The organism is Hyphomicrobium sp. GJ21, from assembly GCF_001006785.1.
In the GTDB taxonomy this organism is placed as follows: domain Bacteria; phylum Pseudomonadota; class Alphaproteobacteria; order Rhizobiales; family Hyphomicrobiaceae; genus Hyphomicrobium_B.
On record NZ_CDHO01000001.1, the window covers coordinates 505,001 to 560,752 of the forward strand.

52 protein-coding genes, 2 rRNA genes, 1 pseudogene and 1 riboswitch (2 of these 56 only partly in view) are annotated in these 55,752 nt (G+C 61.4%); of the genes and pseudogenes, 30 read left to right on the forward strand and 25 right to left on the reverse strand.

The features are described 5' to 3' along the window. The 4 genes from HYPGJ_RS02430 to HYPGJ_RS02445 all read left to right on the forward strand — a co-directional run. Positions 1-732: ribosomal RNA gene (locus HYPGJ_RS02430) — 23S ribosomal RNA — on the forward strand; it begins 2,061 nt to the left of the window's first position. A 191-nt stretch (positions 733-923) separates the two neighbouring features. Beyond that, positions 924-1,038 (forward strand): 5S ribosomal RNA (gene rrf, locus HYPGJ_RS02435). Between the two features lie 412 nt (positions 1,039-1,450). Further along, positions 1,451-1,837, forward strand: a complete 387-nt coding sequence (locus tag HYPGJ_RS02440) for a cupredoxin domain-containing protein (protein WP_046845679.1) — start codon at positions 1,451-1,453, stop codon at positions 1,835-1,837. A gap of 7 nt (positions 1,838-1,844) precedes the next feature. Continuing rightward, complete coding sequence (locus HYPGJ_RS02445) at positions 1,845-2,675, forward strand: FTR1 family protein (protein ID WP_046845680.1); 831 nt, start codon at positions 1,845-1,847, stop codon at positions 2,673-2,675. A gap of 58 nt (positions 2,676-2,733) precedes the next feature. On the opposite strand, the gene HYPGJ_RS02450 is transcribed toward HYPGJ_RS02445, so the two are convergent. Continuing rightward, positions 2,734-3,201 (reverse strand): nuclear transport factor 2 family protein, encoded by a 468-nt coding sequence (locus HYPGJ_RS02450; RefSeq protein ID WP_046845681.1) that lies wholly within the window; start codon positions 3,199-3,201, stop codon positions 2,734-2,736. A 115-nt stretch (positions 3,202-3,316) separates the two neighbouring features. On the opposite strand from HYPGJ_RS02450, the gene HYPGJ_RS02455 reads away from it, so the two are divergent. Continuing rightward, on the forward strand, positions 3,317-3,649 hold the full coding sequence (locus tag HYPGJ_RS02455; RefSeq protein ID WP_013217492.1) for a carboxymuconolactone decarboxylase family protein: 333 nt from the start codon (positions 3,317-3,319) through the stop codon (positions 3,647-3,649). Here HYPGJ_RS02455 and ubiB read toward each other — a convergent pair. From ubiB to ubiE, 3 genes are all read right to left on the reverse strand, one after another. Continuing rightward, positions 3,634-5,226, reverse strand: coding sequence for a 2-polyprenylphenol 6-hydroxylase (gene ubiB, locus HYPGJ_RS02460; RefSeq protein ID WP_046845682.1), 1,593 nt, complete (start codon positions 5,224-5,226; stop codon positions 3,634-3,636). The two genes, HYPGJ_RS02455 and ubiB, sit on opposite strands and share 16 nt — an antisense overlap. Positions 5,227-5,440: 214 nt before the next feature. Next, positions 5,441-5,734, reverse strand: coding sequence for a hypothetical protein (locus HYPGJ_RS02465; RefSeq protein ID WP_013217494.1), 294 nt, complete (start codon positions 5,732-5,734; stop codon positions 5,441-5,443). Positions 5,735-5,861: 127 nt separating this feature from the next. Beyond that, the gene (ubiE, locus tag HYPGJ_RS02470) at positions 5,862-6,644 is read right to left on the reverse strand and encodes a bifunctional demethylmenaquinone methyltransferase/2-methoxy-6-polyprenyl-1,4-benzoquinol methylase UbiE (protein WP_046845683.1); all 783 of its coding nucleotides are present in this window, start codon (positions 6,642-6,644) and stop codon (positions 5,862-5,864) included. Positions 6,645-6,731: 87 nt separating this feature from the next. Here ubiE and HYPGJ_RS18610 point away from each other — a divergent pair, with 87 nt between their 5' ends. After that, positions 6,732-7,745 carry a D-glucuronyl C5-epimerase family protein gene (locus HYPGJ_RS18610; protein WP_159108277.1) on the forward strand — a complete coding sequence of 338 codons (1,014 nt, stop codon included), beginning with the start codon at positions 6,732-6,734 and terminating at the stop codon, positions 7,743-7,745. A 91-nt stretch (positions 7,746-7,836) separates the two neighbouring features. Further along, on the forward strand, positions 7,837-8,718 hold the full coding sequence (gene mutM, locus HYPGJ_RS02485) for a bifunctional DNA-formamidopyrimidine glycosylase/DNA-(apurinic or apyrimidinic site) lyase (protein WP_046845685.1): 882 nt from the start codon (positions 7,837-7,839) through the stop codon (positions 8,716-8,718). Positions 8,719-8,722: 4 nt separating this feature from the next. On the opposite strand, the gene HYPGJ_RS02490 is transcribed toward mutM, so the two are convergent. Then, a complete protein-coding gene (locus tag HYPGJ_RS02490; protein ID WP_046845686.1) occupies positions 8,723-9,337 on the reverse strand; it encodes a hypothetical protein in 615 nt (204 codons plus the stop codon). 39 nt (positions 9,338-9,376) lie between these two features. After that, complete coding sequence (locus tag HYPGJ_RS02495; RefSeq protein ID WP_046845687.1) at positions 9,377-9,961, reverse strand: hypothetical protein; 585 nt, start codon at positions 9,959-9,961, stop codon at positions 9,377-9,379. A 302-nt stretch (positions 9,962-10,263) separates the two neighbouring features. Between HYPGJ_RS02495 and rpsT the strand changes: the two genes are divergently transcribed. The 4 genes from rpsT (at position 10,264) to dnaN (ending at position 14,698) form a co-directional block, all read left to right on the forward strand. Further along, positions 10,264-10,530: a 30S ribosomal protein S20 gene (gene rpsT, locus HYPGJ_RS02500; RefSeq protein WP_046845688.1), complete on the forward strand. Its 267-nt coding sequence runs from the start codon at positions 10,264-10,266 to the stop codon at positions 10,528-10,530. 631 nt (positions 10,531-11,161) lie between these two features. Continuing rightward, positions 11,162-11,605 (forward strand): rhodanese-like domain-containing protein, encoded by a 444-nt coding sequence (locus HYPGJ_RS02505; protein ID WP_013214048.1) that lies wholly within the window; start codon positions 11,162-11,164, stop codon positions 11,603-11,605. A 116-nt stretch (positions 11,606-11,721) separates the two neighbouring features. After that, positions 11,722-13,242, forward strand: coding sequence for a chromosomal replication initiator protein DnaA (gene dnaA, locus HYPGJ_RS02510; protein WP_046845689.1), 1,521 nt, complete (start codon positions 11,722-11,724; stop codon positions 13,240-13,242). A 337-nt stretch (positions 13,243-13,579) separates the two neighbouring features. After that, positions 13,580-14,698, forward strand: a complete 1,119-nt coding sequence (gene dnaN, locus HYPGJ_RS02515; protein WP_046845832.1) for a DNA polymerase III subunit beta — start codon at positions 13,580-13,582, stop codon at positions 14,696-14,698. 70 nt (positions 14,699-14,768) lie between these two features. Here the strand turns inward: dnaN and HYPGJ_RS19410 are convergent, their stop codons facing one another. Continuing rightward, positions 14,769-14,858 (reverse strand): hypothetical protein, encoded by a 90-nt coding sequence (locus HYPGJ_RS19410; RefSeq protein ID WP_348270889.1) that lies wholly within the window; start codon positions 14,856-14,858, stop codon positions 14,769-14,771. A gap of 71 nt (positions 14,859-14,929) precedes the next feature. Then, positions 14,930-15,130: pseudogene (locus HYPGJ_RS19415) on the reverse strand (DUF559 domain-containing protein); the annotation flags it as partial. 118 nt (positions 15,131-15,248) lie between these two features. On the opposite strand from HYPGJ_RS19415, the gene HYPGJ_RS02520 reads away from it, so the two are divergent. The 3 genes from HYPGJ_RS02520 to HYPGJ_RS02530 all read left to right on the forward strand — a co-directional run bounded on the left by HYPGJ_RS02520 (position 15,249) and on the right by HYPGJ_RS02530 (position 20,179). Then, positions 15,249-16,625, forward strand: coding sequence for a DNA replication/repair protein RecF (locus HYPGJ_RS02520; RefSeq protein ID WP_052750764.1), 1,377 nt, complete (start codon positions 15,249-15,251; stop codon positions 16,623-16,625). 146 nt (positions 16,626-16,771) lie between these two features. After that, positions 16,772-19,219 carry a DNA topoisomerase (ATP-hydrolyzing) subunit B gene (gene gyrB, locus HYPGJ_RS02525; protein ID WP_046845690.1) on the forward strand — a complete coding sequence of 816 codons (2,448 nt, stop codon included), beginning with the start codon at positions 16,772-16,774 and terminating at the stop codon, positions 19,217-19,219. Positions 19,220-19,345: 126 nt separating this feature from the next. Continuing rightward, positions 19,346-20,179: a hypothetical protein gene (locus HYPGJ_RS02530; RefSeq protein ID WP_143440473.1), complete on the forward strand. Its 834-nt coding sequence runs from the start codon at positions 19,346-19,348 to the stop codon at positions 20,177-20,179. A 47-nt stretch (positions 20,180-20,226) separates the two neighbouring features. On the opposite strand, the gene HYPGJ_RS02535 is transcribed toward HYPGJ_RS02530, so the two are convergent. Then, positions 20,227-22,017 (reverse strand): cation:proton antiporter, encoded by a 1,791-nt coding sequence (locus tag HYPGJ_RS02535; RefSeq protein WP_046845692.1) that lies wholly within the window; start codon positions 22,015-22,017, stop codon positions 20,227-20,229. Positions 22,018-22,323: 306 nt separating this feature from the next. Here HYPGJ_RS02535 and HYPGJ_RS02540 point away from each other — a divergent pair, with 306 nt between their 5' ends. Then, on the forward strand, positions 22,324-24,612 hold the full coding sequence (locus HYPGJ_RS02540; protein WP_244465982.1) for a PBP1A family penicillin-binding protein: 2,289 nt from the start codon (positions 22,324-22,326) through the stop codon (positions 24,610-24,612). A 12-nt stretch (positions 24,613-24,624) separates the two neighbouring features. On the opposite strand, the gene HYPGJ_RS02545 is transcribed toward HYPGJ_RS02540, so the two are convergent. Both HYPGJ_RS02545 and HYPGJ_RS02550 read right to left on the reverse strand, forming a co-directional pair. Beyond that, positions 24,625-25,395, reverse strand: a complete 771-nt coding sequence (locus HYPGJ_RS02545; protein ID WP_046845694.1) for a SprT family zinc-dependent metalloprotease — start codon at positions 25,393-25,395, stop codon at positions 24,625-24,627. 187 nt (positions 25,396-25,582) lie between these two features. Continuing rightward, positions 25,583-26,191 carry an SCO family protein gene (locus HYPGJ_RS02550; RefSeq protein WP_046845695.1) on the reverse strand — a complete coding sequence of 203 codons (609 nt, stop codon included), beginning with the start codon at positions 26,189-26,191 and terminating at the stop codon, positions 25,583-25,585. Between the two features lie 135 nt (positions 26,192-26,326). On the opposite strand from HYPGJ_RS02550, the gene HYPGJ_RS02555 reads away from it, so the two are divergent. After that, positions 26,327-27,730 (forward strand): ActS/PrrB/RegB family redox-sensitive histidine kinase, encoded by a 1,404-nt coding sequence (locus HYPGJ_RS02555; protein ID WP_070104052.1) that lies wholly within the window; start codon positions 26,327-26,329, stop codon positions 27,728-27,730. 141 nt (positions 27,731-27,871) lie between these two features. Continuing rightward, complete coding sequence (locus HYPGJ_RS02560) at positions 27,872-28,453, forward strand: ActR/PrrA/RegA family redox response regulator transcription factor (RefSeq protein WP_041921461.1); 582 nt, start codon at positions 27,872-27,874, stop codon at positions 28,451-28,453. Positions 28,454-28,487: 34 nt separating this feature from the next. On the opposite strand, the gene HYPGJ_RS02565 is transcribed toward HYPGJ_RS02560, so the two are convergent. Beyond that, entirely contained in the window at positions 28,488-28,994 is a 507-nt protein-coding gene (locus HYPGJ_RS02565; RefSeq protein WP_101536100.1) for an MmcB family DNA repair protein, read from the reverse strand. 101 nt (positions 28,995-29,095) lie between these two features. Between HYPGJ_RS02565 and HYPGJ_RS02570 the strand changes: the two genes are divergently transcribed. Both HYPGJ_RS02570 and HYPGJ_RS02575 read left to right on the forward strand, forming a co-directional pair. Continuing rightward, on the forward strand, positions 29,096-30,817 hold the full coding sequence (locus tag HYPGJ_RS02570; RefSeq protein WP_046845696.1) for an AAA family ATPase: 1,722 nt from the start codon (positions 29,096-29,098) through the stop codon (positions 30,815-30,817). After that, entirely contained in the window at positions 30,814-31,659 is an 846-nt protein-coding gene (locus HYPGJ_RS02575) for a hypothetical protein (RefSeq protein WP_046845697.1), read from the forward strand. Before HYPGJ_RS02570 ends, HYPGJ_RS02575 begins: the two co-directional genes overlap by 4 nt. Before the next feature lie 4 nt (positions 31,660-31,663). Here HYPGJ_RS02575 and ppk2 read toward each other — a convergent pair whose 3' ends face one another. Both ppk2 and HYPGJ_RS02585 read right to left on the reverse strand, forming a co-directional pair. Next, the gene (ppk2, locus tag HYPGJ_RS02580; RefSeq protein WP_083983998.1) at positions 31,664-32,632 is read right to left on the reverse strand and encodes a polyphosphate kinase 2; all 969 of its coding nucleotides are present in this window, start codon (positions 32,630-32,632) and stop codon (positions 31,664-31,666) included. Between the two features lie 185 nt (positions 32,633-32,817). After that, entirely contained in the window at positions 32,818-33,372 is a 555-nt protein-coding gene (locus tag HYPGJ_RS02585; protein ID WP_046845698.1) for a GcrA family cell cycle regulator, read from the reverse strand. A gap of 660 nt (positions 33,373-34,032) precedes the next feature. Here HYPGJ_RS02585 and HYPGJ_RS02590 point away from each other — a divergent pair. Genes HYPGJ_RS02590 through HYPGJ_RS02600 form a run of 3 tightly spaced genes read left to right on the forward strand, consistent with a single transcriptional unit; the run spans position 34,033 to position 37,115 of the window. Then, positions 34,033-35,205 carry an aspartate aminotransferase family protein gene (locus tag HYPGJ_RS02590; protein WP_046845699.1) on the forward strand — a complete coding sequence of 391 codons (1,173 nt, stop codon included), beginning with the start codon at positions 34,033-34,035 and terminating at the stop codon, positions 35,203-35,205. After that, positions 35,205-36,161 carry an ornithine carbamoyltransferase gene (gene argF / locus HYPGJ_RS02595; protein ID WP_083983999.1) on the forward strand — a complete coding sequence of 319 codons (957 nt, stop codon included), beginning with the start codon at positions 35,205-35,207 and terminating at the stop codon, positions 36,159-36,161. Before HYPGJ_RS02590 ends, argF begins: the two co-directional genes overlap by 1 nt. Before the next feature lie 18 nt (positions 36,162-36,179). After that, positions 36,180-37,115, forward strand: coding sequence for an Hsp33 family molecular chaperone HslO (locus HYPGJ_RS02600; protein WP_046845700.1), 936 nt, complete (start codon positions 36,180-36,182; stop codon positions 37,113-37,115). A 6-nt stretch (positions 37,116-37,121) separates the two neighbouring features. On the opposite strand, the gene HYPGJ_RS02605 is transcribed toward HYPGJ_RS02600, so the two are convergent. From HYPGJ_RS02605 to metZ, 4 genes are all read right to left on the reverse strand, one after another. After that, positions 37,122-37,682 (reverse strand): histidine kinase, encoded by a 561-nt coding sequence (locus tag HYPGJ_RS02605; protein WP_046845701.1) that lies wholly within the window; start codon positions 37,680-37,682, stop codon positions 37,122-37,124. 193 nt (positions 37,683-37,875) lie between these two features. Beyond that, the gene (gene argE / locus HYPGJ_RS02610) at positions 37,876-39,042 is read right to left on the reverse strand and encodes an acetylornithine deacetylase (protein WP_046845702.1); all 1,167 of its coding nucleotides are present in this window, start codon (positions 39,040-39,042) and stop codon (positions 37,876-37,878) included. Positions 39,043-39,056: 14 nt separating this feature from the next. After that, positions 39,057-39,512 (reverse strand): Co2+/Mg2+ efflux protein ApaG, encoded by a 456-nt coding sequence (gene apaG, locus HYPGJ_RS02615; protein ID WP_200185650.1) that lies wholly within the window; start codon positions 39,510-39,512, stop codon positions 39,057-39,059. 9 nt (positions 39,513-39,521) lie between these two features. After that, positions 39,522-40,730, reverse strand: a complete 1,209-nt coding sequence (gene metZ / locus HYPGJ_RS02620; RefSeq protein ID WP_046845703.1) for an O-succinylhomoserine sulfhydrylase — start codon at positions 40,728-40,730, stop codon at positions 39,522-39,524. Between the two features lie 72 nt (positions 40,731-40,802). Next, positions 40,803-40,881, reverse strand: a riboswitch (SAM riboswitch). Positions 40,882-40,982: 101 nt separating this feature from the next. Between metZ and HYPGJ_RS02625 the strand changes: the two genes are divergently transcribed. Then, positions 40,983-42,107: a 2'-deoxycytidine 5'-triphosphate deaminase gene (locus HYPGJ_RS02625; RefSeq protein ID WP_046845704.1), complete on the forward strand. Its 1,125-nt coding sequence runs from the start codon at positions 40,983-40,985 to the stop codon at positions 42,105-42,107. A gap of 165 nt (positions 42,108-42,272) precedes the next feature. Here HYPGJ_RS02625 and HYPGJ_RS02630 read toward each other — a convergent pair whose 3' ends face one another. Both HYPGJ_RS02630 and HYPGJ_RS19285 read right to left on the reverse strand, forming a co-directional pair. Next, positions 42,273-42,626 carry a DUF1428 family protein gene (locus HYPGJ_RS02630; RefSeq protein ID WP_046845705.1) on the reverse strand — a complete coding sequence of 118 codons (354 nt, stop codon included), beginning with the start codon at positions 42,624-42,626 and terminating at the stop codon, positions 42,273-42,275. Between the two features lie 119 nt (positions 42,627-42,745). Further along, the gene (locus tag HYPGJ_RS19285; protein ID WP_200185652.1) at positions 42,746-43,024 is read right to left on the reverse strand and encodes a hypothetical protein; all 279 of its coding nucleotides are present in this window, start codon (positions 43,022-43,024) and stop codon (positions 42,746-42,748) included. Between the two features lie 268 nt (positions 43,025-43,292). On the opposite strand from HYPGJ_RS19285, the gene HYPGJ_RS02640 reads away from it, so the two are divergent. Continuing rightward, positions 43,293-43,616 (forward strand): HU family DNA-binding protein, encoded by a 324-nt coding sequence (locus HYPGJ_RS02640; RefSeq protein WP_046845706.1) that lies wholly within the window; start codon positions 43,293-43,295, stop codon positions 43,614-43,616. A 129-nt stretch (positions 43,617-43,745) separates the two neighbouring features. On the opposite strand, the gene dapE is transcribed toward HYPGJ_RS02640, so the two are convergent. From dapE to dapD, 3 genes are read right to left on the reverse strand one after another with little or no spacing between them, the layout of a single operon-like run. Then, positions 43,746-44,918 carry a succinyl-diaminopimelate desuccinylase gene (gene dapE, locus HYPGJ_RS02645; RefSeq protein ID WP_046845707.1) on the reverse strand — a complete coding sequence of 391 codons (1,173 nt, stop codon included), beginning with the start codon at positions 44,916-44,918 and terminating at the stop codon, positions 43,746-43,748. Then, entirely contained in the window at positions 44,915-45,670 is a 756-nt protein-coding gene (locus tag HYPGJ_RS02650; RefSeq protein WP_052750767.1) for a hypothetical protein, read from the reverse strand. Before HYPGJ_RS02650 ends, dapE begins: the two co-directional genes overlap by 4 nt. Before the next feature lie 2 nt (positions 45,671-45,672). Continuing rightward, positions 45,673-46,527, reverse strand: coding sequence for a 2,3,4,5-tetrahydropyridine-2,6-dicarboxylate N-succinyltransferase (gene dapD / locus HYPGJ_RS02655; protein ID WP_046845708.1), 855 nt, complete (start codon positions 46,525-46,527; stop codon positions 45,673-45,675). A 267-nt stretch (positions 46,528-46,794) separates the two neighbouring features. Here dapD and HYPGJ_RS02660 point away from each other — a divergent pair, with 267 nt between their 5' ends. Next, complete coding sequence (locus HYPGJ_RS02660; protein WP_013214079.1) at positions 46,795-47,049, forward strand: hypothetical protein; 255 nt, start codon at positions 46,795-46,797, stop codon at positions 47,047-47,049. Between the two features lie 117 nt (positions 47,050-47,166). Here HYPGJ_RS02660 and HYPGJ_RS02665 read toward each other — a convergent pair whose 3' ends face one another. Further along, the gene (locus tag HYPGJ_RS02665; RefSeq protein WP_046845709.1) at positions 47,167-47,814 is read right to left on the reverse strand and encodes a TlpA family protein disulfide reductase; all 648 of its coding nucleotides are present in this window, start codon (positions 47,812-47,814) and stop codon (positions 47,167-47,169) included. Positions 47,815-47,851: 37 nt separating this feature from the next. On the opposite strand from HYPGJ_RS02665, the gene argH reads away from it, so the two are divergent. From argH to HYPGJ_RS02690, 5 genes are all read left to right on the forward strand, one after another. Beyond that, a complete protein-coding gene (gene argH / locus HYPGJ_RS02670) occupies positions 47,852-49,261 on the forward strand; it encodes an argininosuccinate lyase (protein ID WP_083984000.1) in 1,410 nt (469 codons plus the stop codon). Positions 49,262-49,318: 57 nt separating this feature from the next. Beyond that, complete coding sequence (locus tag HYPGJ_RS02675; RefSeq protein WP_013214082.1) at positions 49,319-49,540, forward strand: lipoprotein; 222 nt, start codon at positions 49,319-49,321, stop codon at positions 49,538-49,540. 136 nt (positions 49,541-49,676) lie between these two features. Further along, positions 49,677-50,948, forward strand: coding sequence for a diaminopimelate decarboxylase (gene lysA, locus HYPGJ_RS02680; protein WP_046845710.1), 1,272 nt, complete (start codon positions 49,677-49,679; stop codon positions 50,946-50,948). A gap of 228 nt (positions 50,949-51,176) precedes the next feature. Continuing rightward, complete coding sequence (locus HYPGJ_RS02685) at positions 51,177-53,867, forward strand: TIGR02302 family protein (protein WP_046845711.1); 2,691 nt, start codon at positions 51,177-51,179, stop codon at positions 53,865-53,867. Between the two features lie 198 nt (positions 53,868-54,065). Next, positions 54,066-55,022 (forward strand): LysR substrate-binding domain-containing protein, encoded by a 957-nt coding sequence (locus HYPGJ_RS02690; protein WP_046845712.1) that lies wholly within the window; start codon positions 54,066-54,068, stop codon positions 55,020-55,022. Positions 55,023-55,039: 17 nt separating this feature from the next. Here HYPGJ_RS02690 and HYPGJ_RS02695 read toward each other — a convergent pair whose 3' ends face one another. Continuing rightward, positions 55,040-55,752 carry the 3' portion of a hypothetical protein gene (locus HYPGJ_RS02695; RefSeq protein ID WP_046845713.1) on the reverse strand. It continues 232 nt past the right edge of the window, so only the last 713 of its 945 coding nucleotides appear in the window; its start codon lies beyond the right edge, outside the window; it ends in the stop codon at positions 55,040-55,042.

Below are 55,752 nucleotides of genomic sequence, written 5' to 3' on the forward strand. Positions count from 1 at the left end.
GAGCCGAAATGTGAAATACCACCCTAGTGATTATGGTTGTCTAACCGCGGTCCGTTATCCGGATCCGGGACAGCGCATGGTGGGCAGTTTGACTGGGGCGGTCGCCTCCTAAATTGTAACGGAGGCGTGCGAAGGTGGGCTCAGGTTGGTCGGAAATCAACCGTCGAGTGCAATGGCATAAGCCCGCCTGACTGCGAGACTGACAAGTCGAGCAGAGTCGAAAGACGGCCATAGTGATCCGGTGGTTCTTTGTGAGAGGGCCATCGCTCAACGGATAAAAGGTACGCCGGGGATAACAGGCTGATGACGCCCAAGAGTCCATATCGACGGCGTCGTTTGGCACCTCGATGTCGGCTCATCACATCCTGGGGCTGGAGCAGGTCCCAAGGGTATGGCTGTTCGCCATTTAAAGTGGTACGTGAGCTGGGTTCAGAACGTCGCGAGACAGTTCGGTCCCTATCTGCCGTAGGTGTAGGAGAATTGAGAGGATCTGTCCTTAGTACGAGAGGACCGGGATGGACGCACCTCTGGTGGACCTGTTGTCGTGCCAACGGCACAGCAGGGTAGCTATGTGCGGACGGGATAACCGCTGAAGGCATCTAAGCGGGAAACCCACCTCAAAACGAGTTCTCCCTCGAGAGTCGTGGAAGACCACCACGTTGATAGGCCGGGTGTGGAAGCGCTGCAAGGCGTGTAGCTTACCGGTACTAATAACTCGATTGGCTTGATTGCTCTCATTTAGCAATGCTCATCGTTATCGCTCACGGAGCTGTTCCGCGCATCTGCGCGGACACCTTCGCTAGGGCGGCGCTCAGCGCCGGCGGCCCTTGGCCGCTCGAGCTTCGGCTCGAAGTGGCGACGAGCACGATGAGCGTAGGAATTAGAAAGAACAGACTACAGAAGTCATATGACGTCTCCGCTGACCTGGTGATTATGGCGGGGTGGCTGCACCCGATCCCATTCCGAACTCGGCCGTGAAACGCCCCTGCGCCGATGGTACTTCGTCTTAAGACGCGGGAGAGTAGGTCGTTGCCAGGTCTGCCGAGACGTCATGTGAATTTGTGCTTTCGGCTCCGTTCTGCGGAGCCAACTGGAAAGCGCAGTAGAAAGAAGTCAATCAGTGCACCCTCTATCGATCGAATTCAAACGCGCCGCTGTGCCTTGTGCCAGCGGCGCGTTTTTGTTTTCAGAGTCCATTCTTGATCGATTGCGCGTTGGCGCACGCATCTCGTTGGCGCTGCCGTTCGCTCGAACGACTTGGCCGTCGTCGGTGCGCTCGGCGATGTAAGCGCGCTCTGCTATATACTTGGAACGTTTCCAATAACTTGAACTGCGACACGAGCGGTGAAAGCCGTGTGCTGGGTATTGTTCTTGACGGATTTTGTCGCCATAACGTCCGATAGAAAAACCTGATCTCGGGACCTTGAATCCTGACCTATTGGGAGTCGGCATGTCATTTCGCTCGCTCGGGCGTTCGTTCGCTAATCCTCTTTCCGCTTTTGCTCTTCTGTGCGCCAGCATTCTTGCTGCGTCGGCACTTCAACTTGTCGCTTTCTCTGCGCATGCTGCGGAAGAGCTCGAGATTGAAATCAAGATCAAGGATCACAAGTTCGATCCGGCAGCCATCAAGCTGCAAGCGGGTCAGCGTGCGAAGCTCATCGTCAAAAATCTCGATCCGACTCCGGAAGAGTTCGAGAGCAACGATATCGGCTTTGAAAAAATCATCGCTGGAAACAGCGAAGCGACGTTCCGTGTCAAACCTCTCGAACCAGGCACTTACATTTTCTTCGGGGAGTTTCACATGGATACCGCGCTCGGCCATATCCTTGTGGAATGAGGCCTAAATGCTCGCAGCTCTCGTCATCATTTTCCGTGAGGTTCTCGAAGCCGGTCTCATCATCGGCGTTGTGCTTGCGGCGTCGCGCGGTGTGCCCGGACGCAACAGCGCGGTCACGCTTGGAATTCTTGCTGGCATCGTCGGTTCGGCGATCGTCGCACTTTTTGCGACGCGAATTACCGACGCGTTCGACGGGCGCGGACAAGAACTTTTCGTCGCCGGAATTTTGCTTTTCGCGGTCGTGATGCTTGCGTGGCACGTGGTCTGGATGGCGGAGCATGCGCGCGAAATGACGCGTGAGTTGCGCCAGCTCAGCAGCGACGTGGTGGCGGGTAAGCAATCGCTGTTTGCTCTCGCGGCGGCAGTCGCGATCGCGGTCATGCGCGAGGGCAGCGAAGTCGTTCTGTTCATGACCGGCATCATCATGCAGGGCAAGGATACGGCCGGCGAACTTTTGCTCGGCTCGGCGATCGGGCTGTTGCTTGGGGCCGTCGTGTCGTTGGCGCTGTATCTTGGACTAGCCGCCATCCCTCTGAAACGCATGTTCTCAGTGACCGGTGTTCTGGTGACGCTATTGGCTGCAGGGCTTGCTGCGTCGGCGGTACAGCAGCTCTCGAATGCAGGTTTCATCGAAGTTCTGGATACAAAAATCTGGGATACGTCGTGGCTGCTCTCCCAGGACAGCTGGATCGGCCGCGTGCTGCATGTTCTCATCGGCTACATGGACCGTCCGACGGGACTGCAACTCATCGCGTATGCCGTGACCGCGTGCACGATTTTCGCGTTGGCGTATTGGCGCGGCTCGCCGAAGCCGGCGCGGTCTTCGCTCAGCGTCTGACTATTGAACGCGGGCATGAGCCCGCGTTTTTTTTTGCCGTTGCTTGAAGTTGTCGCTGTCAGAGACCGAGGTCTGACAGGCCCGGATGATCTTTCGGACGCGGCCCGAGCGGCCAGTGATATTTGCGCTCCGACTCCGAGATCCGCATATCGTTGATGCTGGCGTGGCGGACCGCCATCAAGCCGTGAGCGTCGAACTCCCAATTTTCGTTGCCATACGAGCGATACCATTGACCGCTGTCGTCGCGGAATTCGTAGGCGAAGCGAACGGCGATACGATTGTTATCGAACGCCCATAACTCCTTGATCAGCCGGTAATCGAGCTCGCGGTTCCACTTTCGCGTCAGGAACTCCACGATCTGGGCGCGGCCGACCGGAAATTCGGCGCGATTGCGCCAGCGGCTGTCCACGGTGTAGGCGAGTGACACGCGCTCCGGATCACGGTGGTTCCACGCATCTTCGGCGCCACGAACTTTTTGTGCGGCTGTTTCGCGCGTGAAGGGCGGCAACGGCGGCCGGTCGGTCATCGGGCGGTCCTTTCTTTCAGGTATTAATTCCGATGCTTGACCAGTCGCGCGAACGCCGCGACGCTTCAAGACATTTTCAAGCGCGCCAACTCTGCGGATTTAGGGAACCTCTTTCATGTACGATATATCCAATCTTTCGAATCTGCCGCAGCTCCGTAGCTTGTCGCCGGCAACGATGGCGGCGTTCGAGAATTTCGATCGTGCTGCGATGGCTCCGGGCACGATTCCACGACGCTACAAGGAGCTTATCGCGGTTGCGGTCGCGATCGCCACGCAGTGTCCCTATAGTCTCGAGGTGCACCGCACGAACGCGGAAAACGCCGGGGTCACGGAAGCCGAACTCGCGGAGGCGGTTTTTCTGGCGGCGACAATGCGGGCTACGGCTGCGATCGCGCACGGCACGCATCTCGTCGGGCCGCGCAAGGCGAAGCGTCAGAATACGCCGTAGATTTTCAAGGCGATTGCGACCAGCGCGATGGCCGTGACCCAAAGCGCCGCATCGGTGATGCGGTTATGGCGCGACCGCGAGGCGAGATTTTCGAGCGTTGCATCGTCGAGCTTCAAACCCGATTGCGCCATTTCGGAGAAGCCGAGGAGAGTCTGCTCCGCTCGCTGCAACAACCCGGGCGTGCGCATCAGAATGTCGCCGATCGTTTCGGCGCCGCGGCCGGCGCCTTTCAGGCGACCGAGGAGCGACAGGTTGGATTCGATCCATTCCTTCGCGACGGGTTCGGCGGCAACCCACACATTGAGCAGCGGATCGAGATCACGCGCCACGCCTTCGACGATGACCATGCTTTTCTGCAGCAGGATCAGTTCGGGACGCGTCTGCATATCGAAGACTTCGGTGTAGGCGAAAAGCTGGCCGAGGAGATCCGCCATCGAGATCTCTTCCGCCGTGCGCCCCTGAATGGGTTCGCCGATCGCGCGCATCGCCTGCGCAAATTCTTCGACGGTATGATGCGGTGGCACATAGCCGGCTTCGAAGTGGATGGCGGCGGCGCGATGATAATCGCGCGTGATCAATCCGTGCAGGATTTCCGCGAGGAATCGGCGCTCCGCGATGCCCAGCCGGCCCATGATGCCGAAGTCGACGGCGACGATGACGCCGTTGTCGTCGACGAACAGGTTGCCCTGGTGCATGTCGGCGTGGAAGAAGCCGTCGCGCATGGCGTGACGCAGGAACGTGCGCAGGACAGTCAAGCCGAGCGCGCTGGTGTCGAAGCCTTTCGCCTGCAAAGTGTCGCGATGCGAGATCGGGGTCCCGTCGATCCATTCGACCGTCAGGACGCGCTTGGCGGTGCGACGCCAATCGACGTTCGGAACGCGAAAGCCTTCGTCGTCCTTGATGTTGCCGGCCATCTCGGAGATCGCGGCGGCTTCGAGCCGCAGGTCCATCTCGAGGTCGGTCGTGTGCTTCAGGTTGTCGACGACGGCGACGGGCTTCAAGCGCCGCGCGGGCGGGTAAAAGCGTTCGATCAAGCGCGCGGCGAAATAGTAGCTGTCGAGGTCGTGCTGAAAACGCTTCTCGATATTCGGCCTGAGAATTTTCACGGCGACGGGTTTTTTCACGCCGTCTTCGAGAACGTAGGCCTTGTGCACCTGGGCGATCGAGGCGGCGGCGACGGGCGGGCCAAATTCGACGAAGTGATCTTCGAGCTTGCCGCCAAGCGCGCGTTCCACCGCGAGCCGCGCCTCGGCCATCGAGAAGGGGTCGGCCTTGTCCTGGAGATGGCGAAGGTCGGCCGACAGCTCCGGTCCGATGACGTCAGCGCGCGTCGCGAGAAACTGACCGAGTTTCACGTAGCTCGGGCCGAGCTCTCCGAGTGCGGACGCCACGCGGGAGGCGCGGGGCACGTCGCGCCGGAACGGCGCGGTGACGATCTGGACCGGCACCGTGAGAGCGCGGGCGATTTTGAGCGGCAGCGGAACCGGCACGCCGCGGGGTACGAAGCGGATGCCGTGCTGCGCGAGCACGAATCCGGCGCGCGCCAATCGTAAAGAATTAAGAAGTGCTCCGGCCATGGCTCAGTGTTCGTCGTCCTGTCGTCGCGGACGAGCCGCCGAGGCCTGCACAATGCGCCTCAAAGGGTTTCGGTCAAGTGAAGCCGGCACATGGGGTAAAGACCGTTAATCGCCTTGCTTCATATCGCGATTGAGCCGCAAGGGTTCCCTACAACACAAACGGCGCCCCAGCCTTTCGGCGGGCGCCGTTGAGATTATAGGAAGTCTGCGGATTTTAGCGCTTACAGAACGTCGCGCGGCCGTGGCAGGTGACCATGCCACCGTCGGGACGGCAGTTGTAACGCTTGTTGACGACCTTGTAGCCTTCGACGTTGCCGGTCGCGAGGAAGCCCGGCCACAGGCCCCAGCTCACCGATTGCACCATCGTTTCGAAGGCGTACCATTTGGCGGAATCCGCCGAAGACGAGGTTGCCACCGCACCTTTCGTCACGCAGCCAGCGTTTGCAACGCCGGCGCCGAACGACATCGCAGCCGCGAGCGCGGCGCACATCAGCACACTCTTTTTCATGAGTTCCATCTCCTCCGATAGAAGAAAAAAACTTCTTCTCCCCTGCGCGCGGAGGCTATGAGCGCTGTTGGTCACGGTCAATTGAAGTCACAACGTGACGCGTAAAACGCCGTGAATGTGTGGCCGATTAGATCTTCCAACCGCCGTGAATAGCCGCGATTCCGCCCGTCAGATTGCGATAGCTGACGCGTGAGAATCCGGCGTTTCGAATGAGGCCGGCGAAGGCTTCCTGCTTCGGGAAGCGGCGAATGCTCTCAACGAGATAGCGATAGGAGTCGGCGTCACCGGCTGCGAGCTTGCCGAGGCGCGGAATGATTTCGAACGAATGGAAATCATAGATCCGGTCGAGAAGCGGAACCTGGCATTCCGAAAATTCCAGGCAGAGGAAACGTCCGCCCGGCTTCAGCACACGATAGGCTTCCGCCAATGCCTGATCGATGTGGGTGACGTTTCGAATTCCGAAAGCGATCGTGTAGGCGTCGAAGCTCGCGCTGTCGAAGGGGAGGGCTTCGGCGTTGCCTTCGATGCAAGTGATGCGATCGGAAAGCCCTAGGGACTCGATGCGACGGCGGCCGACATTCAGCATTTCGGGGCTGATGTCGCAGATGACGGCGGTGGTGGCGGGGCCGCCATCTTGCGCATAGCGGATCGAGATGTCGCCGGTGCCGCCCGCGACGTCCAGCAGGCGGAACGGCGTGGCGCTTCTCGGCGCGTTCAGCATCGTGATGAGGTCGCGCTTCCAAAGCCGGTGCAGGCCGCCCGACATCAGATCGTTCATCAGGTCGTAACGCTCGGCGACCGAGGCGAAGACGCCGTTGACGAGGCCCTGGCGCTCTCCCTCGGGGACGGCGCGGAAGCCGAACGAGACTTTGTTTTCGTCGCTTGACGAGGATGCGGTATTTTCGATCATGTCGCTCAGGATAGCCGTGTCGGACGAGCCGCGCTATCGTCTCTCGCAATTAGCGTCAATCGCGGCTCCGAGCAAATGGTGCGCTCAATGAACCTAGCAGTAATCTGTGCGGGTGTCTTGCTAGTTGCAGGATCTGACGCAGAACATAACTGGCCGAAATTCGAACGTCCTTCAAAAACAGAAGCGCAACTCGATCTTCGAGAAAATCAGCGACCTGAGCGCCCGATTTCCTACAAATATTTCATCAAGGACCATTCGGCTTTTGGCGATTATCTGAACTATGGATTGGGCCAATGCAAGGATTCGGAACGCGATAAAAAAGATGAAAATGGCGTTGTGAGGCAGAAAATCGATGGTGTGTATCAGTACCATCCGCTCCTGTCAGCGCAGTGCGGTCTTAAGTCATACGGTAGGTTTCTTCGCGGAGAGAATTCTCTCAAGGAAGCGGTTTCCTACGCAAATAATCTCGTCGATCTTCAAGATAAAAATGGTGGCTTTGCCTATCCATTTAAATACAACTATTATCTCACGAAGAAAGACCTGCCCGTTGGCTGGATTTCCGGGATGACCCAAGGGCAGGGTCTGAGTTTACTTGCTCGCGTCTATATGCTTACCCGTGACGAGAAGTATCTAGCGAGTGGCATAAAGGCCCTGAAGGTACTTGGTACTCCCGTTGATGAAGGAGGTGTCAAATCGAGTCTTGTCGACTTGGATTCGTCATTGAGTGACTATATTTTTTTCGAAGAATACGTATCTAAGCCCAGTTCTTATACTTTGAATGGCTTTTTGTTTGCCTTGCTTGGTCTGTATGATTGGTCCCAAATTCCAACGTCAATAGAGGCACAACAAAGTTATGCCGGGGAGCTATTTTCGGGTGGCATTCGCACCCTGGAAAAAATTCTTCCCTATTATGATTTCGGTAGGCTCTCTTGCTATGATCTTGGATACATTACGTTTAAGGCAGATCCACCGAACTTCAGCAACAGCTACCACGGAGTTCACATCTATCTGCTGCACGCTTTATATCTATTGACCGGCATTCCGACACTGAAAGACTATGAAGAGAGATGGGTAAAGTATGCCCAAGATCCGCCTGAATAAATGTGGGATGGCGCTCTGATATTTATCGTGACGCCGAGTACGCTGCGCTATCGTCTCTCGCAATTAGCGTCAATCGCGGCTTTAGACGTTTATGCCTGAACTGCCCGAAGTTGAAACGGTCCGGCGCGGCTTGGCGCCGGTAGTCACCGGACGGCGCATCGCCGCAGTCGAGCTACGCCGTCCCGATCTCAGATTTCCGTTTCCGGAGCGATTTGCCGAACGGCTGGTCGGGCAGCGGATCGACCGGCTCGAACGGCGCGCCAAATATCTGATCGCTGAGCTTTCGGGCGGCGAAGACCTCGTGATGCATCTCGGCATGACGGGGCGGTTTACGATTTTGGAGAAAGGGCGGACGGATACGCCGGGCGAGTACGTCAACAGCGTCGGCGCTGCTCCTGTGCACGATCATGTCGAGTTCACACTCACGGGCGGGGCGCGCATCGTCTACAACGACCCGCGCCGCTTCGGCTTTATGGTCATGATGCCGCATGCCGAGCGATCCGAGCATCCTCTGTTTCGCGCGCTTGGCGTCGAGCCGCTGGGTTCGGAACTGACGGCGGATTATCTCGCGGAGCGAGCGCGCGGAAAGAAAGCCAATCTGAAAGCCTTCCTGATGGATCAGCGGATCGTCGCGGGTCTCGGGAATATCTATGTCGCGGAGGCGCTGTTCCGGTCAGGCTTGTCGCCGAACCGTGCGGCGCACGCGCTGGCGGATAAACGCGGTGCGCCAACGGAGCGCGCGCAGAAGCTCGTCCCGGCGATCCGAGAGGTTATCGAACAGGCGATCGATGCGCGCGGTTCGACCTTGCGCGATTACCGCGATGCGAGCGGCGCTTCGGGTGGATTTCAAAATTCGTTTGCCGTTTATGATCGCGCTGGGAGAACGTGTCCGAGACCCGGGTGCGGCGGTGAAATTCGACGCGTGGTGCATGCGGGACGGGCGAGCTTTTATTGTCCGCGCTGTCAGCGATGAACCTTCAGCGGGCCAAGCGCTCGCTGAGCGCCGAGTGGGTTTTGACGATGATGACGCTCAGGCACATCACGGTGAAGCCGCCGGCGAGAAACAGCTGGTTCGCGGCCCAGTCGCCTTTCAGCGACGACAGTTTTCCGGACTGAATGAGCCAGAGCAAGCCGCATGCGATTGCGACGGCCTGCAGAGCGGCAAGCGCAACCGCGCGGCCGATGGCTTTTGGCGTCGATACAGACGCATTCGGATCGTCGAGGTGCCAGAGATAAATCGCATGTCCGACGGCGACGAGAAGCATCGCCGAACCGTATTCCCAACCATGTTGCCAGCGTAGCGACGTGCCGAGATAGACGGCGTAAAATGCAAGCGCGCACCAGAAATAGGCGAGCATGATGAGCAGCGTCGTCAGCCATAGCGCTTGTCGCGGCGTCGCTGTGCTCTTTGCTGTTCCACGTCGCCACAACGGTGAGTTCGAACGCAGGCCGGCGATCACGAGAAGAATTGCGAAGGCGGCTGCGGATGTCGCTGCCTGGGCCTTTTGCAATCCGCTTGTTGCGAGATACATCGCAACCAACGCTGCGAGGAGCGTCGCGAGCAGCCACGGCAGTGGAGGGCGTAAGGCCATGCGAATGAAATCCGAGAAGCGACTATGTCCCGGACTGCATCACACGTGCGCGGGTGAACGTAAAGCGTCTATGCTGATCGCTGCGATCGCCAGCGCGCCGAAGAACAAGATGTTGTTGCCGGCCCAGTCCGCGTAGGCGACGTCACGCGGAAATTTCTTGTCGACGAAGAGACTGATGATGCCGACGGCCATGCCGACGATCTGGACTTGCGCAAGAATACGTCCGGCCTTCGTCAGCATCGGGTCAGAGCGCCCTGCCGCGCGGTCGCGGTCGAGAAGCGTGGCGAACGCAATGCTCGCGACAGCCGCGAACGCAAAGCCGATGAAGAACTGCCACCATTCCGGCCAGACTTTTTCGAGCACGAAGAGATAGATGACGATCACTGAAAGGGCTCCCCAGGCCCAGACCAGTCCAAGGTAACGGGCGGTGGAACTGCCGATGGCATTCGGGACCGCGCCGCTGTTGATCAGCCGCTGATGGTCGTGGATCGCGAGAAGGGTGATTGCCAGGGCGACGAGCCCGCAGGCGGCGATATGCAGTTTCGGGTCTATCAGACCGGCTGCCAGAACCGTCGCGCAGGTTGCGACCGCCAGTCCGAACAACCATCCAATCAGCGACAACATTCTGCAGATACCCCCATCGCTATGGCTGCCCAGGCAGCATCCTCGTTAGCCATTATATCCGGCTGGCGTTATCTGACGCCTGCGTTGAACCGCCGCTCAGGGCGCGAAAAGAGCCAAACTCTCATAAAATCGGCGTTTAGAGCGAGCGTATTAATTGACCGGCGAATGGACGACCGCTATACCGCGCGTCAAGCACGCCTGGACAAAAATCCGGGCCGATCAGTTTTTCACAGCCCGCGGCCTCCGTTTTGCCTTTTCCAAGGCGGCGGACGGCGCCTTTGACCAGCAGTAGGGACCTTTCCATGGCTAATACGTCGTCGGCAAAAAAAGCCGCGCGCCAGATGATCCGCCGTACAGACATCAACAAAGCACGCCGCACGCGCGTCAAGAGCGAAGTGCGGGCCGTTGAAGAGGCCATCAAGGCTGGCGATCAGGGCAAGGCCCTGGCGGCGCTGGCTGCAGCTGAGCCCGTTCTCGCGCGCACCGCGCAGAAGGGACTCATGCACAAGAAGACCGCGAGCCGGAAGGTTTCCAGGCTGGCACAGCGTGTCAAGGCCATGTCGGCCTGATCGCCTTCGAGACAGCGCAGGGCAATTTTCCTCCCTGTTGCATATTCGCTACGGTAAAGAGCGGGCCCGATGAGGGCCCGTTTGTTTTTTGAATGTCATTAACCCTCTGGAATTGCGCGTTCGAGCGGGCGTTTGGGGCTCGAAAAGGACTCGTCTGCGATTTTGCCGCGGCAGCCGGGCAAGCTTAAAATGACGGTGACGTGACGGTGCAACACGATTTTTCTGACACCGCGCGCCGTCCCGGAATCTCCAAATGAGTCAGCGCTTTTTGCACAGGAACTGCGATGGAACCTCTGTTCTCCCGGGTAGTTGTGGATAAGTTTCTGGACCCGGCTCGGTGCGTTTTCGGCGCGCGCGGCGCTTGTCGAAGTATTGGTTAGCGGTTAGTTAATATGCAGTGGATGGCAGCGGGGTAAGGCGATCGTTCACTGGCAGAAGTCGGCGTGCGTCGCGTCTGAAGTTTTGGTCAAGTCCAAAGGCTCAGACGCATCGTCGATTCAGATAAAGATCTCTGTTTAGTCATGGTGTTCTGCTGTTTGCAGGCATGAGTGGCAAAGGCTTCCCCGAACTATACTCGGGGAAGTCTTGGACGGGTCTTTAAGTAATCTAGTAACGAGTAAAGAGGGGGCTCGTGGAAAACATCGAAGCTTCCCGCGTCGAGGATGTTCCAGTCCTTGAGACGTGGGAGCGCTTAAGCGCCGATCCCAAAGCAGTTCTGGTGGACGTTCGTACGCGCGCCGAGTGGGCGTTCGTCGGGGTTCCGGATTTGAGCGGCTTGGGCCGGGAGACGCTGTTGATGGAATGGCTGACATTCCCCGACAACCGCCCCGTCCCGGGTTTCAAGGATCGGCTCGATGAGGCGCTCAAAGCTCGCGGTGTCGAGAAAGACGATCAGATTTTTTTCATTTGCCGTTCGGGCGCTCGTAGCCTGAAGGCGGCAGAGGCCATGGCGGCGTCGGGCTATCGACGCTGTTTCAACGTGACGGAAGGGTTCGAGGGGCCAATCGATCCCGATCGTCACCGCAACCAGATTGCCGGCTGGAGGCACGCCGGACTGGCCTGGGTGCAGGGTTAGCACCCAGAATTATGAAAGGGCACGTGCCGCAGCGCTCAGAGGGTTTTGGGCATGCGGCGCACATTGGGGGGAACGCCTAGGGCCGGCGTTCCGCGTAAATAGCGGGAGTAATCACTATGCAGGCAGCAAAGACAGCAGAGGCGCAAGGCGTGAGCGGTGCGCAGGGGACGGCTGTTGTTGAGACGGCAACTGGCGCGGTCGAGGGCCGTGGCCAGAAAGTTCGTGCCATGCTTCGGGCACAGCTCGGTGAGGAAATTTATTCGAGCTGGTTCAAGAGCCTCGAGTTCGAGGATTTCGACGGTCGCGTCGTCAAAGTCTCGGTGCCGGTCAAGTTCGTGCGGAACTGGATCCAGGAGCATTACGCCGAGCGTCTGCTGCATTGTTCGCGCGTCGAGTTTGCGACGGCCGAACGGGTCGAAGTCGTCTGGCGGCAGCCGGGCGTCGCCGTTCAGCGCGCGACTGAAGCGCGTCCTGAAACAACAATCGCCGAGAAGGCGCCCGTGGCTGCCTCGCAGGCGGAAGCTCCGCCGCGCGTCTCGGTCCTGAGACCGCCGGTTCTTCCGGCGCAGCGCACCTCGGCCGGTGGGCTCGAAGGTTCGCCGCTCGATCCGCGCTACACATTCGACAGCTTTGTCGTCGGCGCTTCAAACCGCATGGCGCATGCCGGTGCGACGCAGGTTGCCGAGACGGTTCTGACGGACGCGCCGGGCTACAATCCGCTTTACATCCATTCCGCAGTCGGACTTGGCAAAAGCCATCTTTTGCAGGCGATTGCGTGGGAAGTGAAGCGCCGGGCGCCGAGCGCGCAGGTGCTGTATCTGACGGCCGAGCGCTTCCGCTATCAGTTCGTCGAGGCGCTGCGCTCTTCCGATCCGCTCGCATTCAAAGAGCGTTTCCGCAACATCCACATGCTGCTGATCGACGACCTCGAGTTCCTGCAGGGCGAGCGCACGGAACAGGAATTCGATCACATCATCAACGCGCTGCTCGACGGCGGAAAGCAGGTCGTCGTTGCCTCGGCACGGGCGCCGAACCAGATCGAGCGTCTCAACGAGCGCATGCGGTCGCGTCTGCAGCGCGGTCTCGTCACCGAGCTGATCCCGCTCGACCACGAGCTGCGCCTCAAGGTTCTGGAAAAGCGTCTGGGCGAAAAGCGCGCCGCCGATCCGTCGTTCACGCTGTCGCGCGATGTCGTCGACCTTCTGGCGATGCGCCTGACGGAGAACGGCCGCGAGCTCGAAGGCGCGATCACCCGGCTTTACGCGACGTGGCAGTACATGCGCACGCCGATCACGCTCGATATCGCCGAGACCGTGATCCGCGATCTCGTGCAGAACCTCGAGCCGCGGCGCATCAAGATCGAGGACATCCTGCGCATCATCTCGCGCCATTATGGCGTGTCGAAGGGTGATCTCTTGTCCCAGCGGCGGCACCGGTCCGTCGTCTGGCCGCGCCAGATCGGCATGTACCTCGCGAAGCACCTGACAGCCCGCTCGCTCCCGGAGATCGGGCGCCGCTTCGGTGGCCGCGATCACACGACGGTGTTGCATGCAATCCGGAAGATCGAGGGCGAAATCACGAAGAACCCGCACCTCGGCGATGAGCTCGAGGAACTGAAGCGGCTGCTCAACCATTGATCCGGCGCTGATCACAGGTTGATCAAGATACCGATCGCGGCGGCCCCACGCCGCGAGTTCAACGGCGTGAGGCCGGTCCTTCCAAGCCCTCGGGAGGCCGGCCTTGCTGTTTTTGGCGCTTCGGCATGATTTGTAACGCTAAAGGCCGCCTAGCTTGTACATCTTGGCTTGAAAAATGGGCCCCATTCGGCTCTGATCGCCACCCGTGGGCGATTCCGGTGCCAAGCCAAGTCTGGCGGCTTCCGGGCGCCTACAACATCCTTCGCGCGTGATCGTCACCGGCGGCGTGCCGATGCCGCCGCGTCACGCGCTCCCGAAATCAGAACTGAGGACAGACATGCGTCTCGAGATTGAACGTGGGGAACTCTTGAAGGCGCTGAGCCATGTCACAAGTGTCGTCGAGCGGCGGACGACCATTCCCATTCTTTCAAACATCATGCTGAAGGCGTCCGGCGAGACGCTGATGTTCAAGGCGACAGATCTCGAACGCGAAGTCAGCGAGAGCGTCGGCGCGAAAGTTTCAACCCCCGGCACGCTGACGGTTCCGGCGCATGTGCTGCACGACATCGTGCGCAAGCTGCCCGACGGCGCCGAGATCGAGATGAAGCGCGACGGCGACAAGGAGCGCCTGACCATCACGTCGGGGCATTCGCGCTTCAGCCTGCAGACGCTGTCGGCGGAAGATTTTCCGGACCTTGCCGTCGGCGAAATCGGACATGAATTCACGATCGAAGCCGGCGATCTGAAACGGCTGATCGACAAGACGCGGTTCGCGATCTCGACGGAAGAGACGCGCTATTATCTCAACGGCATTTTCCTGCATCCGGCGGAGACGGCCGGCGCGAAGACGTTGCGCGCGGTTGCGACGGACGGACATCGTCTGGCGCAGGTCGAGCTGCCGTTGCCGAAGGGCGCGGAAGGCATGCCGGGCGTCATCGTTCCGAGGAAGACGGTGCACGAGCTTGCGCGGCTTCTCGAAGATTCGAGTGCGAAGGTGAATGTCGGCGTTTCGCAGACGAAGGTCCGGTTCGAGATCGGGCCGGTGGTGCTGACGTCGAAGCTGATCGACGGCACGTTCCCGGACTACAGCCGCGTCATTCCGCACAACAACGACAAAGAAATGAAAGTGCCGAACGCGTCGTTCAAGAGCGCCGTCGATCGCGTGTCGACGATCGCGAGCGAGCGCGGTCGGGCGGTGAAGCTCAACGTCGCGAAGGACAAGCTGATCCTGACGGTGAACAATCCGGAAGGCGGTAGCGCGACGGAGGAAATTCCGGTCGGTTACAGCGCTGGGCCGCTGGAGATCGGGTTCAACGCGCGCTATCTGCTCGACATTGCCGATCAGCTTGAAAGCGAAGACGCGCGGTTTCTGCTCGCCGATCCCGGCTCGCCGACGATGGTCCGCGACGGCGGCGACGGCAACGCGCTTTACGTCCTCATGCCGATGCGGGTTTGAGGGAGCCTTTCCCTCTCCCCATTTCTGCACTCGATGGGGAGAGGGTGCAGGGTGAGGGGCAGGGTTTTACTCAAGCCTCTCGTTTTTCCAACACGGCGAGCAGATGCTCTAATACGCTGTCGATGTTTTCATAGACGTCCGTGTTTTGTATGCGGACGATTTTATAGCCGAGCTTTGATAGGCCTGATCGCGCCTCGTGTCGTTGACAAGCTCTTGCGGCGTACCGTGCGTGCCACCGTCAACTTCGACGATCAATTGCTCTCGACGGCACGCAAAATCTACGATGAAGTTCTCAATCGAAAACTGCCGCACGAATTTGAATCCTCCGAGACGACGATCTCGTAAGCGGAGCCAGAGCTTTTCTTCGGCTGATGTCTCGCTCGCTCGGAGAACCCGGGATTTGTTGGTTCTCCACGGCGACGCTCCTCGCATACTGACGGTCTCTTGATCCTGCTGATGCTGCCCCTCACCCTAGCCCTCTCCCCGCAGGCGGGGAGAGGGAATTCTCGGAAATATTTCAGAATCCTGCGTCTGATGCTAAGCGCTGCATATGGCATTGATACCGAACACTCTCTGGGTTGAGCGGCTGCAGCTCACGAACTTCCGCAGCTATGCGGCGGCGAATGTTGCGACGGATGCCGGGCCGCAGGTGATCGTTGGGGCGAACGGGTCGGGCAAGACCAATCTTCTTGAAGCGCTGTCGTTGTTGTCGCCGGGGCAAGGGCTGAGGCGCGTGCCGTTCAGCGATCTCGTGCGGGCTGGCGGCGACGGTGGTTTCGCGGTTGCGGCGCGGGCGCATACGCTCGCGGGTGCGACGGATATCGGGACGGGATTGCGTGCGACGACGGTGCGTTCTCTCTCGGGAGATGACGATCTTCTCTCCTCCCCATCGACGGGGACGGGTCGGGGGTGGAGTGAAGATCCTGGTGGGATTTCCGATCGATCGCGTGTCGATACCCCTACCCCTAACCCCTCCCCGCAAGGGGGAGGAGAACCGTTCGGATTTTCCGATGAGAGATTGGCGCGCCACGTGCAGCGCGGCGGTGGTCGAGCGGCGGAGCGAGCGCCGTCCGAGCGGGGGCGGATCGTGCGCATCGATGGCACGGCGCAAACGGGCTCGGGTGTGCTCGCCGATTATCTCGAAATCGTTTGGGTGACGCCGGCGATGGATGGGCTTTTTACGGGCCCGGGATCGGAGCGGCGGCGCTTTCTCGATCGGCTGATCCTTTGTTTCGATCACGGCTATCGCACGATCGCGGGACGTTTCGAACGCGCGATGACGAGCCGTAACCGGCTGCTCGCGGATGGCGTGCGTGATGAATCGCAGCTTGCGGGCTTCGAGCGGGTGATGGCGGAAACGGGTGTCGCCGTTGCGGCGGCGCGTCTCGAAGCCGTTGCTGCGATGGTGCAAATCGTCGGCAAGCGGCGCGAGCGCGATCCCAATTCGGCTTTCCCGTGGTCGTCGTTCCGGCTCGAAGGCAGCATCGAAGACAGCTTGCAGCGGCTCTCGGCGGTCGAGGCAGAAGATCTCTACGCGCAAACGCTCCGGCAAACGCGGGAACGCGATCGGGCTGCGTCGCGGACGCTCGACGGACCGCATCGTTCCGACCTCATCGTCGAGCACGGGCCGAAGGGACTTGCGGCGCGGCATTGCTCGACGGGAGAGCAGAAAGCTCTGCTGCTCGGCCTCGTTCTGGCGCATGCTGAGCTTTTGACTGAGCGCCAGGAAGGCGCGGCGCCGATCCTGCTGCTCGATGAAATCACGGCGCATCTCGATGCCGACCGGCGCGCGGCGCTGTTCGACGAAATCCTGCATCTCGGGGCGCAGGCGTGGATGACCGGCACGGACAAAAATGCCTTCGAGGCGCTTGCTGACCGGGCGCGATTCTGGGCGGTCCAGGAAGGGAAAATCGCGGTTTCGGAATAAGTTGTCGGCGAGGGACAAACGGTCACACGCAAGACAATGAAAACAATACGCTTTTTTAAGCCGCGTAGAATCGATTTCATGCGGTGTTTCAAGGGGTTTTGTGGTATGAAATGGGTCTCATTTCCCTCCCTTGAGAAAAGCAAAAAATGACCGCTCAACCGCTGAAAAAAATGCCCGAGCCTGACGACTACGGCGCGGACAGCATCAAGATGCTGAAGGGGCTCGATGCGGTTCGCAAACGTCCCGGCATGTACATCGGCGACACCGACGACGGGTCGGGTTTGCACCACATGATTTACGAGGTCGTCGATAACGGTATCGACGAAGTTCTCGCGGGTCATGCGAAGAGCTGCGAGGTCACGCTCAACCCCGATGGTTCGTGCACTGTGCGCGACGACGGGCGTGGGATTCCGACTGGCATCAAGAGAGATGACGACCAAGACCCGAAGCGTTCGGCCGCGGAGATCGTGTTCACCGAGCTGCACGCCGGCGGTAAGTTCGACCAGAATTCCTACAAAGTGTCAGGCGGTCTGCACGGCGTTGGCGTGTCGGTCGTCAATGCGCTCTCGACGTGGCTCAAGTGCCGGATCTGGCGTGATGGCAAGGAACACTTCGTCGAATTCAACAACGGCAACACGGTTGCGCCGCTGAAGGTCGTCGGCGATGCGAACGGTGAGCGCGGAACCGAAGTTTCGTTTCTGCCGAGCACTGAGACGTTTCACAACGTCACTGAATTCGATTTCGCGACGCTCGAGCATCGCTTGCGGGAACTGGCGTTCCTGAACTCGGGCGCGAAGATCGTTCTGACGGATGCGCGTCATGCCGATGTGAAGCGGCAGGAGTTTGTCTACGAAGGCGGCACGGCGGCGTTCGTGCGCTATCTTGATCGCTCGAAGACGTCGGCGCTTCCCGATCCGATCATGATTTTGGGTGAGAAGGACGGCATCACCGTCGAGGCGGCTCTGTGGTGGAACGATACCTACCACGAGACGGTGCTGTGCTTCACGAACAACATTCCGCAGCGGGACGGAGGCACGCATCTCGCCGGTTTCCGGAGCGCGCTGACACGTATCGTCAATAAGTACGCGGAAGAAACCGGTCTCGCCAAAAAAGAGAAGGTTTCGCTTTCGGGTGATGATGCGCGCGAAGGTTTGACCTGCGTTCTGTCGGTGAAGGTGCCCGATCCGAAGTTCTCGTCGCAGACGAAGGACAAGCTGGTTTCGTCCGAAGTGAAGCCGGTCGTCGAGTCGGCGGTCGGCGATCAGCTCGGCGCGTGGTTCGAAGAGCATCCGAAAGAAGCGAAGGTCATCGTCGGCAAGATCGTCGAGGCGGCGCTCGCGCGTGAAGCGGCGCGCAAGGCCCGCGATCTCACGCGGCGCAAGGGTGCGCTCGATGGTCTCCGCCTTCCAGGCGGACTTGCCGAATGCCAGGATCGCGACGCGTCGAAGACGGAAGTTTTCATCGTCGAGGGCGACTCGGCAGGCGGTTCGGCGAAGCAGGGCCGCAAGCGCGAATTTCAGGCGGTGCTGCCGATCCGCGGTAAAATCCTGAACGTCGAGCGGGCGCGCACCGACAAGATGCTCTCGTCGGAACAGGTGACGAATATTATTGCTGCGCTGGGCACAGGTATCGGGCGCGACGAGTTCAAGCTCGATAAGCTGCGGTATCACAAGGTCATCATCATGACCGACGCCGACGTCGACGGCGCGCACATCCGCACGCTGCTGCTGACGTTTTTCTACCGGCAGATGCCGGAGCTCGTCGACAAGGGGCACGTCTACATCGCGCAGCCGCCGCTCTACAAAGTCGCGCGCGGCAAGGCGCAATCGTATCTGAAGGACGAAAGAGCACTCGAAGATTATCTCATCGATCAAGGGCTCGTGGACGCGGTTCTGGTGGCTGGCGACGGCACGGAGCGCGCGGGCCGAGATCTTCGCGACATCGTCGAGCAGGCGCGGCAGATTTCGGGTGGCATCAACGGGCTGCATTCGCGTTACAACCGCAACGTCGTCGAGCAGGGCGCGATCGGCGGCATTTTCAATCCCGCGTATCTCCAGTCGGCGACGGAAGCGAATGCCGCGGCGGCGCGCGTTGCAAAGCGTCTCGACGACGTTTCGGAAGAAATGGAAACCGGCTGGGAAGGCCGCTTCGGCAACGACGGCTTCGTGTTCAAGCGCGAGGTTCGCGGCGTGACGGAGGTGCATTTCCTCGATCGCGCGCTGTTGGGTTCGCTCGACGCGCGGCGCTTGAACGAACGTCACGCGCATCTCGTTGAAGTCTACGACAAGCCGGCGAAGCTGAAGCGCAAGGACAAGGTCGAGGTCGTGCTCGGGCCGCGCTCGCTGCTCAACGCGGTGTACGAAACGGGCCGCAAGGGCATCGAACTCCAGCGCTACAAAGGTTTGGGCGAGATGAATCCCGAGCAGCTTTGGGAAACGACGCTCGATCCGGATGTTCGCACTTTGCTGCAGGTGAAGGTCGGCGATCTCGCTGAGGCGGACGAAATTTTCGCCAAGCTGATGGGCGACGTCGTCGAGCCGCGGCGCGAGTTCATCCAGGAAAACGCGCTCAACGTGTCGAACCTGGACGTGTGAGGCCGTGTCGCGACGGATGGCTCAACAGGAATTGTAACCGAGCCGTCGTGCCGGGTTTATGCCATCCTGGCGCGGGATGGGCGATCGGCGATTGTCTTCCGGCGCGGCCCATCGAAAAAAGTGCTGGTGCTTCGCTGGTGGCTCGACGCCGACCGGCTGGAGCCGGGGCAATGGTTCAACGGCCGCATCTATGAGCGGCGCTGCGATCTTTCTCCCGATGGCGATCTGCTGATCTATTTCGCGGCCAAGTGGCAGGCGCCGTTCGAAACGTGGACGGCCGTCAGTCGCACGCCGTATTTGACCGCGCTCGCGCTCTGGCCGAAGGGCGATGCATGGGGCGGCGGCGGTCTGTTCGTGACGCCGCGTGTCATCGGGCTCAATCATCTCGAAGTTAAATCGCCGGTCATTCCCGGAGCACGCAAGGCTGGCTGGCATCCGCTTGGAGATGAGCCCGTGAAGCTGCCGGAAAATTTCGAAGTGCGCCGCTGGAGCGAGGAAGCCGCGGGTCGTGGCGAAGACAATCCCGTGCATCATGAGCGGATCACGCGCGACGGCTGGATTTTCGTCAGAGAGGGCGATGCCGGGCCGTATCGGCAATCGGGCTATGCGTGGCTATTCAATTCCCCCGAGATTTACGATCGTCCGTCGCCGGTGAATGGGCTCGTCCTCAGGCGATTTCTGCGCGCCATCTATAAGAAGAATGGGCCGTGGTACGTGGAAGACTTCGAGGTGCTCCGCGACGGCGCGCGTGTCCGCTTCATCGAGAATTGCTCTTGGGCGGACTGGCATAAGAACGGCGATCTGCTGTTCGCGCTCGACGGCAAGCTTTATCGGCTCACGGCCGCGAGGGTGCAGGACCCGGCGCAGACCCCGATCGAGAATGCGAAGCTCGTCGCCGATCTCTCGCCGATGCGGTTTCAGAACGTCGTCGCGCCGGACTGGGCGAAGCAGTGGGCGTGACGGGCCTCTCACACGCTGCAACGCCGTGGGAAATCGATTGAGCTTTCTTATTGCACCCTGCGGCTGCGCAACGCCCGGGTTTCCGTGCCGGCCTTTTTCGCGGCGCCCTGAAGCTCGGTTCGGAACTCATCGCGCTTTTCATGGATCGACGCGATGACGAGACCGGTCGGCACGCCGAGACCGACGAGCGCGGCCTCGGACAGCTGAAGGCTTGCTTCGATGGTTTCCGGCACTGCGTCGCTCACGCCGATCTCGTAAAGATGGCGGGCGTGGTTCGCGTCCTTGGCGCGCGAGACGATCACGAGCTTAGGGTAGTTCACGCGCAACGCCTGAACGATGGCGTCGATTTCGGGCTGCGTGTGGATCGTGATGATCGCCGCCTTGGCGGTGTCGAGACCGCAGTGTTTCAGGAAGTCGAGCTGGCTGACGTCGCCGAAATAGACCGGCTTTCCGTCGCGGCGCGCGTTCGCGACGAGGCGCGGATCGCGATCAACCGCGATGTAGCGCACCTGATGCTCGGCGAGCATGTCGCCGATGAGCTGGCCAACGCGACCGTAACCGACGACGAGAGCCGTCGCGTTCTCGCTGCCGGTCGGTGCGACGCTGCCGGCTGGATCGACGACTGCTGGCGGTGCATTTCGCTTCGACACCCAGCGGCCGATCCTGGCAGTAGCCGGGATCAAAGCCATGGAGAGCGACACGGACGTCAACAGAATGCTCGCCAATTCGCGCTCGAGCAGACCGTAACTCAGAGCAACAGTCAGAATGACGAACGCAAATTCACCGCAGGGTGCGAGCAGCGTCGCGGTCTCGAACGACGGTCCTTTGCTGATGCCGAACAGGCGGGAAAGTCCATAGATGATCGCTGTTTGCAACGCGATCGTGCCGCCTGCCGTCAGAAGGATGGCGAGCGGAGAGGAGATGAGCGACTTCAATTCGAGGCTCGATCCGACGGAAAAGAAGAAGACGCCGAGGAGCAGCGATTTGATCGGCTCAATCGTCGTCTGGACGGCGCGCCGGTATTCGGTTTCAGCGAGGAGCAGGCCGGCGACGAAAGCGCCGAGCGCTAGCGAAAGTCCGGCGGCAGCGGAAATGAAGCTCGTCCCGACCGCGACGAACAATGTCGCCGCGATGAAGAGGTCGTGGTTGTGGGTCTGCGCAACCAGCCGGAACAACGGCTGCAGCAGAAAACGTCCGACGCCGATGATGATCAGCAGTGCGGCCGCGGCCTGCAGCAGCGCGGTCATGATGCCGACCAGCAGCGACTGCTTGCTTCCCGGTTCGAGGATGCCGACGAGCAGCAGGATCGGGACGACGGCGAGGTCCTGGAACAGCAGGATAGAAAAGCTCGTTCGTCCGACAGTCGTCGACAGCCTTTTCTGGCGCGCCAGGATTTCAATGACGATGGCCGTGGACGACAGCGAGAGCGCCGAGCCGATGACGATGGCGGTCGTCGGCGTCTGGCCGATCTCGATGGCGAAAATGGCGATCGCGGCGGTCGAGACGAGCACTTGCAGACCGCCCAGTCCGAACACCAGGCGGCGCATCGTTGATAAACGTTCGAATGAGAGTTCGAGGCCAATAAGGAACAGCAGCAAAACCACGCCCCATTCGGCGAATTTTGACAGTCGTTCCGGGTCCGTGATGGTCAGCCAGGAGAGCGAGGGGAAGTAAGGCGTCAGGGCGCCAAGGCTGCCAGGGCTCAGCGCGGCGCCCGCGAGCAGAAATGCAAGAACCGTACTGACGCCAAGTCTATGCAGCAACGGAACAACGACCCCGGCCGTGCCGAGGACAAGCAATGCATCCTTGTAAGCTACCAGTTCATTCGTTGCTGACATCAGCCTCCCCACTTTGTTACCCGATTATGAACGCCGGGGGTGCTCGATGCCAACGTGCAATTTGCTCGCGATGCACTTTTCTTGAGTGGTGATGCGCGCGCACCTACAACGAGGGCCTTCGATCGCGCTTTGCCGAACGCATTCGGGCGAGCTTAACCGGGCCTTATCCAAGGTCTGATATTGCTCAGGCGAAATCGTGCCGCGCCGGCTGCGCCATGCAACGGGCGCGGGTTTGAACGTTACCGATGGTTGGGTGCGGCGGTGTTGCGGGTCCTGATAGCGACGATCCGGTTTTGCGCGTGGGTCGTGGGCAAAGCGCTCGGCCTCGGCAAGACTCCTGCGCCGCCAACGCTACCGGCTCCCTTTCAATCCGTTGCCCAACAGGCGTTCGATTTCGGCGATGAAACGGTTCCGGCACAGCCTTCGCCTCCGCAACAGCGGACGACCACAGGTTCGCTGCTCGGACGGCTCAAGCTCAAATATCGCCTGGCGCTGAGTTTCGGAGTTGCGGCGACCGGCGGCATCATCCTGACGTTTGCCGCGATGATGGTCTACTACACAGTCGTTTTTCCCGATCCGCTTGCGCTGAGAAATAACGATCGCGCGCCGCTCATCCGGATTCTGGCGCGCGATGGGACGACCATCGCAGAACGTGGTGCAGCGCACGAATATGTCCGGCTTGCGGATCTGCCGAAGCTCATTCCGGCGGCGGTCGTCGCGACCGAGGACCGCCGCTTTTTCGATCATTACGGCGTCGATCCGTTCGGCATGTTCCGGGCGATGTTCGCCAACCTCCGTGCGGGGCGTTTCGCGCAAGGCGGCTCGACGCTGACGCAGCAGCTCGCGAAGAACCTGTTCCTGACGCAGGAGCGGACGCTGACGCGCAAGATTGCCGAGCTTGGGCTGGCGCTGTGGCTCGAAGTCAGGCTCACGAAGGACGAGATCCTCGAGCTTTATCTCAACCAATGCTACTTCGGCGCGGGTGCTTACGGCGTCGGTTCGGCAAGCGAGCGGTATTTCGGCAAACCGGCGCGCAGCCTCAATCTGGCGGAAGCCGCGGTCATCGCCGGACTTCTCAAGGCGCCGTCGAAATATTCTCCGGCGACGAACCCTGATGCAGCACGCGAACGCGGGCGCGTCGTTGTTTCGCTGATGCGTGACGCAGGTTTCATTTCGCCCGAGCAGGAAAAGATCGTGCTGGCGCAGCCGGTCGTGTTCGCCGATCCGAAAACGACTGTCGTTGCGTCCGACACCGGATATGTCGTCGATTATATTCTGGATCAGATGCCGCCGATTTCGCAGACCGCGAGCGGCGAAGTCATCGTGCAGACGACGCTCGACCGGGACTTGCAGCGCAGTGCGCAAAAGATCGTCAAGGATACGCTGGCGCGGAAGGGTGCGGCGTTCGGTGCAAGTCAGGCGGCGCTCGTCGTGCTCGACAAGGAGGGCGGCATTCGCGCGCTCGTTGGCGGACGCGACTACGCGGAAAGCCAGTTCGATCGTGCGGTGAAGGCGAAGCGGCAACCGGGTTCTGCGTTCAAGCCGTTCGTCTATCTCGCGGCGCTCGATCGCGGCATGACGCCGGATAGCGTGATGTTCGACGCGCCGGTGACGATTGGCGACTGGTCGCCGAAAAACGACAACAACAAATATGCCGGAGAAATCACGCTTCGGCAGGCGCTGGCGCAGTCGGTCAATACAGTTGCTGTGCGTCTCAATCAGGATGTCGGTCAGGGGCGCACGATCGCGGTGGCGCGACGGCTCGGCATCAGGTCCGATCTGCACGAAGGTCCGTCGCTGGCGCTCGGGACGTCGGAAGTCTCGCTGCTCGAGATGTCGGGCGCCTATGCCGTATTCTCGAACGGCGGCGAAGCGGTCGAGCCTCACATCATTTCCCAGGTTCGCGTCGGAAATGTATCGCCGGTCTATGTCAGTCCGCCGCCGCGCACCGATCGCGTCGCGAGCGTCGATGAGATCGGCGCGCTGAACGACATGCTGAATGCCGTCGTGGTCAGCGGCACCGGGCGACGCGCGGCGCTGCCGGATCGCCCTGTCGCGGGCAAGACAGGCACGACGCAGGATTTCCGCGATGCCTGGTTCATCGGCTACACCAGCCAGCTGACGGCGGGCGTTTGGGTCGGCAACGACAACGGCAAGCCGATGATCCGCACGACGGGCGGCAGTCTGCCGGCGGAAATCTGGAACCAGATCATGCGCGTCGCGCATCAAGGCCTGCCGTCCGCGCCGTTGCCAGGCACGGTCGCCAGTAGACCCGAGGTTGATGACGCGGTCTTGCCGGTGGACGAGGCCGCGCACGTCTCAAAAACGCCGAGCGCGCCGCGTGTCGTTCAATATCATGAAGCTCTGCCGTCGGCGGCGCGCGATGCTGCGCAAAGAATAGCGCCGCCGAGGGTGGCGGAGAAGGCAGCCGACATTCAGCCGCCATCACAGTCGCATCCGACGAGCAATATCGACGACGATTTCATCGCGCGTGCGCTTGCCGATGAATTGGAGCAACAGCGGGATGCGATGCCGGATCAGGAGCCTGTCGAGGCACGTCCGGGCGTTGCGGCATTCGCAATCGGCGCTCGCTAGAGGCAGCCCGGACTAGTGGTTGCGGCCGTGATCCGGGCCGTACCGGTGCAGATCAGGTCCGCGCACCTGCAGCCATTGTTTGGCGGCTTCGAACTCGGGGCGGATCTTTTTGACCAACGCCCAGAACCGCGGGCCGTGGTTCATTTCTGCGAGATGCGCCACTTCGTGCGCGGCGACGTAGTCGAGAACGAAGGACGGCGCGAGGATCAGCCGCCAGGAAAACGACAGCGATCCAGTCGTCGAGCACGAGCCCCAGCGGCTGGTTTGATCGCGGATCGTGATCCGCTTCGCTTTCAGCGACAAACGTGCGGCGTGCTCGGCGACGCTCTTTTCGAGATCGCTTTTCGCCTGATCGAACAGCCAGCGCGTCAGTCGCGCTGCCGCGAGGTCTTTCGGACCTGGAACGAGAATTGTCGGATGACTGCGCGCATCACGTTCGACCGAGATGATCCGCGTGCGCGCGGCGCCGGTGAACACAATCCGATGAGCTTCGCCGCGCAACGGCATCGCCGCTTCATCTTCGAACGGAATGTGGTTCGGAAGGCTGTCGAGGCGCGCGCGAACCCAGTCGATGTGACGGTTAAGGAATGTGCCCGCTTCGTCGAGATCGCACTGCAAAGGCAGCGTGACGATCACGGCGCGGCGCGTGCGGCTGACCCGCAGCGTCAGACGCCGCGCGCTGGGATGACGGCGCACTTCGAGTTGCGCGCCGATGTCTTCAAGACGTACAGCGCGTGACTGAGAAGACAACTCGGCAATGTGCCGTTTATTCTTGATCCCCAAGCGTCCTGGCCCCCAAAGCTGACGCGCATCATGTCGATGCAGCGAGTACGGCACGCGTGTGCCGGACCAATGCAGCACGAAAATGACCTATCAAGGTTCGCGTCGCTGCTCCAGCGGCAACGTCATAGACAGGATGCGGTTAGTGGATGTGTGGCGTTGAGGTCTCAGCATCGATTCGCCGCGTCAGCTATCCCAATGCCTTACCGATCGACGACGCAAGTTGCGCTGGATCATTTGTGATCGGAATGGGTGCGAGAAACGCACCGTCCTTGCCCATCAGATAGAAGAACGCCGAATGATCAACACTGTAGTTGTTCGGATTCTTTTCGTCAGGCACCTTCTGATAAAACACGCGATAAGCTTTCGCAGTTGCGGCGATCTCGCTTGCGCTTCCCGTCAAGCCGACGAGACGCGGACTAAAGTTCTTGATGTACTCGCCCATCTTTTCCGGCGTGTCGCGTTCGGGGTCGAGCGTGATAAACAAAGGTACGACGTCGTCAGCTTTTTTGCCGAGCTGATCGAGTGCTGCCGCCATCACCTGCAGACCGGCGGGACAGATGTCGGGGCAATTGGTGAAGCCGAAGAAAACAAGCATCTCCTTGCCGCGGAAGTCCTGATCGGTCACGCGTTTGCCGGTCGGATCGATCAGGCTGAACGGACCGCCGACCAGTGGCTTGCCGGAAACGGCGGCCGTGCGTGCGCTGTCCTGGCTGTCGGTCGAACGCAGGGCCAATGCGCCGAATGCGGCGCCTAAAACTAGTCCGCCCAGGGCCAATCCAACCATTGCACGGTTCATCTGCTTGAAGTCTCCGTTATGCTTTGAGTAGATAAAGCGGCTGCACGCCCCCTCATGTCGGTCTTTATGGACCGCCGTGCAAGCCCATCACGCGTGGTTTGCAGTTACCACAATCAACCGTTGGATTTCAGGACCATGAGCACGCCGGCAGAAAGCAAACCCGCAGTCGCGCCGGTCTTGAAGGGCATCGTGAACGTTCGCGAAAGCCAGCTTCGGCTCGTCACCAGTGTGCGGTTGCGATGGATGGCCGTGCTTGGGCAGCTCGCTGCCGTGGCGTTGATCAAGCTTTACTACGGCTTTCCGTTCAACATCGGAAACTGCCTGATCCTGATTGCCATGTCGGCGTGGCTTAATGTCTTTCTGTCGATCCGCTATCCCGCGCGCTATCGCCTGAGCACGAGCCTCGCGTTCGGGCTGCTCGTCTACGACGTGCTGCAGCTTGCGGGCCTTCTATATTTTACCGGCGGTATTCAGAACCCGTTTTCGGTGCTGCTCGTCGCGCCGGTGACGGTCGCTGCCGCAACGCAACCAATGCGCTACACATTCATTCTCGGCGCCATCGTGATCGCCGTTGGCGGTGTGCTCATATCATTTCACGATCCGCTGCCATGGTATGAGGGTTTACGCTTCGAGCTGCCGCGCGACTACAAGATCGGCTCGCTGACGGCGTTGGTCGCGTCCATGATTTTCATGGCGTTTTATACGTGGCGGCTGAACAAGGAAGCGCGCCAGATGTCGGCGGCGCTGGCGGCGACCGATCTGGTGCTGGCGAGCGAGCAGCGTCTGCACGCGCTCGATGGTCTTGCCGCCGCGGCCGCGCATGAACTCGGGACGCCGTTATCGACGATCACGCTGGTTGCGAAGGAACTCGAGCACGAACTCGGTCCGGAGAGTCGCTTCCGCGAGGATCTGCAGTTGCTTCACAGTCAGGCGAAACGCTGCCGCGAGATTTTGCAAAAGCTGACGCGCAAGCCCGGCGAGCAGGACCCGATGCACGCCAGCATCACGACGGTCGAACTGCTGGAAGAGGCGTCGGCGGCGCATCGTGCGTCGGGCAAGCGCATCATCATTTCGGCGCATCCGCTGCCGGGACTCGAAGAGGCTGCGCGCGAGGAGCCCATCGGCTACCGCCGGCCGGGTGTCATCTACGGGCTCGGCAATCTCATTGAAAATGCGGTGAGCTTCGCGGCGTCAGAAGTGCATCTCTCGGCGCGCTGGAACGCGGCGCAAGTGGTCGTGACGATCATCGACGACGGACAGGGATTCAAGCCGGAGATGATGGATACGATCGGCGAGCCGTACGTCACTTCGCGCCGCTATGAAGACAAAGGCGACAAAGGTCATTCGGGGTTGGGGCTAGGGCTCTTCATCGCCAAGACGCTGCTCGAGCGGTCCGGCGCGACCGTAACCTTTTCCAACCAACCGCCACCACGGACGGGTGCCATCATACAGATCGCGTGGCCGCGAAGCGCTTTCGAGCTTCCTCAGGGCACGTTCGACTGGCCCGGAGCACGCGCGCGAAAGGCCAACACGGTTTAATTTGGCTGTTGTGACGAAAGGAATCGGCCGGAATAGCCCGCTGGTAACCTTTCGGCCTCGATTTTCCCTGCGTAAGGGGTTGCGGCTGGAGTCCCGCCGTTGGAATATGCCAAAAGCGAACAAACATGCGGGTGAGCCCTGATGCGGGAGGATAACGTGGTTACCGAGGATCTGTCATTCAAACAGGATGAGTTGCCGGCCGATCGGTCGCTGGTCATCGTGGACGACGATCGCGCCTTCCTGCAGCGCCTCGCACGCGCAATGGAGCTTCGCGGGTTCGAAGTCCGCTTCGGGCATTCGGTTGCCGAGGGTGTCGATCTCATTCGCGAAAAGCCGCCGGCGTTCGCTGTCGTGGACATGCGTCTCGAAGATGGCTCGGGCCTCGACGTCATCGCGGAACTCGCACGGCTGAAGCCCGACTCTCGCGCCATCGTGCTGACGGGCTACGGCAATATCGCAACCGCGGTTACGGCGGTGAAGCTCGGTGCGGTCGATTATCTCGCGAAGCCCGCCGATGCCGATGATGTCACCGACGCGTTGCTGGCGCCGAGCGACTCGAAGGCGCCGCCGCCGGAGAACCCGATGTCGGCCGACCGCGTGCGGTGGGAACACATTCAGCGCGTGTATGAACTGTGCAACCGCAATGTTTCGGAGACGGCGCGGCGGCTCAACATGCATCGCCGTACTCTGCAGCGCATTCTCGCGAAGCGCGCGCCGAAGTAATCGGCGGGCCGACGTCGGCCTGCTTCTCTGAGCTTCATTCCATTTTCACGCCGGGGTCGACCTGCGCGAGCAGGCGCATCGCCGCCGTGCGCGCGAACGATAGCGTCAATGCCTTGCGGCGCGCCGAGCTGACAGGATGACTCGGCGGATCGCGCACCAGCTCTCCGCCATATGCGTCGGCGAGAATAAGCCCTGTGTCGGCGGGCAGAACTTCAACCGGAAAATCTGGTGCGACGGCGAAGAGCAGCGCGTCGCAATACTCGCGATACTCGTGCCACTTCTGATCGGCGCGGAAGTCGGCAATGCTCGACTTGATTTCAACGATCCAGACTTTGCCATCATGAGCCAATGCCAGGATGTCGGCGCGGCGACCATTTCCGAGCGAGACTTCGCTCAGGCTTTCAAAATTCAATGATCGCAAGAGGCGTTGCGTACCGCGCAAGATGGCGCGTGCGCGAGCATCGTCCCGAATTGATACGGCGGCGGGCGCCGTCGCGATGTCCATCACATTATTCGTTGCGGAAGGAGGCGCGTCCGTCATGGTGCCGCCATTATGGCGGTGCGACAGTCAGAGGCAAGCGATCGCGGACGGATTGTGATGTTCGCAGGTGTAGAGGCGTTGCCATCCTGGGGGACTTTGGCATGGTTTTCTGGCGCAATCGATCGGCGAAGAAAGCCGATACGCCGGTCGTCGCTGAAGAACGCGCCGCAGAGTCTGCCGCGCAAACAGAAACCGCCAGCGCGCAAGCTTCTGAAACACCGCCGCCGTCTCCACCACAGACGAATGTCGTCACGCTCGTGACGTCCAGGCTTGCGGATCGGTTAGCCGGTGTTGCGAGCACGGCCGGGCAGATCGAAGTTCAGGATACGAAATCCATCAAGCCGCCGCAGGTTCCAACCGAACCCGCGCCGATCGCTCCCGCTTCACAGCCGCATGTTTTCGGGCAGAAACGTGCGGTCGCGAAAATTCGTGCGGCGCTCAATGCGAAGCCCTGCGAGCATCTGCTCGTTCTTGGAGAACCCGGCACCGGACGCCTTGCGCTTGCGGAAGAGCTTGCCGCCGACACAGCGCGCAACGCTGCCGACGATTGGATTTACGTGGTCGAACGGCACACGCCGACGCGTGCGAAGGCCTTCGCCATTCCGCATGGTAAGGCTGCGGAGCTTGTGCGCGATCTTCGCGCGGCAATCGACAAGGCAACGGTCGCGTTTGAACGCCATACCAAAAGCGACGAGCATCGGATTAGTCTCGATCTATTGGAAGAAGAAATTCGCTATCTCGGCGACAAGGCCGTCGACGAAGTGCGGCGGCGTGCGGAATCGCAGAACATCGCAGTCGTCAAATCTCTGGACGGTTACGTGCTGGCACCGATGCACGAAGGCCGCGTCGTGCGATCGGATGTTTTTCGCGCGTTGCCAGAGGCGTTGAAGCGCAACGTCGAGGCCAAGATCACGACGCTGGAAAGCGAGTTGCAGTCGATCGTCGCGACGCTGCCGAATGTCGAGTTCGAGGCCAGTGAGAAGTATGAGGCGCTGGTCCGGCAGACGGCGTTGCGTGCGATCCGGCCGAGCCTTGTCGCGCTCAAGCAAGCGCATGAAGACGATCAGCCGATCGTCGCCGCGATCGATGCCGTCGAAGATGCCTTCGTGGCGTCGTCGACATCGGGCGGCGCGGGGCAGCATGCCGCCATGCCGCTCAATCTCGCGGGCGAAGACGGCGACGAGCTTCGCAAGGTCGTGACCGTGCGCCATGTGTCGCCCGTCGATCTTCTCGGTGAAATCGGTCGCGATGCGCTGGGACGGCCGGCGCATGTGCCGGGGCAACTGGCTCGCGCCGGGTCCGGATTTGTGATCATCGAGGCCTGGCGGCTCGCAGCCGATCCGAAGGCGTGGTCGGCGTTGAGCGCCGCGCTCGCGTCGCGCGAAATCACACCGCTGAGCGGGTCGGGCCTGTCGATCAAGGCGGACCCGGTGCCGCTTGCCGCAACGATCATTCTGATCGCGGACGAGCAGTCGTGGTCGAAACTCGAAGCCATCGAGCCCGGGATCGCGCGGCATTTCCCGCACGTCGCCAAGCTCAGCGCGGCGGTGCCGCTTGCCGATATGCCGGAGAACGAATTTTCGATGGGGGCGGCGAGGCTCGCTTCCAACAACGCATTGCGTCCGTTGGCGCCGAGCGTCGCGCCGATCATCTACAAGGATGCGGTCCGGCGCGGCGGCGGGCGCGTTTCGCTTTCGTGCACGGCGCTTTTGCATCTGCTCAAGGATGCCGATGCGGTCGCTGGAACGCGCGATGCCGCGCAGATCAGAGCGTCCGACGTCACCGAGGCTCTCGCACATCGCGCCGACGGTGAAACCCCATGATCACGCACGTGGCCGAAGCTTCGGAGCTGAGCGGCCGCGTCGTTCTCTGGCTCGATCCCGAGTCGCGCTGTACGCCCTCGGTGCTCGATGCGCCGTTGCGTTTAGCCCGCGCCTACGATGCCGAGATCGAGACGATCGTCGTCGATCAACGTGCGGATGAAAGCGGTGACGTTCCGTTCCGCCGCATCGGTCATGTCGGTCTGCCGGATATTCCGCCCGTTGCGTACCGCTTCCAGCTTCTGGCGCAGCGTTGCCGCCGCATCGTTGAAGATGCCGGCCGGACGCATAAAGTCAAAGTCCGTCATGCGCTGGCGCAGGGCGATGCCGTCGACCGCATTTCCGATATGTGCCTGATGCGCGGGCCTTGGAACATCGTGGCGCTGACCGGCACGCCGTCGGTCGGCGGACACTCCGTCATCAATTCGTTGCTTGCCAATGTCAGCGGAGCGACCGGCTTTCTTCTGTGCGGCGAAGCGCTGGCCAAGAGAAAAACGGGCGTCGTCGTCATCGTCGAAGACGGCGACCGGCTGCCGTCGATGCTGCGTGCAGCCGAGCGGCTATCGCAGCCCGACGCCGTCATTCAACTCGTCATTGGCGCGGAGACATCCGCAGAGCATGCCGAGATCGAGCATCCGGCACGGCTGCTCACTGCGGAAATGCCCACGGTTGCGTTCGCGCCGATTGGTCCGACGTTCGGCGTGCCCGGCGCGATGACCGAGATCATCGCGCGCATGAAGCCGTCGTTCGTCGTTGCGCGGTTCGGCGGTACAGCATTCGCTGACGGACGGGAGCTTTCGCGCGCATCGGCGGCCATCCAGGCGCCGATCCTGCTGGTTCGATGACTGCTTAAGCCGGTGAATAAATGATCTGCGGATCAGCCTCGCCGATGGCTGAGAGATCGCGCCCTTCATAGTCGATCGCCAGCAGCACGTGGCGGATGGTTTCGAGGCGGGCGCGGCGCTGATCGTTGGCGCGGACGACCATCCACGGCGCGATGACCGTGTTGGTGAAGCGAAACATCTCGACCTCGGCCTTCGTGTAGTCATCGTATTTCGGGAGCGCGGCGATATCGACGTCGGACAGCTTCCATTGCTTCAACGGGTCCTGGCGGCGTTCGTAGAAGCGCTTCAATTGCATCTCGCGGCCGATCGTCAGGTAGAATTTGAACAGCTTGATGCCATCGCGCACGAGCAGGCCTTCGAATTCCGGCGCTTCGCGCAGGAAGATCGCAAGCTGATGCTCGGTGCAGAAGCCCATGACGCGCTCGACGCCGGCGCGATTGTACCAGGAGCGATCGAAGAGCACGACTTCGCCGGCGGTCGGAAGGTGCACGGCGTAGCGCTGGAAGTAGAGCTGTCCGCGCTCGGTTTCGGTCGGCTTGGTCAAGGCGACGGTGCGCGTATTGCGCGGATTCATGTGCTGGTTGAAGGCTTTGATGCATGAGCCTTTGCCCGAGCCGTCGCGGCCTTCGTAGAGACAAAGGATGCGGCCGCCGGTCTTGAGATTATGCTTCTGCAGCTTCACAAGCTCGATCTGCAACGCCAGCAGCCGCTCTTCGAACTCGGCGCGCTTCATGCGCTCATCATAAGGATAGCAGCCGGATCGCATCGAGGCGTCGTCAATTGCCTTCGGCAGCTTTGGCGCGTCGATCGAAAAGCTCTGCAGGAGATCGCCGGTCGCTCCGCTCTCCGCCAGTTTTTTCGTGGCTTTGCGGTCGGCCGCGGTCGGGCCGGTGCCGCTCTCCTTGACTTCAGAGACGGTTGACGGTGCGGGTTCGCCTTTGCTGGACTTCCCTTTGCCTTTGCTTTTCGACATGGGACGTCTCCTGAGGCTGCTTAAAGGGCTGCGTGCCGCGAAGCTAGCATACGGCGAAGAGCCGGTTCCGCGACGAAGCCAAGACGGTTAGCGAAATGGGCATAGAAAAGCCAGCAGCGGCCCCCGCGCGCTGCTGGCTTTCTTGCTCCGCTGGCCTTGCCCCCCGGCTAGCCTCGCGGAATATCTCAGGCTCGCTGCTTCGGATCCGCAGTCGCGAGAACGGCGCTTGTGATGGCGACCGGGCTTTCGATTTCCGTGCGCTCGCGGCGGCGCGGCGCGACGGGCTGGAAGGCGCGGCGGGCGTGAACCTCGCAATACGGCAGCAACGGCACCTTGTTACGGCCGCAGAAGTGGAACTCCGGCGTCTGCGGATCGCCGATCGGCCAGCGGCAGCTGCATTCGGTCAGCGTCTGGATGGTCTTGCGCTCGGCGAGCGGGATCTCGATTTCCTCCGCCGGCGGCACGTAAGCCTCGGTATCCATGTACAACGCGCGGACGGCCGGATTGCCCGACTGGGCGAAGCGCGGCTTTACCGGCCTCTTGGCATTGACCATGCGGCTGCGCGGACGGTGCGTTTTCATGCGTGACGTGGTCGCCCGGCCGGAAAGGCCGAGACGGTGAACTTTTCCTATGACCGCATTGCGGGTCACACTTCCAAGACGGCCGGCGATCTGGCTAGCGCTTAGTCCTTCCGACCAGAGCTTCTTCAACAGATCCACGCGCTCATCAGTCCAAGACATGCGTCGTATGCTCCCTCTCGAGCCGCAACAGCGGCGTGCACCCCCCGGTGCCCGCGGAACGACGGTCGAGACGCGAGGTCTGCGCGCGCGCAGTCGAAACGACAGCACGCGGACGCAGGACGACGACGGTCCTGACCGGTTACAAACGCAAAAACTTCAGGAAAACGCGGAACATACACGCTAGAGACGCGGGCGGCGCATACAAGGCTGCCCAGAGCGCGGTTGGAGCCGATACACAGCCGGATCAAGGGCGCGACAGGCGCCGCCAGATCTCGTGGCCCAACAAGGGTAAGTTACAACATGCTGAATCCCGCCTACAAGACAGAGGTTTAATCATAAGGGTATTGACAGGAAAACGTTGCGAGGCAGCAACAGATCGATTCGTGGCCGGGGATATGTCCGAAATGCCTGTTTGGGAGACAGCCCATTCAACCGCTGGATTGTAGCGCTGTCAGTTCTACTCGCGGCACCCCGGGAATACGGGACATTCGTTGACAGGAATACGGTCAACGCGTATCAGTGGTTGCATTCGGGCCGCCAAAAGTGGGCGGCTTTTTGATTTTCCGCCTGGGGTTATCCACGCACATGGCATCTTCCCCCGCCGCGCTGGGGAAAACACCCGGTCGCTCTTCAGTGTCGACTGAGCCGTCAGCCGCAGTCATGGGTACGTACGGCCGTCAGAACATCGTGTTCGCGCGCGGCGAGGGCTGCTGGCTTTTCGCAGAAAACGGCGACCGCTATCTCGATTTCGGATCAGGCGTCGCGGTGAATGCACTCGGTCATGCGCATCCGGCGCTCGTCGCGGTGCTGAAGGCGCAGGCCGACAAGCTCTGGCATACGTCGAACCTCTATCGCGTCGAAGGCCAGGAAACGGTTGCTGAAAAGCTGACGCGGCTGACGTTCGCGGAGCGCGTCTTCTTTTGCAATTCGGGCGCGGAAGCCTGCGAAGGCGCGATCAAAGTCGCGCGCCGCTATCATTATGTCTCCGGTCATCCTGAGCGGCAGCGGATCGTCACGTTCCGCGGCGCGTTCCACGGGCGGACGCTCGCGACGCTCGCCGCGGCCGGAAACGAAAAATATCTCGAAGGTTTTGCGCCGGAAGCGGGCGGCTTCGATCACGTCGATGCCGGAGATCTGGCGGCGCTGGAAGCGGCGATCTCGCCCGAGACGGCAGCGATCATGCTCGAGCCGATCCAGGGCGAAGGCGGGGTTCGTTCTTTCTCGCCGGAAGATCTGCGCGCCATTCGCGATCTTTGCGACAAGCATGGACTGCTGCTGGTGCTAGATGAAGTGCAGACCGGCGTCGGGCGCACCGGCAAGCTGTTCGCGTACGAGTGGGCCGGTATCACGCCGGACGTCATGGCCGTCGCGAAGGGCTTGGGCGGCGGATTTCCGGTCGGTGCAATCCTGGCGACGGCGGAAGCCGCGAAAGGCATGACGCCTGGCACTCACGGCTCGACGTTCGGCGGCAATCCGCTGGCGATGGCTGTTGCGTCGACGGTTCTCGACATCGTTTCCGAGCCTGAGTTCCTCGAAGGCGTGCGCACGAAGGCGCTGCATTTGAAGCAGGGGCTTTCGGGGCTCAAGGATCAGCATGCGGACGTCGTCGAAGAGGTTCGCGGCGCGGGGCTTCTGACCGGGCTCAAGCTCAAAGCGCACGTGTCACCACAGAAGTTGGTGGCTGCGGCTATGGATGAAAAACTGTTGCTGGTCGGCGCGGGCGACAATTGCGTGCGCGTGCTTCCACCCCTCATCGCCTCGGACAAGGACATCGCCGAGGCCATGCAAATTCTATCGCGCGCGCTTTCGCGCGTCGATCGCGAGGTTGGCTGATGCTGGAGAAGGCTCCGACTGTAATGACCGCGAAACAGGGCCCGAGGCATTTTCTCGATATTGCCGATCTCGATTCCAAGACGCTGCGGAAGATCATCGACAACGCGCACGCGATGAAACGTGCCGGCAAGCGCGTTCCGGCCGACCTTCGTCCGAAGGGGATCGAGGACGACGTGCTCGTTCTGATTTTCGAGAAGCCGTCGACGCGGACGCGCGTGTCGTTCGACGTTGCGATGCGCCAGCTCGGCGGTCAGGCGTTGACGCTCAATCACGACGATCTGCAGCTTGGGCGCGGTGAATCCGTTGCCGACACGGCGCGCGTGCTGTCACGTTATGCCGACGGCATCATGATCCGCGCCAACGCGCACGCGACGCTCGCCGAGCTTGCGCGTCACGCGACCATTCCGGTCATCAACGGGCTGACGGAAAAGAGTCATCCGTGCCAGATCATGGCCGACATCCAGACGTTCGAGGAACATCTCGGCCCGATCAAGGGACGCACGGTTGCGTGGGTCGGCGACGGCAACAACGTCGCGGTATCGTGGATGCACGCGGCGGTCCGTTTCGGATTCAAGCTTCGCCTCGCGTGCCCGAAGTCGCTTTATCCTGAGGCGGAGGCCCTCGACTGGGTCCGGCGCGAAAAGGGCAATGTCGAAATCGGCACCGATCCGAGTGAAGCGGTGAAGGGCGCGGACTGCGTCGTTACCGATACGTGGGTGTCGATGGGGCAGTCTGGCGCCGCCAAGCGCAAGAAAATCCTCGCGCCTTATGCCGTCGACGCCAAGCTGATGAGCAAGGCCAGCAAGTCGGCGATCTTCATGCATTGCCTGCCCGCCTATCGCGGACATGAAGTCAGCGAAGAGGTGCTGGAAGGCCCGCAATCGGTTATTTTCGACGAAGCCGAAAACCGCCTGCATGCGCAGAAGGCCATTCTTGCGTGGTGTTTCGGCGCGTAACGCTGAGAGTATCGCCGTATGCCGATCGAACCGCAGCCGCCGCGCGTGCCGGCTGACGACAGCGTCGTCGTCTTTCGCACGCGCCGCTCCAATGTTCGCGGCCGGCTCGTCCGGTTGGGCAAAACGCTCGACGATATCGTCACGCCGCATGCGATGCCGGATGCACCGAGCCGGTTTTTATCGGAGGCGATTGCGGTTGCGGCGCTTTGCGGTTCCGCGCTGCCTGACGGCGGCAATCTCAACCTGCAGGTTCGTGCGAGTGGGCCGGTTTCAATCCTGGTTGCCGACTACGCCGCGCCCGGCAGATTACGCGGATATGCGCGCTACGACGCGGCCAAGCTCGACGACGCGGACGTGCAGCGTGCCGGTCTTGGCGACGGGCATCTGGCGCTGACGCTCGATTCCGGTCCCGGTGAAGAGCGCTATCAAGGCGTTCTCGCTTTTGAAAATGCGGCGCTGCAGGCGACGACAGCGGCTTATTTCGAGCAGCGGGAAGGGCTTCCGACATTCATTCGGATCGCGGTTGCGAACCAGTTCGTGGCGGCGCGCCGATCGGCTTCGAGCACGCCGGAATGGCATCGGCGCGGCGGCGGACTGATGGTCCAAAGTCTTGCGGCGCAGCGCGACGGCGATGATGACGCCGCGGAAGACTGGCGTCGCGTCGAGATGCTCGCCGCGACGGTCGAGGATCATGAGCTTCTCGATCCCGATCTGCCGGTCGAGCGTCTGTTGCTCAGGTTGTTTCACGAAGAGCAGGTCGCGATCGAGCGCGTCATTCCGCTGACGTCATTTTGCCGATGCAGCCGCGCAAAGGTCGAAAACGTTCTGACCGCGTTCGGAGCGGCGGATCTTGCGGACATGCGCGACGACGACGGCCGTATCGTCGTGACGTGCGAATTCTGCACGTCGCGATACACGTTTTCGCTCGATGAACTGAAACAAGCCGGCGGCTAGTTCGCGTTAGCGCATGCCGCCGTTGGCGACTTTGCCGGCCTGGCCGCCTGCTTCACGCGGATCGCCGCTTTCGGCCTTGGCCCCCGAAACGTCGTATTCCGTTTTCGAGCGGGCGCTCGCGATTTGCGAACCGTCGAGTTTGCAGCTGCCGGACTTGTCGATCAGCGTGAACGCCGGGTTTGCTTTGTCGACGAATTCGGCGCGCGAGACTTTGCCGTCGCCGTTGGCATCGTAATATTGCAGGTTCGCAGTCTCGAACAGGCGATCGACCTTGATCAGATTTGGCCACTCGCTCGCGTCCAGCGAGTCATCGTGATTGGTGTCGGCGCCGTTGAACAGATCTTCGGCGTACGATTTCCACTCGTTGCACGTCACGACGTTGTCGTGGTTGGTATCCCAGCTTCCCGCGGCCTGCAGAAATGCGCGATCGACTTCGGAGAGCTGGTTGCCGCCAAACGGATTGATCGATCCGATCGACGGAAGCGGCGTCGTCGAGCATGCCGACAGCATCGACGCGGCGATCGTTGCGCAAAGTGCGGACGATAGGGTTTTGGTGCGCAAGGTCATGAGACTGTCTCTGTGATCGCGAATGCTTGCCGGCTCGGCGCATTCGTACTCCTAACACTGCGTCGATTGCGCGGCAGACCTAGAAAAAGCGGTGGGCCGATGCAAAAGGGCACGAAGATGTCGCAGTGATGTCACACGCGCGTGGAAACGCGGTCAATGTGCTGAGAAGCGGCGCTTTTTGCAGTGCACCCGCTCAGGCTTCGGCCCAATCTCCGAGACGCTCGAGAAACGCGGAGCATTTCACGATCTCGCTTTCGGCGATCCATTCGTCGGCGGTGTGGGCCTGCGCGATGTCTCCAGGACCGCAAACCACCGCAGGAGCGCCGGCCTCCTGGAAAAGTCCGGCTTCGGTCGCGAATGAGACGGTGTGCGTTTCGTTCTGGCCCGTAAGTTTGAGGGCGAGCGCGACGACGTCGGACGTTCGGTCGGCGCCGAAGGGCGTGACGGAATTCTTGCGCGTGATCGCGATGTCCGCTTCCGGTGCGACGAGGCGCATCTCGGGCAGGCACTCGGTTTCGGCGAACTGGCGCAGACGGCGTTCGATGATTGCGGGATCGAGGCCCGGCAAGGCGCGCACTTCGAAGCCGAAGGTGCAGCTTATCGGAATGATGTTCGACGCCGTGCCGCCTTCGAGCATCGTGACCTGAAGCGTCGGATAGTCGGGATCGAAGCGGGCGTTGCGGACGTTCTTTTTCAGGTCGGCTTCGATACGCTCCAGTTCTCCGATGAGGCGCGCGGCGAAGGTGATCGCGTTGACGCCGAGCGGCGCCATGCTCGAATGCGCGGCGCGGCCCTTGACCTCGACGAGCCAGCGGACGGGGCCTTTGTGGGCATCGACGACCTGCATCGACGTCGGCTCGCCGACGATGACCATGCGCGGTCTCGGCAGTTCCTTGCCGAGTTCGGCGAGCATCGGGCGAACGCCGAGGCAGCCGACTTCCTCATCGTAGGAGAACGCGAAATGGATCGGCGTCTTGAGCTTGCGCCGTTTGAAGTCGGGTGTTGCGGCGAGAACGGCTGCGAGGAAGCCTTTCATGTCCGCAGTGCCGCGTCCGTAAAAACGTCCGTCGGCGGCGCGCACGGTGAAAGGATCGCTGGTCCAGGTCTGGCCATCGACGGGAACGACGTCGGTATGACCCGACAGCGCAACGCCGCCTTCGCCGTCCGGTCCGATCGTGGCGTAGAGAGACGACTTCTGGCCGTCGTCGCTGACGATGCGGCGCGAGGTGACGCCGTGGCCGTGCAGGTAGTCTTCGATGAACGAGACGATATCGAGATTGCTACGGTAGCTGGTCGTATCGAACGAGACGAGGCGGGCGAGCAGCTCCGCCGGTGTCTCAGTTGCGCGTCTCGTGCTCATCCTGCCCGTCGCTGTCAGTTCATGCTGCGGCGCGTGTAAGGGCTATCCAGCGAGAAGGCCGGAATGGCGACGTCGAACAGCTTGCCGGATTCATCCGTCATCTGATAGCTGCCCACCATGATGCCTTGCGGCGTCTTCAAGGGGCAGCCGGACGTGTAGTTGAACGACTCGCCCGGCTGGATCGTCGGGGTCTGTCCGATGACGCCAGGACCGCGCACTTCCTCGGTGTGGCCGAGCGCGTCGGTGATACGCCACATGCGTGATTTCAGCTGGACCGTTTCCTGACCGTCGTTGCTGATCTCGACGGCATAGGACCAGACGAAGTGGCTGTCCTCGGGCGACGACTGGTCGTCGAGGTACTGCGGCTCCACGCGGATGCGGATGCCGCGCGTGATCGCTTCGTAAGGGTGGCTCGCAGCCTGCCTTTTAGATGTCGATTTAGATGCCGATGCTGGCGTGTTCTTGGTCATTGGTTCCCATCAGCCCTTGGCCGCCTTGACTGCGTTCGTCAGATCGTCGGCTAAATCTTCGGCAGCTTCAAGTCCGACCGATAACCGGATCATGCCATCGCTAATGCCCAATTCGTCGCGCTGGGCCGGGGTGAGCTTGAAATGCGTCGTCGTCGCCGGGTGCGTGATGATGCTTTTCGCGTCGCCGAGGTTATTCGAAAGGATAATGAGGCGAAGCGCGTTAAGGCAGCGGAAGGCGCCGCTTTTGCCGCCAGCAACCTCAAACGCGATCATCTGGCCGCCGCCCGGCATCTGGCGCGCGGCAAGCTCAGCTTGCGGATGATCGGCGCGGCCCGGATAGATGACGTTCGTCACCCCGTCGAGGCCGGCCAGAAGGTCGGCGAGCTTGGCGGCCGTAGCGCACGCCGCACGAATGCGGACGGGCATCGTTTCCAGGCTCTTGAGCAGCACCCAAGCATTGAAGGGTGCTATCGACGGCCCAGTCTGGCGCAGCCATTCCTGCACATATTTCGTGATGAATTCGGTTTTTCCGAGAACTGCGCCGCCGAGGCAGCGGCCCTGGCCGTCGATGTGCTTGGTCGCGGAATAGACGACGACATCGGCCCCGAGCGCGAGCGGCCGCTGCAGCAGCGGCGTCGCGAAGACGTTGTCGACTACGGAAATGATGCCTTTTTCGCGGGCGATCTTGCAGACGCCTTCGATGTCGACGAGCTCGAGGTTCGGATTGGAGGGAGTCTCGAAGAAGAACAGCTTGGTGTTCGGGCGGATCGCCTCGCGCCAGGCGTTCAAGTCCTTGCCGTCGACCAGCGTCGAGGAAACGCCGAGACGTGCACAGATCGTTTCGATGACGTTGCGACACGAGCCGAACATCGCGCGCGCCGCGACAATATGGTCGCCGGATCGGACATAGGAGAGGATCGCGGCGGTAACGGCCGCCATGCCCGTCGCGGTGGCGAGGCATTCCTCGGCGCCTTCGAAGATCTTCAGGCGATCCTCGAACATCGCCGTCGTCGGATTGCCGAAGCGCGTATACTGAAAGCCCGGGTCTTCCTGCTTGAAGCGGGCTTCGGCCTGCTCGGCCGAGTTATAGACGAAGCCCTGGGTCAGATAGAGCGCTTCCGCCGTTTCGTTCCATTGCGACCGTGTGATGCCGCCATGCACGAGTGCCGTCTCGGGCCGCCAATTGCGCCCGGCAGACTGCTCTTCTTCTTTTGCCATCGGACTTCAGCCTTTCGCGCCAACAAAAAACCCGGTCCACGGGCGCCGGTCGTCGAAGCCGGGCGCGGGAAACCGGGAGCGCACACGGCCTCTTTAGCGACTTGTTTAACGTGGCTGCAAGCCGGCCGGCCAAAGGACCACGGAACGTCTCGGGGATTAACTCCGGTGCCTCTTGGCGTCAAGGGGCGGCTGGCTTAGGGATCGACGTTAGCGTTAGTGGGCCCGCAACAGGGCTGAAAGGCGAAGGACGAGATGGCCAAAGCAGAGAGGATCATTGCGGCGTCGAAGCGGCGCGATGCGGCTCACGGCATCGTTCCTTCGCAAGGCATCACGGAGATGATTGCGGCAGGCCAGATCGTGATCGCCGAGCCGGTCGCGGAAACGCAGGTCCAGCCCGCGAGCCTCGATCTCCGGCTTGGGCCGGTTGCATACCGGGTGCGGGCGAGCTTTCTTCCGAAGCCCGGCGGGCGCGTGCAGACGAAGCTCGACGATCTCGCGCTGCATACGATCAGTCTGAGCCAGGGCGCCGTGCTCGAAACGGGCTGTGTCTATATCGTGCCGCTGCTCGAAAGCCTGGAACTGCCGCAGGATGTCGAAGCCTCCGCCAATCCGAAAAGTTCGACGGGCCGGCTCGATGTGTTCACGCGCGTCATCGCCGACGGCGTCGGCGCGTTCGATCAGGTCCCGCACGGCTATCATGGGCCGCTGTTCGCGGAGATCTGTCCGCAGACGTTTCCGATCGTCGTCAGGAAGGGATCGCGGCTTTCACAAATTCGCTTTCGCGTCGGCACGGCCGCCGACAGCGATGTCGATCTGAAAGAACTCCACAAGCGCGAGCGTCTGATTTCAACCGAGGATGCGGATATCTCGGGCGGCATCGCGCTGTCGGTCGATCTCGCGGGTGATGCGCGGGGGCTTATCGGATTCCGCGCGCGCCGCCATACCGGCGTCGTCGATGTCGATAAACCGGGCGCTTATCCGGTCGAGGATTATTGGGATCCGATCTACGTTCGCGACAAGCATCGCCTGATCCTCGATCCCGATCAGTTCTATATTCTCGCGTCGAAGGAAGCCGTGCATGTGCCGCCGACGCATGCCGCCGAAATGGTGCCGTTCAATCCGCTGGTCGGCGAGTTTCGCGTGCATTATGCGGGGTTCATGGATCCTGGGTTCGGTCATGCTCCGGCGGGCGGTGGCGGATCGCGCGTCGTGCTCGAGGTGCGTTCGCATAAAGTGCCGTTCATTCTCGAAGACGGGCAGATTATCGGGCGGCTGATCTATGAGCGCATGATCGAGACGCCCGAAATGATTTACGGCCAGGGTCTCAAGTCGAACTATCAGGGCCAGGGCCTGAAGCTGTCGAAGCATTTCAAGTAGTTTTTAATTGGCGCTGGCGACTCCGCTTCGCGGAGCCGGCCGCCAGCGCCGTTGCGTTAGGCTCGTCGAAGACGACAATATTTTTTGTGCCTTCGGCGCATTTTATGCTGGATCCCCGGCCTTCGACGCGGCTTCGCCTCGCTCGGCCGAGGATGACGGGATACGTCACATCTCCACGATCGTTTTGAAGCCGCCGTAGATCATGCGCTTTGCGTCGAACGGCATTTCCGACATGTCTTTAGACAGGCGTGGATCGGCAAACACTTTTTGCAGGATGGCATCGCGATCGGCGCGGGATTTGTAGATGATCCATGAAAAGGCGACGACTTCGCCGTCTTTCAATTTCACCGCGCGCGGAAACGATGTGAGCTTGCCGACCGGTACGTCGTCGCCAATGCACTCGACGTATTCCAGCGCGCCATGCTCGAGCCAGATCTTGCCCGCCTTCTTCGCCAGCTTCTTGTAATCGGCGAGGCGGCTCTCCGGCACTGCAACGACAAATCCATCGACGTAGGCCATTTCCTCATCTCCGTGTCAGGGTTGCAGTCATTTGCTTCGACACCCATGACATCGGGTGCCGCGCTGTTCCCGCTCGTTCGCTGAGGATTTTGACGTTTTGAAGGGCCGGGCGAGCCGCGCTAGCGCTTCTTGGGCTTCTCGCTTGCCTTCAATATGGCGGTGATGACGTCTGGAAAGCGCTTTTCGATTTCGGCGCAGCGGAGCGCGTTGACCACTTCGCCGCTGCGGTCAAAGCCGTCGCTTCGGGCGTCTTCAACACCGATATCGCGGCGGCTTTCGTGAGCAATCCGAGGGGTATCGCTCGCCCTTGGCAAACACGCGTCGAAGCGCATCGGGCAGCCTTCGGACATTGCCGACGTCGTGAGCTTCCTCGCTGCGGCACGGTCCAGTTTGGTCACCGGGCAGGTCGTCGAAGCCTCGGGTGGCAGCGTGCCGACCTTCTCGTTTCCTCCCTTTCCGCCCGCATCCGGAATGCAAATGACGCTGAAACTTTCGGGTTTCCGCGCACTTTTTTTGCATCGGCCATGAAACTGCCGCTTGCTTTCCGGCAACAAATGCTGCTCATTTCGCGCGCTTCATTCGAAAAACGCCCGTAAACAGCGTGTTTTTGGACTTTGAAGATGTATTGTTCGACATCGAATTGATTCGCAAATGAGAGGGATTACCATGGCGAAGGCTCCGGCGAAGGCCCCGGCAAAGGCAACTGCAAAGATCGAAACCGTTACGTTGAAGCATATCGCGGCGGCTCTCGCCGAGGCTCACGAGATCCCGAAGAAGCAGTCGATCGCGCTGCTGGAAGACCTGGTCACCACCATCGGTAAGCACCTGAAGAAGGGCGCGCGCATCCGCATCGGCGGTCTCGGCGTGCTGCAGGTTCGCAAGCGTCCGGCGCGCATGGGCCGCAACCCGGCGACGGGCGAAGCCATCAAGATCAAGGCTTCGAAGAAGATCGCCTTCCGCGCCGCGAAGGAACTCAAAGAACTGGTCTAACGCCTGTTCAAAACGGGTGGGATTGAAAAAGGTCGCCGATCAGGCGGCCTTTTTTGTTGGCGCTGGATTTTGTTTGGCGCTGGCGACTCCGCTTCGCGGAGCCGGCCGCCAGCGCCCAGCGCCGAACTGTTATTCAGTACGGAAATAATTCGTGATGAAGCGGCCATAGATCTCGGTCAGCTGTTCGAGATCGGCGATGCTGGTGTGCTCATCGACTTGGTGGATTGTGGCGTTGACCAGACCAAATTCGACGACCGGACAAATGTCTTTGATGAAGCGGGCGTCCGACGTGCCGCCTCCGGTCGTCAGCTTTGGAATGCGGCCGGTCACGGATTGAACGGCGTCTGTCAGCGTGGAAACGAGAGGACCGGGCTTCGTCAGGAAGACGTCGCCGGTGCCTGAGAAGCTGACTTCATACTTCGCTCCGACTTCGGCCGCTGCGTGTGCGAGTTTGTCGCGAACCCAGGCTTCGATCGTCGGACGGCGCCAGAGATCGTTATAGCGGATGTTGATCTTGGCGACGGCTTGGCCGGGGATGACATTGGTCGCGGTATTCGGCACCGAGATGACCGTGACTTGCAGGTTCGACGGCTGGAAGTCCGGCGTGCCGTCGTCGAGCTTTGCCGTCGACAAGCGGTCAATAAGGCGTGCGAGCTTCGGCACGGGATTGTCGGCGATCTGCGGATAGGCGGAATGTCCCTGCTTGCCGTGAACGACGATCTCGGCGTTGACGGAGCCCCGCCGGCCGATGCGGATCTCATCGCCCAAAGCCTTCGGGTTCGACGGTTCGCCGACGAGGCAGGCGTCGACGACTTCGTCCCGCGACTTCAGCCAATCCAGGATTTTCATCGTGCCGTTGATCGAGGGGCCTTCTTCGTCACCCGTAATCAGGAATGACAGCGAACCGCGCGGCAGGCCGTTATGATGATGAATGTATTTCAGGGCCGCGGAAACGAAAGCTGCCACGCAGCCCTTCATGTCGACGGCGCCGCGTCCGTAGACCTTGCCGTCGCGGATGTCGCCGGAGAACGGCGGGACCGTCCAGACCTTTTCATCGCCGACGGGCACGACGTCGGTGTGGCCCGCGAAGGATAGATGCGGCCGGCCCGAGCCGAGGCGTGCATACAGGTTATCGACGTCGGGCGTGCCGGGTTCCGAAAACACCAGCCGGTGACAGGTGAAGCCTGCCGGCTCCAGCACGTTCTGCAGCAGCGTTAGCGCGCCCCCTTCGTCGGGCGTCACGCTTTCGCAGCGAATAAGGGCCTGCGTCAGGGTCACGGGGTCGGTGGGATTGAGCGTCATGACGAAGCGGAGGTCCTCTGGCTCTGCTCGATCGTCGGCAGCGGGACATCGCGGCCGTCGAGCGTTTCGATGATGGTGATCTTCTGCCAGATTTTGCTGGAGAGGTCGGAGGTCAGGCGCTCGATGTCGCCGACGGTATCGACGACGACGGAGTCGCTCAGACGTTCAGCATAGAGCGCGGCGCACTTTGCCGTGAGCGAAAGCATTTCCGAGCAGTAGTCGAGATAGCGCATGAGTTCGAACAGCGACATCTTGCGATCGCCGCTCTTGCCGCCGACCGTCGGAGGGCGATCGGAGCTTGGGTCTTTCGACAGCTGGTGCATGTCGATGACGTGGACGATGGAGCGCAGTTCGTGCAGCGCCGTCAGCGCGCGGGCGCGCTTCCAGCGCGTTTCGAGCGTCGAGATGAAGAACGCGCCGCCGCCGAGAAGCACCAGAAGATTGAACAGCGCGTCGAGACCTTGAACGGTCTCGGACCATTCGTCGGTGCCTTTCAGTGCTGCCGCCTGTGACCCGAGATAAACGAGGATCAGAAGCGAGGAGCCTGACATCGCCAGCAGAAGCAGACGCAGCGTCCAGTTCGGACGATCAACATACGTGATGCGCTGCGACGTCTGCTTGGCGACGCCGGCAAGATCGGAGCAAACCCGCGATAGTCCCGACCCCGGAAAGCGCGACGCGATGCGCTCTTCGAGCCTTTCGATGGTCTCCACAATTTTTGTGGGATCGAGCGCTCGATAGGTCAGGGGCACGATCAGTCTCGCAACAGCTCGTTGATGCTCGTTTTCGAGCGCGTCTTCTCATCGACGCGCTTGACGATGACGGCGCAGTAGAGGTTCGGTCCAGGTTCGCCGTTGGGCAGCGGCTTGCCCGCCATCGAGCCCGAGACGACGACCGAGTACGGCGGCACCTTGCCGAAGAATTTCTCGCCCGTGGTGCGGTCGATGATCGTGGTCGAAGCGCCGAGATAGACGCCCATCGACAGCACGGAGCCTTCGCCTACCTGAACACCTTCGGCGACTTCGGCGCGGGCGCCGATGAAGCAGTTGTCCTCGATGATGACCGGGCCTGCCTGCAGCGGTTCCAGAACGCCGCCGATGCCGGCGCCGCCCGAGATATGACAGTTCTTGCCGATCTGCGCGCAGCTTCCGACCGTCGCCCAGGTGTCGACCATCGTGCCGCTGTCGACGTAGGCGCCGAGGTTCACGAACGAAGGAAGCAGGACGGCGCCGGGAGCGATGTAGGCCGAGCGGCGGACGATGGCTCCGGGGAGCACGCGGAAGCCGCCCTTGCGGAAGTCGGCTTCGGTCCATCCGGCGAACTTCGGCGGCACCTTATCCCAGTAGAAGCTGCCTGCCGGGCCGCCCGAGATCGTTTCCATGTCGTTGAGACGGAACGACAGCAGGACCGCTTTCTTCAGCCATTGGTTGACCGTCCAGGCGCCATCTTTCTTTTCGGCGACGCGCGCCGCGCCAGTGTCGAGAAGGCCGAGGGACGTTTCGACGGCGTCGCGGACCTCGCCTTTGGTTTCAAACGAAACGGCATCGCGGTTGTCCCACGCGCTCTCGATGGTCTTCTGCAGATCGCGAAGGGTATCAGCGGCGGCCATTTCGATCTTATCTCCGTCATTGTCGTCAGTTTAAAAATGCCGATGGGCCTTGTCGCCTCTTGGCGCAAACCTGTCAATTCGAGCTTGATCGCGGATATTGAAGGACATGGGTGGCGGCTCGGGCGGGCGTGGAGCGCTCGCGCCCTCATGCCAAAGAAATCGCATGCTTTCGGGCGTGCCAGTAATTCCTTGACGAAAGCGAATCTGACATGTTGCCGCCTCGTCGGACCGCCGTTTCGCGGCCCTCGCAACAAGGAAACGACGTCCATGGCGAAAGCAGAAACCACTAGCAAGAGAGTATCTTCGGCGGCTTCGAAGGTTCTTCGCAGCAAATCCGCATCGAAGGCCGAGAAGGCGGTTGCCGCTTCGGCGCTGACTCAGTCCAGGAACCCGAAGGAAACGACGGGCAAGAAGGTCGCGTCGGCTGCCTCCAAAATCCTGCGCAGCAAGACGGCCAGCAAGCAAGCGAAGTCGGTTGCGGCTTCCGCGCTGACGCAGAAGGTCAAAGCGAAAAAGAAGTAATTCGTCGCCAAGGACGTTATCCCGGCGAAGGCCGGGATCCGTCCAGGTTCGATCTCTGCGTAAATCCTGATGTTGGGATAGATCCCCGCCTGCGCGGGGATGACGTTTGTGGGCGGGCTAGTTCATCGCTGCCTGGATGAGCTTTTTGGCGTCGTCGGAATCCCACTCGGCCGAGCCGGCGAGCCGTCCGACTTCAAGCCCATCCTTGTTGATCAGGATCGTCGTCGGCATGCCGAGGAGCTTCAGCTCCATGCCCTGCTTGGCGGTCGGATCGGCGTAAAGCACGACCTTGTCGGCCTTCAGATCGTCGAGGAACTTGCGCGAGGCCTCGTAGCCTTTGCGGTCGAGGCTCAGCGCGACGACTTCGAATTTGTCGCCCCCGAGTTCAGCCTGCAGGCGGTTCAGAGCCGGCATTTCCTCGCGGCACGGGCCGCACCACGTCGCCCAGAGGTTCAGCAGGATTGTTTTGCCCTTGAGGCTCGAGAGCGTCAGTTCCTTGCCTGCGGCATCCTGGAATTTGATGTCCGGCAGCGGCTCCGGCGTCTTCTTGGCGACGAAGGCTGCCATTTTTCCGAACTTGAATGACGATTCACCCGATGCGCCGACGCTCGGGGCAGAGAAATCCTGGGCAACGGCGCCGGATTTTTCTGAACCTGCGTTGTCGAACCCGCCTCCGATAACGTATACGGCGCCGAACCCGATGAGCGCTGTCAGCGCCACGATCCAAAGAGCCTTCTGCAGCCCAACCGCGTTGTTCGTTGCCATCTGGGACCCTTGTTTCTCTCGCTAAACGGAGCCGCTCGTGACCGATAAGCCCGCCAACGCCATGTGGGGTGGCCGTTTCCAAATGTCTCCGGCCGAGATCATGCAGGAGATAAATGCCTCCATCGGCTTCGACAAGCGACTCGCGCCGCAGGACATTCGCGGCTCAAAGGCGCACGCACAAATGCTTGCGGAAGCCGGTATTTTAACGAAATCCGACGCGAAGGAGATCGTCAAAGGGCTTGACCAGGTCCAGGCGGAGATCGACGCCGGGACGTTCGAGTTCTCGGTGGCGCTGGAAGACGTTCACATGAACGTCGAGAACCGGCTCAAAACCTTGATCGGAGCGGCCGCCGGGCGGCTGCATACGGCGCGCTCGCGCAACGATCAGGTGGCGACCGATTTCCGGCTTTATGTGCGCGATGCGATCGATGGGATCGACGCGGCTCTGGAGCGCGTACAGCAGGCGCTGGCGGAAAAAGCCGAAGCGCATGCCGCGACCGTCATGCCGGGGTTCACGCATCTGCAACCGGCGCAACCCGTCACGTTCGGACATCATCTGCTCGCCTACGTGGAAATGATCGCGCGCGACCGGGGCCGCTTCGCGGACGCCCGCAAGCGGCTGAACGAGAGCCCGCTGGGCTCGGCGGCGCTCGCCGGGACGTCGTTCCCCATCGATCGGAAGAGAACCGCGGAAGCGCTGGGCTTTGACCGCCCGATGGCGAATTCGCTCGATGGCGTGTCGGACCGCGATTTCGCGCTTGAAACGCTGGCGGCGGCGACGATTACGGCCATTCATTTCTCGCGGCTCGCGGAAGAGATCGTCATCTGGATGACGCCGCAGTTCGGCTTCGTGAAGCTGTCTGATCGGTTCACGACCGGTTCGTCGATCATGCCGCAAAAACGTAACCCGGACGCGGCCGAGCTGGCGCGCGCGAAGGTGGGGCGGATCGCGGCGGCATTCCAGGGGCTCGCGATGGTCATGAAGGGCCTGCCGCTCGCCTACTCGAAGGACATGCAGGAAGACAAGGAAACGACGTTCGACGCGCTGGCGAGCCTCAGGCTCGTGATGGCGGCGATGGCGGGCATGATCGGCGATCTGGAGCCGGTGCCGGAGGCCATGCGCGCTGCCGCAGGACGCGGGTATTCGACGGCCACCGATCTCGCCGACTGGCTCGTCCGGGAACTCAAGATGCCGTTCCGGGACGCGCATCACGTCACCGGCTCGATCGTGAAGGCGGCGGAAACGAAGGGTCTCGACCTCGACAAGTTGCCGCTGGCCGATATGCAGGCCATCGAGCCCAAGATCACGAAGGCCGTCTTTTCGGTGCTTTCGGTCGAAAACTCGGTCAAGAGCCGAACCAGCTATGGGGGAACTGCGCCACAGAACGTCCTCAAAATGGCGCGTCACTGGCTGCGGCGGTTGGAAAAGGACCGCGCGAAGGGCTAGAACAGGCTGGCAGATTGCCCGCTTTTCCGGGCCGTGGGGTTTTGGAGACACGCACGTATGGCAGCGCTTTTGCGCCTCAAGTCGCTGGTGGCCGTGGCCCTGCTGTGCGCGGTGGGGTTCGGCTTCGCGGGCTGTGGCGTTAAGGGACCGCTTGAGCCGCCGCCCGAGGCCAAGGTCGCGGGCGAAGCGAAGTCTCCGGATGCGCGCGATCCAGGCTCCAATTCGGATGCGCCGAAGAAGCCGCATGAGGGCTTCGTTCTCGATCCGCTGCTGCGCTAGAGCTTTTCCGGAAGCACTCCAGCCTTCGACAACCAGAATTTGAAATTCCAGCCGCGACACAGACGATAAGTCTGGACGGGCCACTGCGGTGCGGGCATGACGATTGGAAAATTCCAACCGTAAGCTGATCAGCCCCATGCACCACTTCCACTACAAGAACGGCATTCTGCATGCCGAGGACGTCAGCCTCGCGCGCATTGCGGACGAGGTCGGGACGCCGTTCTATGTCTATTCGACGGCGACGCTCGAACGTCATTACAAAGTGCTGGCTGAGGCGTTCCGCGATCAGAAGGCGCTGATCTGCTTCGCGGTCAAAGCCAATTCCAATCAGGCGGTGCTGGCGACGATGGCGCGGCTGGGCGCGGGCATGGACGTCGTCTCGGAGGGCGAGCTTCGGCGCGCGCGGACGGCAGGCGTTCCCGCCTCGAAGATCATTTTCGCAGGCGTCGGCAAAACGCGTGGCGAGATGGCGTATGCGCTGGAGGAAGGCATTCTCGGCTTCAATGTCGAGAGTGAGCCGGAGCTTCTGGCGCTGAGCGAAGTTGCGACGGCGCTCGGCAAGACGGCGTCGATCGCGATCCGCGTCAATCCGGATGTCGATGCGAAAACGCATGCGAAGATTTCAACCGGCAAGGCCGAAAACAAGTTCGGCGTGCCGTTCGAGGATGCGCGCGAACTTTATGCGCGGGCGGCGAAGCTGCCGGGCCTCAAGATTTCCGGCATTCACATGCACATCGGCAGCCAGATCACCGATCTTGCGCCGTTCCGCGATGCCTTCGCGCTGTTGCACGATCTGGCGCGCGATCTGATCGCAGATGGTATTCGCCTTGAGCATCTCGATATCGGCGGCGGGCTCGGCGTGCCGTATCGCGGCGCCAACGACATCCCGCCGACGCCGGATGAATATGCGGCCGTCGTCAAAGCCGCGCTGGGCGATCTCGGTTTGAAGATCGTGCTGGAGCCGGGCCGCATGATCGTCGGCAACGCGGGTCTGCTCGTGACGCGCGTCACCTACGTGAAGGAAGGCGAGGACAAGACGTTCACCATCGTCGATGCGGCGATGAATGATCTCATCCGGCCGACGCTCTATGAAGCCTATCACGAGATCTGGCCGGTCGCGGAGCAGCGCAACGATATGGCTCCGGTGCAGCAGGACGTCGTCGGACCGGTATGCGAGACGGGTGATTTTCTCGCCGAGGATCGAGCGCTGCCGCCGTCGGAACCGGGCGATCTTCTGGCGGTGATGACGGCGGGCGCTTACGGGGCGGTGATGTCGTCGACTTACAACACGCGCTTGCTGGTTCCGGAAGTGCTGGTCAGCGGCGATCGTTATGCGGTCGTCCGGCCGCGCCCGAGCTACGACGATCTCATCGGCGCGGATAAGCTGCCGCCGTGGATCGCGGGTTGATTGAACTCGCGCTTTCGCTCCGTTGCGCCAGCCGCGCTCGGTTCCATTTCCCATTCCGTCATGGCCGCGAAGGCGGACTTGACGTTGGTGGGATAGCGGCTGCTGGGACAGACCGGAATTCGGCAACAATTGCGCCCGATAATCGTTGAAGTTACGGGCGTTTCGCCGGGCGGCGACGTTGCATTTTGTTAAGGGACGGGGCGTTTTGCCCATGTTAGGCTAGACCTAATGGCTGACCCTCACACCACGGATCAGAGTTCCGCGCTGTCGCGGTCTTTTGCGCGCAAAGTTCGCCTCAGCACGTTCGCTCTGGTGTTCGAGCGGCTGTGGCCGCGACTATGGCTGCTGATCGGCATCGCGCTGTTGTTTGCGCTGGTGTCGTTCGCGGGCGTCTGGCCTTATCTCGATCCTTTCGTCCATAAGGCGTTGCTCGCGGCGTTCGCGACGGCGGCGCTTGCGGCCGCGATCTATGCCGCGCGCATTCCGTGGCCGACGCGCGATGAAGCAATCCGGCGCATCGAGCGGCGTTCCGGAATTCCGCATCGTCCGGCTACGTCTTACGAAGACACGCTTTCGTCCGGCACCTCGAATGCTGAAACGTCGGCGCTTTGGCAGGCGCATCGCGAGCGCTTGGCGCGCGCAATCGCGCGGCTGCGCGTCGGCAATCCGCGGCCGCGGACGGATCGTTTCGATCCGTGGGCCTTGCGCGGGCTTGCGATGCTGCTGCTGATTCCGGCTGCGCTTTTGGTGACGGGAAGTCTTGGTGACCGGCTCGCGTCGGCGTTTCGCTTCGGCGTCGCGGGCCCTGGTACGCCGACGCGCGTCGATGCCTGGGTCACGCCGCCGCCCTATACGGCGCTGCCGCCGGTTTTGCTGTCCGACGGTTCGCAGCAGGCATCTGCCGACGATGAAAATAAGAAGCGCTTTTTCGAGGTTCCCGATCACAGCCTGCTGACGCTGCGCGGCGTCGGCTTTGGTTCGGACGGGGTGGCGCTCGAGGTGTTAAGCGACGGTTCGCCCGATGTGACGCGCGTGACGCCCGAACCGCGCAAGGCGGGTGATACGTCGAGCGTTGCGGAAGTGCGCTACGAGCTTCGCAAGTCGTCTCGCATTCGAGCGCTGTCCGGCTCGCGCGAGCTTGGACAATGGACGTTCGACGTCATCGTCGACGAGCCGCCGACGATCGCGATGACGAAAGAGATCACCGGCACGCCGCGCGGGTCGATGCGGATGACGTATGCCGCGGAAGACGATTACGGCGTCGCCAGCGCGGAAGTAAAAGTCCAGCCATTGCCGCCGAAGGCCGGCGATCCGGCGACGTCGTGGGCACGGCCGCCGCCGCTCACCGGGCCGCGATTGCCGCTCGAGCCGCCGCCGGTCCTGAGCCTCAAGATTCCGCGACCGGGCGCGAAGAAAGTTGAATCATCCACGCTGCTCGAAATCGGCGAGCATCCGTGGGCCGGGCAGCGCGTGCGGCTGTGGCTGCAAGCAACCGATGTCGGCGGTCAGGTCGGACGCAGCAAGCCGATCGAAATCGTGCTGCCTGCGCGGCGTTTCAAGAATCCGCTGGCGCGGGCGTTGATCGAGCAGCGCCGGAAGCTGGCGGAGGACTCGCGCAACCGGTCGACCGTCGCCCGAGCTCTCGATGCGCTGACGATGGAGCCTGAAGGCTTCATCACGGATACGTCCGTGTATCTGGGATTGCGCGCGATCTATCATCGGCTCGATCGCGAGATGTCGCGCGAGACGTTGAAGGAGTCGGTCGACGAACTCTGGCAGATCGCGCTCAAGGTCGAGGACGGCAATCTTTCGCAGGCCGAGCGTGCGCTTAAAGATGCGCAGGATCAGCTTTCGAATGCGCTGCAGAAGGGCGACGACAAGGAAATTCAGGACGCGCTCGCGGAGCTGAAAAAGCGGCTCAACGATTATCTCAACGAGATGCAGAAAAACGCGGATAAGGAAAATCCGCAGGGCGACCAGCAGCAAGACGATCAGATGCAGGAGCTGGGCCAGCAAGATCTCGATCAGATGATGAAGGACCTCGAGAAAAACGCGCGCCAGGGGTCGCGCGAAGAGGCCGAGCGCATGCTGTCGGAATTGCGCGAGCTGATGGACCGTCTGCAGGCGAACAATACGCCGGAGTCGCGGGCGCAGCAGCAGCGCACGCAGCAGATGATGAAGAAGCTCAACGAACTCGATAATCTTGCGCGCCGGCAGCAAGAACTCATGGACGATACGTTCAAGGAGCAGCGGCGCCGGGAAGGCGGTCAGCAGCCCGAGGGCGGTTCGCAGGACGATCCTAACGGGCAAGGCTCGCCGAAAGCAGGAAAAGGCCAGCAAGGCCGGACGCCGCAAGGCGGACAAAGCGGTATGGACCCCGGTCGCCAAGGCGGCGGCGAGCAGGGCGAAGGCCAGCAGGGCAGAGACGGAAACAACGTCGGGCGGCAGCAGCGCGGCAAGGGCGGCTTGCAGGACCGGCAGGCGCAGTTACGCGAGCAGCTCGACCAATTGAAGAAAGAGTTGGAGCAAATGGGCTCCGGCGATCCGGATAAGCTCGGTAATGCGCAGAAGTCGATGGGTAACGCCGAAGACGCGCTGAAGCAAAACGATCTCGACGAGGCAGGCAATCAGCAGGCGGAAGCGCTGCAGCAGATGCGCGAGAGTGCACAGCAGATGGCCGAGCAGATGCAGAAGAATGCGCAGCAGCGGCTCGGGCGCGGCGGTAATTCTCCGCGCGATCCGCTCGGGCGGCCGCAACGCGCGCAGGGGCCTGATCTCGGAACGTCGGTCAAAGTGCCGGATGCCATCGACGCGCAGCGGGCGCGCGAAATTCTGGAAGAGCTGCGCAAGCGGTCGGGCGACAGCCTTCGTCCACAGGACGAGCTTGATTACATCGACCGGCTGCTGAAGCGGTTCTGATCTCGCTTGAGGTCATTTGCGATCGTCGCGCCGGTTGCGCGAGTGAAAAATCAAACTCTCGATCGCTTCGATCAGGTGGTTGATCACGCGCATCATTTGCTGGCTCCTTCCTGAAAAGCCAGAGAATGGTGTGTCCGCAGAACGGTTTAGACAAACGGCATTGCTTTACATGACCTGTTAGTTTTTGTTACATCAGGCATGGTTCGTAAACTGCCTCCTCTCAATGCCTTGAAGGCGTTCGAGGCCGCCGCCCGGCTTTCGAGCTTTTCGCGCGCGGCCGGCGAACTGAATGTCACGCATGCCGCCATCAGCCGGCACGTGCGTTCGCTCGAAGAAGAATTTCGGACGCCGCTGTTCGAGCGCACGGGGCGCGGCGTTGAGTTGACGGAGGCGGGCCTGTCTCTGGCGCAAAGCCTGACGAAAAGCTTCGATCTCATTGCGGCAGCGTCGAGTCAGTTCGCGCGGCCGTCCCGTCGCCGCCGGCGCTTGGTCGTCACATCGGACGTCTCGTTCGCGGCGTTGTGGCTGGCGCCGAGGATTGCCAAGTTCACGTCGCTTCATCCGGGCATCGATCTTGTGGTCGACCCGAGTCATCGGCTCGTTGATTTCGGCAAGGAGGATGTCGATCTCGGTGTTCGTTACGGATTCGGCGAATGGGAGGGCGTCGACGCGCGCAAGCTTGTCGAGTCGCAGCTGATGTTGGTGTGCAGTCCGGCGTACCTGCGCGCGCATCCGCTGTCGGCGGCAAGCGATCTCGATCCGAGCCTGCTCATTCGCGAGACCGCGAAGGAATGCTGGGAGGCTTGGCTTACGGCTGCGGGTATCATTGAAACGATCGTTCCCTCGGGGCCGACGCTCAACGGCGATCTGGCGATCGCGGCGGCTGAAGCTGGGCAAGGTTTCGCAATCGCCGACCAGATTCAGGCAGGGGACGCATTGCGTGCGAAACGGATTGTCTCTCCGCTCGACGTCGTCGCATCGCGCGCGAGCTACTATCTGGTGCGGCGCGCGGGTGCGAGAAAGTTGGAGGCCGCCGAGGTTTTCGAGACGTGGGTTCGCGACGAACTCCACTCGTCCGCGGAGGCTCTAGCGCGATTGCGGACCATTGTTCCAGCGAAGAAGAGCCGGGCGGCCTCTTCGCGGCGAGCGAAATAGTTTGCGATGTTGAAGGCTTATTGCGTCGCCGTTTTCGGAACGAAGCGCACGAGGAAGCCGCCGATCACCTGATGGCTGATGAGCTTCGAGCCTGCCCAACCGTTCGGCGGTTCTTCACCGCTCCACCAGCGTGAGAATTGCCGCCACATGTCGATCGGGAACCAGGTGCCGTCGCGGCCCGTGAGAGGTCCCCAGTAATCGGCTGCCGTGAATTTGTACTCGATGAAGATCGAGCCGGTGCGGAGACGGAATTCGAGGCCGAACAGCGCCTGCGCGCAGGGGCCCGTGTACTGATATTCGTACGTGCGTTTTTCGTCCGTCTTCAGGTGGATTTCGGAGTGCGGAAACGACATGCCCGCGCCGACGCCTGCATAGGGAGAAATGACGCCGAGCGACGGCAGACGCAGCAGGCCGTTCAACGTCAGCATGTTGTGGCCGTGTGTCCATTCGAGCTTGTTGAAATAGTCACCGATCTTTGCCGAGGCGGGCGCGGGCTTGCCGTCGAGCGTTCCTTCGAACGCGCGTTCGCCCTCTTTCATCGGCGCGTAGACTTTGGAGTGGGTGAAGTCGAGCATCGTGCCGAGGCGGCCGCCTTCGAACCAGCGCTGAAAGCGGACGCCGTAGTACAGCGGGTTTTCGAATGGGTTCGTGTACCAGGGAATGTCTTTGATCGTGAGATCGGTGACGCCGGTCTTCTTGAGGTGGAAATCACTCGGGTAATGATAGGGCG

Excerpts from the sequence above, each read along its gene's own strand:
- rpsT (WP_046845688.1), top strand. The coding sequence starts at position 10,264 with ATGGCTAATACGTCGTCGGCAAAAAAAGCCGCGCGCCAGATGATCCGC.
- HYPGJ_RS02450 (WP_046845681.1), bottom strand. The coding sequence starts at position 3,201 with ATGACCGACCGGCCGCCGTTGCCGCCCTTCACGCGCGAAACAGCCGCA.
- HYPGJ_RS02585 (WP_046845698.1), bottom strand. The coding sequence starts at position 33,372 with ATGTCTTGGACTGATGAGCGCGTGGATCTGTTGAAGAAGCTCTGGTCG.
- HYPGJ_RS02630 (WP_046845705.1), bottom strand. The coding sequence starts at position 42,626 with ATGGCCTACGTCGATGGATTTGTCGTTGCAGTGCCGGAGAGCCGCCTC.
- HYPGJ_RS02535 (WP_046845692.1), bottom strand. The coding sequence starts at position 22,017 with ATGTCAGCAACGAATGAACTGGTAGCTTACAAGGATGCATTGCTTGTC.
- metZ (WP_046845703.1), bottom strand. The coding sequence starts at position 40,730 with ATGGCAAAAGAAGAAGAGCAGTCTGCCGGGCGCAATTGGCGGCCCGAG.
- HYPGJ_RS02490 (WP_046845686.1), bottom strand. The coding sequence starts at position 9,337 with ATGGCCTTACGCCCTCCACTGCCGTGGCTGCTCGCGACGCTCCTCGCA.
- apaG (WP_200185650.1), bottom strand. The coding sequence starts at position 39,512 with ATGACCAAGAACACGCCAGCATCGGCATCTAAATCGACATCTAAAAGG.
- HYPGJ_RS02495 (WP_046845687.1), bottom strand. The coding sequence starts at position 9,961 with ATGTTGTCGCTGATTGGATGGTTGTTCGGACTGGCGGTCGCAACCTGC.
- dapD (WP_046845708.1), bottom strand. The coding sequence starts at position 46,527 with ATGGCCGCCGCTGATACCCTTCGCGATCTGCAGAAGACCATCGAGAGC.
- HYPGJ_RS02570 (WP_046845696.1), top strand. The coding sequence starts at position 29,096 with ATGGTTTTCTGGCGCAATCGATCGGCGAAGAAAGCCGATACGCCGGTC.
- argF (WP_083983999.1), top strand. The coding sequence starts at position 35,205 with ATGCTGGAGAAGGCTCCGACTGTAATGACCGCGAAACAGGGCCCGAGG.
- HYPGJ_RS02590 (WP_046845699.1), top strand. The coding sequence starts at position 34,033 with ATGGGTACGTACGGCCGTCAGAACATCGTGTTCGCGCGCGGCGAGGGC.
- HYPGJ_RS02520 (WP_052750764.1), top strand. The coding sequence starts at position 15,249 with ATGGCATTGATACCGAACACTCTCTGGGTTGAGCGGCTGCAGCTCACG.
- HYPGJ_RS02560 (WP_041921461.1), top strand. The coding sequence starts at position 27,872 with ATGCGGGAGGATAACGTGGTTACCGAGGATCTGTCATTCAAACAGGAT.
- HYPGJ_RS02640 (WP_046845706.1), top strand. The coding sequence starts at position 43,293 with ATGGCGAAGGCTCCGGCGAAGGCCCCGGCAAAGGCAACTGCAAAGATC.
- HYPGJ_RS02575 (WP_046845697.1), top strand. The coding sequence starts at position 30,814 with ATGATCACGCACGTGGCCGAAGCTTCGGAGCTGAGCGGCCGCGTCGTT.
- HYPGJ_RS02565 (WP_101536100.1), bottom strand. The coding sequence starts at position 28,994 with ATGACGGACGCGCCTCCTTCCGCAACGAATAATGTGATGGACATCGCG.
- HYPGJ_RS02625 (WP_046845704.1), top strand. The coding sequence starts at position 40,983 with ATGGCCAAAGCAGAGAGGATCATTGCGGCGTCGAAGCGGCGCGATGCG.
- HYPGJ_RS02465 (WP_013217494.1), bottom strand. The coding sequence starts at position 5,734 with ATGAAAAAGAGTGTGCTGATGTGCGCCGCGCTCGCGGCTGCGATGTCG.
- HYPGJ_RS02690 (WP_046845712.1), top strand. The coding sequence starts at position 54,066 with ATGGTTCGTAAACTGCCTCCTCTCAATGCCTTGAAGGCGTTCGAGGCC.
- argE (WP_046845702.1), bottom strand. The coding sequence starts at position 39,042 with ATGAGCACGAGACGCGCAACTGAGACACCGGCGGAGCTGCTCGCCCGC.
- HYPGJ_RS02605 (WP_046845701.1), bottom strand. The coding sequence starts at position 37,682 with ATGACCTTGCGCACCAAAACCCTATCGTCCGCACTTTGCGCAACGATC.
- dnaN (WP_046845832.1), top strand. The coding sequence starts at position 13,580 with ATGCGTCTCGAGATTGAACGTGGGGAACTCTTGAAGGCGCTGAGCCAT.
- HYPGJ_RS02675 (WP_013214082.1), top strand. The coding sequence starts at position 49,319 with ATGGCAGCGCTTTTGCGCCTCAAGTCGCTGGTGGCCGTGGCCCTGCTG.
- HYPGJ_RS02445 (WP_046845680.1), top strand. The coding sequence starts at position 1,845 with ATGCTCGCAGCTCTCGTCATCATTTTCCGTGAGGTTCTCGAAGCCGGT.
- HYPGJ_RS02555 (WP_070104052.1), top strand. The coding sequence starts at position 26,327 with ATGAGCACGCCGGCAGAAAGCAAACCCGCAGTCGCGCCGGTCTTGAAG.
- HYPGJ_RS02665 (WP_046845709.1), bottom strand. The coding sequence starts at position 47,814 with ATGGCAACGAACAACGCGGTTGGGCTGCAGAAGGCTCTTTGGATCGTG.
- HYPGJ_RS02600 (WP_046845700.1), top strand. The coding sequence starts at position 36,180 with ATGCCGATCGAACCGCAGCCGCCGCGCGTGCCGGCTGACGACAGCGTC.
- HYPGJ_RS18610 (WP_159108277.1), top strand. The coding sequence starts at position 6,732 with ATGAACCTAGCAGTAATCTGTGCGGGTGTCTTGCTAGTTGCAGGATCT.
- HYPGJ_RS02550 (WP_046845695.1), bottom strand. The coding sequence starts at position 26,191 with ATGAACCGTGCAATGGTTGGATTGGCCCTGGGCGGACTAGTTTTAGGC.
- ubiB (WP_046845682.1), bottom strand. The coding sequence starts at position 5,226 with ATGGCCGGAGCACTTCTTAATTCTTTACGATTGGCGCGCGCCGGATTC.
- gyrB (WP_046845690.1), top strand. The coding sequence starts at position 16,772 with ATGACCGCTCAACCGCTGAAAAAAATGCCCGAGCCTGACGACTACGGC.
- dapE (WP_046845707.1), bottom strand. The coding sequence starts at position 44,918 with ATGACGCTCAATCCCACCGACCCCGTGACCCTGACGCAGGCCCTTATT.
- dnaA (WP_046845689.1), top strand. The coding sequence starts at position 11,722 with ATGCAGGCAGCAAAGACAGCAGAGGCGCAAGGCGTGAGCGGTGCGCAG.
- lysA (WP_046845710.1), top strand. The coding sequence starts at position 49,677 with ATGCACCACTTCCACTACAAGAACGGCATTCTGCATGCCGAGGACGTC.
- ubiE (WP_046845683.1), bottom strand. The coding sequence starts at position 6,644 with ATGATCGAAAATACCGCATCCTCGTCAAGCGACGAAAACAAAGTCTCG.
- HYPGJ_RS02455 (WP_013217492.1), top strand. The coding sequence starts at position 3,317 with ATGTACGATATATCCAATCTTTCGAATCTGCCGCAGCTCCGTAGCTTG.
- ppk2 (WP_083983998.1), bottom strand. The coding sequence starts at position 32,632 with ATGTCGAAAAGCAAAGGCAAAGGGAAGTCCAGCAAAGGCGAACCCGCA.
- HYPGJ_RS02440 (WP_046845679.1), top strand. The coding sequence starts at position 1,451 with ATGTCATTTCGCTCGCTCGGGCGTTCGTTCGCTAATCCTCTTTCCGCT.
- HYPGJ_RS02660 (WP_013214079.1), top strand. The coding sequence starts at position 46,795 with ATGGCGAAAGCAGAAACCACTAGCAAGAGAGTATCTTCGGCGGCTTCG.
- mutM (WP_046845685.1), top strand. The coding sequence starts at position 7,837 with ATGCCTGAACTGCCCGAAGTTGAAACGGTCCGGCGCGGCTTGGCGCCG.
- HYPGJ_RS02685 (WP_046845711.1), top strand. The coding sequence starts at position 51,177 with ATGGCTGACCCTCACACCACGGATCAGAGTTCCGCGCTGTCGCGGTCT.